This is a genomic window from Corynebacterium sp. c25Ua_47, from assembly GCF_039907205.1.
Taxonomy (GTDB): domain Bacteria; phylum Actinomycetota; class Actinomycetes; order Mycobacteriales; family Mycobacteriaceae; genus Corynebacterium; species Corynebacterium hiratae.
Genome location: NZ_JASBOH010000008.1, coordinates 56,941 through 112,739, shown reverse-complemented (window position 1 = coordinate 112,739; position 55,799 = coordinate 56,941). Strand labels below are relative to the sequence as shown.

At 62.1% G+C, this 55,799-nt stretch carries 58 protein-coding genes (2 of these 58 only partly in view); 24 read left to right on the top strand and 34 right to left on the bottom strand.

Features of this window, described 5'->3' with window-relative positions:
• A protein-coding gene (locus QKE52_RS09035; RefSeq protein WP_049154227.1) for a resuscitation-promoting factor crosses the window boundary here: on the bottom strand, positions 1-167 show its 5' end (the start). It extends 982 nt beyond the left edge of the window; the window shows 167 of its 1,149 coding nt (coding positions 1-167); its start codon is at positions 165-167; the stop codon falls past the left edge of the window.
• Positions 168-412: 245 nt separating this feature from the next.
• Positions 413-1,237 carry a TatD family hydrolase gene (locus tag QKE52_RS09030; protein ID WP_046646942.1) on the bottom strand — a complete coding sequence of 275 codons (825 nt, stop codon included), beginning with the start codon at positions 1,235-1,237 and terminating at the stop codon, positions 413-415.
• 24 nt (positions 1,238-1,261) lie between these two features.
• On the opposite strand from QKE52_RS09030, the gene QKE52_RS09025 reads away from it, so the two are divergent.
• Together QKE52_RS09025 and QKE52_RS09020 are read left to right on the top strand one after the other, a co-directional pair.
• Positions 1,262-1,756, top strand: coding sequence for a GNAT family N-acetyltransferase (locus tag QKE52_RS09025; RefSeq protein WP_080975046.1), 495 nt, complete (start codon positions 1,262-1,264; stop codon positions 1,754-1,756).
• 8 nt (positions 1,757-1,764) lie between these two features.
• Complete coding sequence (locus QKE52_RS09020) at positions 1,765-2,268, top strand: GNAT family N-acetyltransferase (protein ID WP_070701588.1); 504 nt, start codon at positions 1,765-1,767, stop codon at positions 2,266-2,268.
• 182 nt (positions 2,269-2,450) lie between these two features.
• Here the strand turns inward: QKE52_RS09020 and QKE52_RS09015 are convergent, their stop codons facing one another.
• The 6 genes from QKE52_RS09015 to rsmI all read right to left on the bottom strand — a co-directional run bounded on the left by QKE52_RS09015 (position 2,451) and on the right by rsmI (position 9,230).
• Positions 2,451-2,711: a HigA family addiction module antitoxin gene (locus QKE52_RS09015; RefSeq protein ID WP_046646945.1), complete on the bottom strand. Its 261-nt coding sequence runs from the start codon at positions 2,709-2,711 to the stop codon at positions 2,451-2,453.
• Between the two features lie 34 nt (positions 2,712-2,745).
• Complete coding sequence (locus QKE52_RS09010; protein WP_046646946.1) at positions 2,746-3,027, bottom strand: type II toxin-antitoxin system RelE/ParE family toxin; 282 nt, start codon at positions 3,025-3,027, stop codon at positions 2,746-2,748.
• A gap of 101 nt (positions 3,028-3,128) precedes the next feature.
• The gene (locus QKE52_RS09005; RefSeq protein WP_049154223.1) at positions 3,129-4,322 is read right to left on the bottom strand and encodes an MFS transporter; all 1,194 of its coding nucleotides are present in this window, start codon (positions 4,320-4,322) and stop codon (positions 3,129-3,131) included.
• A 4-nt stretch (positions 4,323-4,326) separates the two neighbouring features.
• Complete coding sequence (metG, locus tag QKE52_RS09000) at positions 4,327-6,159, bottom strand: methionine--tRNA ligase (protein ID WP_049154222.1); 1,833 nt, start codon at positions 6,157-6,159, stop codon at positions 4,327-4,329.
• 75 nt (positions 6,160-6,234) lie between these two features.
• Positions 6,235-8,076, bottom strand: a complete 1,842-nt coding sequence (locus tag QKE52_RS08995) for a BCCT family transporter (protein ID WP_049154220.1) — start codon at positions 8,074-8,076, stop codon at positions 6,235-6,237.
• A 305-nt stretch (positions 8,077-8,381) separates the two neighbouring features.
• Entirely contained in the window at positions 8,382-9,230 is an 849-nt protein-coding gene (gene rsmI / locus QKE52_RS08990) for a 16S rRNA (cytidine(1402)-2'-O)-methyltransferase (RefSeq protein WP_049154218.1), read from the bottom strand.
• Between the two features lie 106 nt (positions 9,231-9,336).
• On the opposite strand from rsmI, the gene QKE52_RS08985 reads away from it, so the two are divergent.
• Positions 9,337-10,881 (top strand): phospholipid carrier-dependent glycosyltransferase, encoded by a 1,545-nt coding sequence (locus QKE52_RS08985; RefSeq protein WP_232745234.1) that lies wholly within the window; start codon positions 9,337-9,339, stop codon positions 10,879-10,881.
• Positions 10,882-10,962: 81 nt separating this feature from the next.
• Here QKE52_RS08985 and QKE52_RS08980 read toward each other — a convergent pair whose 3' ends face one another.
• Complete coding sequence (locus QKE52_RS08980) at positions 10,963-11,652, bottom strand: zf-HC2 domain-containing protein (protein WP_046646951.1); 690 nt, start codon at positions 11,650-11,652, stop codon at positions 10,963-10,965.
• Positions 11,639-12,052: a DoxX family protein gene (locus tag QKE52_RS08975; RefSeq protein ID WP_046646952.1), complete on the bottom strand. Its 414-nt coding sequence runs from the start codon at positions 12,050-12,052 to the stop codon at positions 11,639-11,641. The genes QKE52_RS08980 and QKE52_RS08975 overlap by 14 nt, the downstream gene beginning before the upstream one ends.
• 19 nt (positions 12,053-12,071) lie before the next feature.
• Here QKE52_RS08975 and QKE52_RS08970 point away from each other — a divergent pair, with 19 nt between their 5' ends.
• Both QKE52_RS08970 and QKE52_RS08965 read left to right on the top strand, forming a co-directional pair.
• Positions 12,072-12,665 carry a methylated-DNA--[protein]-cysteine S-methyltransferase gene (locus QKE52_RS08970; RefSeq protein WP_347948602.1) on the top strand — a complete coding sequence of 198 codons (594 nt, stop codon included), beginning with the start codon at positions 12,072-12,074 and terminating at the stop codon, positions 12,663-12,665.
• A 44-nt stretch (positions 12,666-12,709) separates the two neighbouring features.
• A complete protein-coding gene (locus QKE52_RS08965) occupies positions 12,710-13,327 on the top strand; it encodes a DNA-3-methyladenine glycosylase I (RefSeq protein WP_080975044.1) in 618 nt (205 codons plus the stop codon).
• Positions 13,328-13,339: 12 nt separating this feature from the next.
• Here the strand turns inward: QKE52_RS08965 and glpR are convergent, their stop codons facing one another.
• From glpR to QKE52_RS08945, 4 genes are all read right to left on the bottom strand, one after another.
• Positions 13,340-14,587, bottom strand: coding sequence for a gephyrin-like molybdotransferase receptor GlpR (gene glpR / locus QKE52_RS08960; RefSeq protein ID WP_347948632.1), 1,248 nt, complete (start codon positions 14,585-14,587; stop codon positions 13,340-13,342).
• A gap of 195 nt (positions 14,588-14,782) precedes the next feature.
• On the bottom strand, positions 14,783-15,499 hold the full coding sequence (locus QKE52_RS08955) for a GNAT family protein (RefSeq protein WP_080975043.1): 717 nt from the start codon (positions 15,497-15,499) through the stop codon (positions 14,783-14,785).
• A 17-nt stretch (positions 15,500-15,516) separates the two neighbouring features.
• A complete protein-coding gene (glp, locus tag QKE52_RS08950) occupies positions 15,517-16,809 on the bottom strand; it encodes a gephyrin-like molybdotransferase Glp (RefSeq protein ID WP_070510397.1) in 1,293 nt (430 codons plus the stop codon).
• 88 nt (positions 16,810-16,897) lie between these two features.
• Positions 16,898-17,827: a UTP--glucose-1-phosphate uridylyltransferase gene (locus QKE52_RS08945; RefSeq protein WP_046646956.1), complete on the bottom strand. Its 930-nt coding sequence runs from the start codon at positions 17,825-17,827 to the stop codon at positions 16,898-16,900.
• Positions 17,828-17,897: 70 nt separating this feature from the next.
• Here QKE52_RS08945 and QKE52_RS08940 point away from each other — a divergent pair, with 70 nt between their 5' ends.
• The 3 genes from QKE52_RS08940 (at position 17,898) to mscL (ending at position 19,983) form a co-directional block, all read left to right on the top strand.
• Complete coding sequence (locus QKE52_RS08940) at positions 17,898-18,464, top strand: 5-formyltetrahydrofolate cyclo-ligase (protein ID WP_049154209.1); 567 nt, start codon at positions 17,898-17,900, stop codon at positions 18,462-18,464.
• Positions 18,465-18,532: 68 nt separating this feature from the next.
• Positions 18,533-19,177, top strand: a complete 645-nt coding sequence (locus tag QKE52_RS08935; protein WP_070510403.1) for an SAF domain-containing protein — start codon at positions 18,533-18,535, stop codon at positions 19,175-19,177.
• Between the two features lie 377 nt (positions 19,178-19,554).
• Positions 19,555-19,983, top strand: coding sequence for a large conductance mechanosensitive channel protein MscL (gene mscL / locus QKE52_RS08930; protein WP_071409386.1), 429 nt, complete (start codon positions 19,555-19,557; stop codon positions 19,981-19,983).
• A gap of 91 nt (positions 19,984-20,074) precedes the next feature.
• On the opposite strand, the gene QKE52_RS08925 is transcribed toward mscL, so the two are convergent.
• The 7 genes from QKE52_RS08925 to QKE52_RS08895 form a co-directional block, all read right to left on the bottom strand.
• Positions 20,075-20,341, bottom strand: a complete 267-nt coding sequence (locus QKE52_RS08925) for a hypothetical protein (protein WP_049154202.1) — start codon at positions 20,339-20,341, stop codon at positions 20,075-20,077.
• Complete coding sequence (locus QKE52_RS08920) at positions 20,341-20,934, bottom strand: MogA/MoaB family molybdenum cofactor biosynthesis protein (protein ID WP_046646961.1); 594 nt, start codon at positions 20,932-20,934, stop codon at positions 20,341-20,343. The genes QKE52_RS08925 and QKE52_RS08920 overlap by 1 nt, the downstream gene beginning before the upstream one ends.
• Positions 20,935-21,044: 110 nt before the next feature.
• Positions 21,045-22,592, bottom strand: a complete 1,548-nt coding sequence (locus QKE52_RS08915) for a trypsin-like peptidase domain-containing protein (RefSeq protein WP_347948600.1) — start codon at positions 22,590-22,592, stop codon at positions 21,045-21,047.
• Positions 22,593-22,703: 111 nt separating this feature from the next.
• Positions 22,704-24,314, bottom strand: a complete 1,611-nt coding sequence (locus QKE52_RS08910) for a HAMP domain-containing sensor histidine kinase (RefSeq protein WP_347948599.1) — start codon at positions 24,312-24,314, stop codon at positions 22,704-22,706.
• Positions 24,311-25,009 carry a response regulator transcription factor gene (locus tag QKE52_RS08905; RefSeq protein ID WP_049154197.1) on the bottom strand — a complete coding sequence of 233 codons (699 nt, stop codon included), beginning with the start codon at positions 25,007-25,009 and terminating at the stop codon, positions 24,311-24,313. Before QKE52_RS08905 ends, QKE52_RS08910 begins: the two co-directional genes overlap by 4 nt.
• Positions 25,010-25,275: 266 nt before the next feature.
• Positions 25,276-25,449: a 50S ribosomal protein L32 gene (gene rpmF / locus QKE52_RS08900; protein ID WP_010187615.1), complete on the bottom strand. Its 174-nt coding sequence runs from the start codon at positions 25,447-25,449 to the stop codon at positions 25,276-25,278.
• 15 nt (positions 25,450-25,464) lie between these two features.
• On the bottom strand, positions 25,465-25,734 hold the full coding sequence (locus QKE52_RS08895) for a type B 50S ribosomal protein L31 (protein ID WP_005530151.1): 270 nt from the start codon (positions 25,732-25,734) through the stop codon (positions 25,465-25,467).
• Positions 25,735-26,233: 499 nt separating this feature from the next.
• On the opposite strand from QKE52_RS08895, the gene rpmB reads away from it, so the two are divergent.
• The 6 genes from rpmB (at position 26,234) to QKE52_RS08865 (ending at position 29,034) form a co-directional block, all read left to right on the top strand.
• Positions 26,234-26,470 carry a 50S ribosomal protein L28 gene (gene rpmB / locus QKE52_RS08890; RefSeq protein ID WP_010187623.1) on the top strand — a complete coding sequence of 79 codons (237 nt, stop codon included), beginning with the start codon at positions 26,234-26,236 and terminating at the stop codon, positions 26,468-26,470.
• Positions 26,471-26,472: 2 nt separating this feature from the next.
• Complete coding sequence (gene rpmG, locus QKE52_RS08885; RefSeq protein ID WP_010187624.1) at positions 26,473-26,637, top strand: 50S ribosomal protein L33; 165 nt, start codon at positions 26,473-26,475, stop codon at positions 26,635-26,637.
• A 3-nt stretch (positions 26,638-26,640) separates the two neighbouring features.
• Positions 26,641-26,946, top strand: a complete 306-nt coding sequence (gene rpsN, locus QKE52_RS08880) for a 30S ribosomal protein S14 (RefSeq protein WP_010187625.1) — start codon at positions 26,641-26,643, stop codon at positions 26,944-26,946.
• Between the two features lie 15 nt (positions 26,947-26,961).
• The gene (gene rpsR / locus QKE52_RS08875) at positions 26,962-27,216 is read left to right on the top strand and encodes a 30S ribosomal protein S18 (protein WP_010187626.1); all 255 of its coding nucleotides are present in this window, start codon (positions 26,962-26,964) and stop codon (positions 27,214-27,216) included.
• A 218-nt stretch (positions 27,217-27,434) separates the two neighbouring features.
• A complete protein-coding gene (locus QKE52_RS08870; RefSeq protein WP_070515928.1) occupies positions 27,435-28,217 on the top strand; it encodes a hypothetical protein in 783 nt (260 codons plus the stop codon).
• A gap of 100 nt (positions 28,218-28,317) precedes the next feature.
• On the top strand, positions 28,318-29,034 hold the full coding sequence (locus QKE52_RS08865) for a TetR/AcrR family transcriptional regulator (RefSeq protein ID WP_070545568.1): 717 nt from the start codon (positions 28,318-28,320) through the stop codon (positions 29,032-29,034).
• Here the strand turns inward: QKE52_RS08865 and QKE52_RS08860 are convergent.
• The gene (locus tag QKE52_RS08860) at positions 29,031-29,711 is read right to left on the bottom strand and encodes a hypothetical protein (protein ID WP_046646970.1); all 681 of its coding nucleotides are present in this window, start codon (positions 29,709-29,711) and stop codon (positions 29,031-29,033) included. The genes QKE52_RS08865 and QKE52_RS08860 overlap by 4 nt on opposite strands.
• Positions 29,712-29,848: 137 nt before the next feature.
• Positions 29,849-31,096 carry a protein kinase gene (locus QKE52_RS08855; RefSeq protein WP_347948595.1) on the bottom strand — a complete coding sequence of 416 codons (1,248 nt, stop codon included), beginning with the start codon at positions 31,094-31,096 and terminating at the stop codon, positions 29,849-29,851.
• A gap of 144 nt (positions 31,097-31,240) precedes the next feature.
• On the opposite strand from QKE52_RS08855, the gene QKE52_RS08850 reads away from it, so the two are divergent.
• Positions 31,241-31,888, top strand: coding sequence for a hypothetical protein (locus QKE52_RS08850; protein ID WP_049154189.1), 648 nt, complete (start codon positions 31,241-31,243; stop codon positions 31,886-31,888).
• Positions 31,889-31,894: 6 nt separating this feature from the next.
• On the opposite strand, the gene QKE52_RS08845 is transcribed toward QKE52_RS08850, so the two are convergent.
• Positions 31,895-32,758: a hypothetical protein gene (locus tag QKE52_RS08845; protein ID WP_232745230.1), complete on the bottom strand. Its 864-nt coding sequence runs from the start codon at positions 32,756-32,758 to the stop codon at positions 31,895-31,897.
• 17 nt (positions 32,759-32,775) lie between these two features.
• Positions 32,776-33,657: a hypothetical protein gene (locus tag QKE52_RS08840; protein WP_102233748.1), complete on the bottom strand. Its 882-nt coding sequence runs from the start codon at positions 33,655-33,657 to the stop codon at positions 32,776-32,778.
• A 226-nt stretch (positions 33,658-33,883) separates the two neighbouring features.
• Between QKE52_RS08840 and QKE52_RS08835 the strand changes: the two genes are divergently transcribed.
• Entirely contained in the window at positions 33,884-34,702 is an 819-nt protein-coding gene (locus QKE52_RS08835) for a hypothetical protein (protein WP_347948594.1), read from the top strand.
• 222 nt (positions 34,703-34,924) lie between these two features.
• Here QKE52_RS08835 and purH read toward each other — a convergent pair whose 3' ends face one another.
• The 3 genes from purH to QKE52_RS08820 are packed head-to-tail and all read right to left on the bottom strand — an operon-like array spanning position 34,925 to position 38,812.
• The gene (gene purH / locus QKE52_RS08830) at positions 34,925-36,457 is read right to left on the bottom strand and encodes a bifunctional phosphoribosylaminoimidazolecarboxamide formyltransferase/IMP cyclohydrolase (RefSeq protein WP_347948593.1); all 1,533 of its coding nucleotides are present in this window, start codon (positions 36,455-36,457) and stop codon (positions 34,925-34,927) included.
• Between the two features lie 41 nt (positions 36,458-36,498).
• Positions 36,499-37,104 (bottom strand): phosphoribosylglycinamide formyltransferase, encoded by a 606-nt coding sequence (gene purN, locus QKE52_RS08825; RefSeq protein WP_046646976.1) that lies wholly within the window; start codon positions 37,102-37,104, stop codon positions 36,499-36,501.
• A gap of 40 nt (positions 37,105-37,144) precedes the next feature.
• Positions 37,145-38,812 carry a DUF6350 family protein gene (locus QKE52_RS08820; RefSeq protein ID WP_347948592.1) on the bottom strand — a complete coding sequence of 556 codons (1,668 nt, stop codon included), beginning with the start codon at positions 38,810-38,812 and terminating at the stop codon, positions 37,145-37,147.
• 367 nt (positions 38,813-39,179) lie between these two features.
• Here QKE52_RS08820 and QKE52_RS08815 point away from each other — a divergent pair, with 367 nt between their 5' ends.
• From QKE52_RS08815 to QKE52_RS08795, 5 genes are all read left to right on the top strand, one after another.
• Complete coding sequence (locus tag QKE52_RS08815) at positions 39,180-39,932, top strand: M23 family metallopeptidase (RefSeq protein ID WP_046646979.1); 753 nt, start codon at positions 39,180-39,182, stop codon at positions 39,930-39,932.
• A 188-nt stretch (positions 39,933-40,120) separates the two neighbouring features.
• The gene (locus QKE52_RS08810) at positions 40,121-40,663 is read left to right on the top strand and encodes a helix-turn-helix transcriptional regulator (protein ID WP_049154180.1); all 543 of its coding nucleotides are present in this window, start codon (positions 40,121-40,123) and stop codon (positions 40,661-40,663) included.
• On the top strand, positions 40,660-41,376 hold the full coding sequence (locus QKE52_RS08805) for an ABC transporter ATP-binding protein (RefSeq protein WP_049154178.1): 717 nt from the start codon (positions 40,660-40,662) through the stop codon (positions 41,374-41,376). Before QKE52_RS08810 ends, QKE52_RS08805 begins: the two co-directional genes overlap by 4 nt.
• 1 nt (position 41,377) lies before the next feature.
• The gene (locus QKE52_RS08800) at positions 41,378-44,068 is read left to right on the top strand and encodes an FtsX-like permease family protein (RefSeq protein WP_347948590.1); all 2,691 of its coding nucleotides are present in this window, start codon (positions 41,378-41,380) and stop codon (positions 44,066-44,068) included.
• 399 nt (positions 44,069-44,467) lie between these two features.
• Positions 44,468-45,223, top strand: coding sequence for a M23 family metallopeptidase (locus tag QKE52_RS08795; protein WP_046646982.1), 756 nt, complete (start codon positions 44,468-44,470; stop codon positions 45,221-45,223).
• Between the two features lie 4 nt (positions 45,224-45,227).
• On the opposite strand, the gene pcrA is transcribed toward QKE52_RS08795, so the two are convergent.
• Complete coding sequence (pcrA, locus tag QKE52_RS08790) at positions 45,228-47,735, bottom strand: DNA helicase PcrA (RefSeq protein ID WP_347948588.1); 2,508 nt, start codon at positions 47,733-47,735, stop codon at positions 45,228-45,230.
• Between the two features lie 112 nt (positions 47,736-47,847).
• On the opposite strand from pcrA, the gene QKE52_RS08785 reads away from it, so the two are divergent.
• The 3 genes from QKE52_RS08785 to pgi all read left to right on the top strand — a co-directional run bounded on the left by QKE52_RS08785 (position 47,848) and on the right by pgi (position 50,917).
• Complete coding sequence (locus QKE52_RS08785; protein ID WP_049155203.1) at positions 47,848-48,231, top strand: chorismate mutase; 384 nt, start codon at positions 47,848-47,850, stop codon at positions 48,229-48,231.
• A 47-nt stretch (positions 48,232-48,278) separates the two neighbouring features.
• Positions 48,279-49,181, top strand: coding sequence for a trypsin-like serine protease (locus tag QKE52_RS08780; RefSeq protein WP_347948587.1), 903 nt, complete (start codon positions 48,279-48,281; stop codon positions 49,179-49,181).
• A gap of 101 nt (positions 49,182-49,282) precedes the next feature.
• Entirely contained in the window at positions 49,283-50,917 is a 1,635-nt protein-coding gene (gene pgi, locus QKE52_RS08775) for a glucose-6-phosphate isomerase (RefSeq protein WP_347948585.1), read from the top strand.
• Between the two features lie 158 nt (positions 50,918-51,075).
• Here the strand turns inward: pgi and QKE52_RS08770 are convergent, their stop codons facing one another.
• From QKE52_RS08770 to QKE52_RS08750, 5 genes are all read right to left on the bottom strand, one after another.
• Complete coding sequence (locus QKE52_RS08770; protein WP_070701550.1) at positions 51,076-52,143, bottom strand: HNH endonuclease signature motif containing protein; 1,068 nt, start codon at positions 52,141-52,143, stop codon at positions 51,076-51,078.
• A gap of 52 nt (positions 52,144-52,195) precedes the next feature.
• Positions 52,196-52,609: a YccF domain-containing protein gene (locus QKE52_RS08765; protein ID WP_347948584.1), complete on the bottom strand. Its 414-nt coding sequence runs from the start codon at positions 52,607-52,609 to the stop codon at positions 52,196-52,198.
• Between the two features lie 10 nt (positions 52,610-52,619).
• The gene (locus QKE52_RS08760) at positions 52,620-53,441 is read right to left on the bottom strand and encodes a DNA-formamidopyrimidine glycosylase family protein (RefSeq protein WP_347948583.1); all 822 of its coding nucleotides are present in this window, start codon (positions 53,439-53,441) and stop codon (positions 52,620-52,622) included.
• A 27-nt stretch (positions 53,442-53,468) separates the two neighbouring features.
• Positions 53,469-54,737, bottom strand: coding sequence for an alpha-hydroxy acid oxidase (locus QKE52_RS08755; RefSeq protein ID WP_293776222.1), 1,269 nt, complete (start codon positions 54,735-54,737; stop codon positions 53,469-53,471).
• 87 nt (positions 54,738-54,824) lie between these two features.
• On the bottom strand, positions 54,825-55,799 hold the 3' portion of the coding sequence (locus QKE52_RS08750; protein WP_347948582.1) for an ATP-dependent helicase. 3,951 nt of this gene lie beyond the right edge of the window; only the last 975 of its 4,926 coding nucleotides appear in the window; its start codon lies off the right edge, out of view; it ends in the stop codon at positions 54,825-54,827.

Genomic DNA, 55,799 nt, shown 5'->3' with positions numbered 1-55,799 from the left:
GTAGCCAGCTGGGTGGTCTCACCGTTGATGTCGAGCGTGATGTCCTTCTGAGAACCGACGGCAACGACACCACCCACAGCCAACGTGCCGAGCACACCGCCGGTGGCCATGCGCAGGGGCAGGGAGCGGGAGTTGTTGATTCGCTTGATCTGCTTCTTCGGGGACATAAACCTTTACTCGTCTCTGCGTTGCTTCGTGCCCAGAGAGGCCTTTGCACTCTCCTCAGCACCTGACGTGGCGTGCGAATGCACGCCAGCCGGCAACATCAAGGCCGGACTAACTTTGGATAACGATACGGTAACAGAGCGTAACGATCGAGACGTTCTTACACGCCGCCACCACTGGCAACACACTCGTCACACCAAACACGCGCGCCACCGTTGAGCAGCACCTTTGCTTTGAGTGAAGATCATCACACTCCGAAGACCTCGGCGAAGGTTTCAGCCACCTCTGCGGCCAAGTCTTCCACTTCTTGGCCGCGCGCCTGCGCCACGCAGCGGTACGTATGACCAATCAACGAAGGTTCATTACGCGCACCACGGAAGGGCTCCGGGGTCATGTACGGCGCGTCCGTCTCAATGAGCAGCTGCCCGGCTGGCGCGAGCGCTGCGGCTTGGCGCATCTCCTCGTTGCGCTTGAACGTCACGTTGCCGGCGAAGGACAAAACGTAGCCACGCTCCAGAGCCTCCTTGGCCACATCAAGTGGCGAGGAGAAACAGTGCAGCATGACCTTCGGCGCCTCAGCGCACTCCCCCAGCACGCGCATGAGATCCTCATCGGCCTCGCGGTTGTGGATCATCAGCGTCTTGCCCACCTTCGCTGCCAACTCGGCGTGCCAGTGAAGCGCTTCCTCCTGGACGTCAAGCGGCGCAGTTCGTTCCGGCTCATGATAAATCCAGTAGGTATCCAGACCCGTTTCCCCGATGGCCACGCAGCGCGGGTCCGCAGCCATTTCGCTCAGGCGCGCACGGGCGGCCTCGTCGAGTTCATGCGCCTTGGTGGGATGAATAGCGCAGGCCGCGTACACGTTGTCGAATTCCTGCGCCGCGGCCAAAGCCTTCTCCGCCTCCGCTAGGCCATCGCCCACGGTGACGATGCGCTCAACACCTGCGGCACGGGCACGCTCAACGAGGTCGGCGTCAGCGTCGCGGCAAGAGGCGAGGTGCGTGTGGGCGTCGATAAGCTGGCTCAAACCTTCGGCGGGAACGGGCATGGGGCGTGGCTTCTTCTTAGACATGGCTGCGAGTGTAGTCTTGCGCGCATGATAATCCGTGAAGCGACGGACGCCGACGTCCCCGCAATGACCGCCACCTTAAACTGGGCCATCCGGGAGACCCACTTCATCTTTCGCAGCGAACCCGCCACAGTGGAAGAGCGCACCGAGTATCTCCACCAGCTGCGCCGCGAAGCCTGTCCTTGTTTCGTGGCTTTCGATGACGATGGCGCGTACTTGGGCTGGGCACTCTACCGCCCCTACCGCGATCCTAAGGTGTGGCTGGGCTGCTACGAGACGACGATCTACGTTGATCCCACCGCCCACGGCCGCGGGGTAGGCACGCGCTTGCTCGATGCAGTCGTTCAGCATGCCCGCGAGGCGGAGCAGGTCCATACGCTGCTGGCACTCATCGTGGCGGACAACGTCGCATCCATCAAGTTGCATGAGAAGTTCGGCTTTGCCACTGTAGGAACGTTAAAAGAAGTCAGCCGCAAAGCTGGGCGCTGGATAGACCTCACCCACTTGCAACTCATGGTTTAAGGAACATCATGCACGTACGTCCCGCAGAGCTTGCCGACGCCCCCGCAATCGCCGCCATCTATAATGCCGCCTCCGCCGCGAAGCCGGCCACCAACCTAGTCACGTGGCAGGAGTCCGTCGAGGACCGCGAAAAGTGGCTCGCACAGATGGAGGAGGAAGGTTTTCCCGTCTATGTGGCGGTGAACGATGACGAAATCATTGGCTGGGCCGCCTACTTCCAGTTTGTCACCCCAGCTATCTACTACGGCACGGCGGAGGATTCCATCTATATTGCGGAGTCCGCACGGGGCAAGGGCGTGGGCAGCGAGCTCATGGACACGCTCATGGACCACGCGAAGGAAAATGACTACGTGGAGACGATGATTACCTACATCGTGGACACCAACGAGTCCTCCATTGCCCTGCACAAGAAGTTCGGGTTCGTGGAAACCGGCCGCATGCCCAATATCCACACCAAGGACGGCGTGCGCCTCGGGCTGGTGCACCTGCAGCGCGACTTCGACCGCTCCTAAAGCGGTTTGATGGCCACTAACTCAGGGAGGCGCGTGCCAGCCGCCCCACCACCAGTGACGGCACTGCCATTGTTGCCAAAGATCTGGCCAGATCCCGCGGCGAGGCGAGAAACTTTGGCAACAACGGCGACTTCGGCTTGAGCAACTCACCCTGCGCTACGCGGTCACAGACGGCAAACGCGTTAAGCCGGCGCTGCCTGAAGCGGCACAATATCGTCCAGCTCGGCAAGAATTTTGTCCTCTGCGACATCCAAGTCGTAATGGGTCTGCAACCCCAGCCAGAACTGTGGGGACATTCCAAAAAACTTGGCAAGGCGAAGAGCCGTATCGGCGGTAATAGCCCGCTTTCCGTGGACGATTTCGTTAATACGTCGAGGCGGGACCCCTATCGAAACAGCGAGCTTGTGCTGGGTAATCCCCATTTCCTTAAGAAAATCTTCCATCAGGATTTCACCTGGGTGCACTGGGGGGAGCTTTTTAGTGGTAGTCAACGATCTCAACCTCCTCTGGCCCTAAAGCGGTCCACCGGAAGCAGATCCGCCATTGGTCATTGATACGAATACTATATTGACCCCGCCGATCGCCCTTCAACGCTTCGAGCCTATTCCCCGGAGGAATCCGAAGCTCATCTAGCCTCTGCACATAGCCCAATTGCCTCAGTTTGCGAAGAGCTACCGAGTGAATACGTGAATCTATCGAGGACACCCTCTCTCGATTCCATAAGCGCTCTGTATCCCTATCCGCGAACGACTGAATCATAAATGCACCATACCCCCCATAACGCGACACGTCAATAACGCGAGGCGTTAACTCTAACTAACGCTGCAATACAAAAGTTACCGCAACTAAGGAGGACCCCGCTAGGCAGCGAGCTCGTCGTCAATGTAGACCCGCCTAGTCGCGCGCAAACCCGCCATCAGCATGCAAAGGCTGAGCACCATCAGCGCAATCAGGACGGCCGTCCAGTTACCGGTAGCGCCGCGCACAACGCCCACGAAAAGCGGCAACAGCCCCGCCAAGATGTAGCCGCCCGGCTGCACAAAACCGGAGAGTCGTGCGGTCGTCAGCGCACTCCGAGTGCGGGCGGTGAGCAATGCCAGAGCCAGTGGGAAGCACATACCGCCGATCCCCATCATGCAGGCCCAGGCGAGCGGGGCGACGTCGGCAGCCACAAGGACCCCACCCCACCCAGCACAGGTGCACAGCGCCAGCACAATCGGTACGGGTGTTAGGCGGTCCAGGCGAGAAATTAGCCAGGGCATGATCACGCCGCCGGCGATGTTAAAGACACCGATGACAGCAAGTGCCACACTGGCGGTATCCTCACTCACGCCCTTCTCTACCAGCATGCGCGGCAGCCAACCCATTTGGACATAGGCCATGGAGGACTGCAGCCCGAAGAAAAAGAGCATGGCCACCGCCGTGGGCGAAGTGTACATGGGCTTTGGCGCGCCGGCACCGTCGATCGCCCCGTGGGCGACGTCCTTGCCAGCCTGCGGCAGAACCACTATCCACGCCACCAGCTGCGCGATGGCGGGCAGGCACCAGATCCACAGCGCACCTTGCCACGTGCTTTGCATCACCGCGGACAGCGGGCCAAGGGCGCTGGATACGCCCAGCATCGTGGTGTAGGTGGTCATCAACGCCACCAGCGTGCGGCCCGAACCATGTTGCTTGATCCACGCGGGAAGCAGAACGTTGGCTAGAGCGATGCCGCCGACAACGCCCAGGGTCAACGCAATAAACAGCGGGAAGCTGCTCACCCACGGACGCAGCGCCAGGCCCACCACTAGGGCCAGCGTGCCGCCGGCCAAGGTACGGCTGAGCCCGCCCCGCCGAGCAATGGGCACGGCGGCCAAACCCATGGCCGCGAAGCACAGCCCCGGAAGTGCGGTAAGCAAACCCGCCTGGCCGGAGCTGATTTCAAAGAAATCTTGGATTTGACCCAGCACCGGCGCCACCGACGCGATGCCCGTCCGTAGGTTCAGCGCGGTCAGGCAGACAACAACAAAGAGTAGGACGGGCGCCAGGGAGCGCCGAAACGCCGAGCCCACGCCTTTACTTCTGAACCGGGGCCCACTCCGGGCCGGTCTCACCAAGCTCCGGGTCGAGCTTAGCCACCAGCGGCTTCGGCTTCTGCAGCGTTGTACCCGGCGTAATGTCGACACGCTTCCACGCAGCCTGCTGCGCCGCGTAGTCACCGGTGATGATCGGGTACGGGTGATTCTCCGGCGGGAGGTCTACGCCAACGAGTTCGACCGGCATATCATCCACCACGTCTTCAATGCGCGGCTGTGCGGCCCAGACGCCCTCACGTCCCAGGGTCTCGTGCACCTTCTGTGCGGTGAAGGGCAAGAACGGGGTCAACATTACGTTGCAGTCGGAGACCACCTGCAGTGCGGTCCACAGCACGGTGGCCAGACGCTCGCGCTGGGTTTCATCCTTGGCCAGCTTCCACGGCTCCATCGCCGCGACATAGGCATTGGCCTCGCCGACGACGTGCATGATGGCGGTCATGGCCTGCTTGAACTTGGACTGCTCGAGGAAATTCGCGGCGGTGGTGAAGGTCTCCTCCGCCAGTGCCAGGATGTCCTTGTCTGCCTGCTCCAGCGCGGCCGGGGCCGGGACCTCGCCGAAGTTCTTGTGGGCCATCGACACGGTGCGGTTGACCAGGTTGCCCCAGCCGTTGGCAAGCTCGTTGTTGATACGGCGCACGAACTCATCCCAGGTGAAGTCAGTGTCATTGTTTTCTGGGCCGGCAACGGCGATGAAGTAGCGCAGTGCGTCTGGGCCGAACTCCTCGAGGAAGTCCTTGACGTAGATAACGACGCCCTTGGAGGAGGAGAACTTGGAGCCGGACATGGTCAGGTATTCCGAAGACACAATCTCCGTGGGCAGGTTGAGCTCACCGTAGGTGTGCAGCTCACCGCCCTTGGAGCCCTTGCCCGCGTAGCCCAAGAGCTCTGCTGGCCAGATCTGGGAGTGAAAGGTGATGTTGTCCTTGCCTTGGAAGTAGTAGTGGCGTGCCTGCGGGTTCTGCCAGTAGTCCTTCCAAGCCTCCGGGTTGCCGGTGCGGTGGGCCCACTCGATGGAGGAAGACAGGTAACCAATCACCGCGTCGAACCACACGTAGAGCTTCTTCGCGCCGTTATCCTCCCAGCCTTCGACCGGAATGGGAATGCCCCAGTCGATGTCACGGGTCATGGTGCGCGGGCGCATATCCTCCAGCAGGTTGAGGGAGAACTTGAGAACGTTGGGACGCCAGTCCTCGCGCGTCTTCAGCCACTCTTCGAGGACGTCCTTGACCGCAGGAAGATCCAGCAGGAAGTGCTCGGTATCGATGAACTTCGGGGTTTCGCCGTTGATCTTGGACACCGGGTTGATGAGATCTACCGGATCGAGTTGGTTGCCGCAGTTATCGCACTGGTCACCGCGCGCGCCATCGGCACCACACAGCGGACAGGTTCCCTCGATATAGCGGTCAGGCAAGGTACGGCCCGTGGACGGCGAAATGGCGCCCTGGGTGGTCTCCTTAATCATGTAGCCGTTCTCGTACAGCCCCTTGAACAGCTCCTGCACCACCGCGTAGTGGTTGCGAGTGGTGGTGCGGGTAAAGAGGTCATAAGACAGGCCGAGCCCAGCCAGGTCGGTGACAATCTGGCGGTTGTAGCGATCCGCCAATTCACGAACCGTCACGCCTTCCTTATCCGCCTGCACGAGCAACGGGGTGCCATGCTCGTCGGTACCGGAAACCATGAGGACGTCGTTGCCACGCATTCGCTGGAAACGGGCGAACACGTCGGAAGGAACACCGAAACCCGCCACGTGTCCGATGTGGCGGGGTCCGTTGGCATAGGGCCAAGCAACATTAACGACAACTGTCTCAGTCATGGCCCCTACTCTATCGAACACCCCCTCACCGGCAATGCAGTGAGGGGGTGTATGAGAGAAATGCTCGCGCCAGAACTAGTTCTTGTGGCTGTGCTGGCGGCGGCGGGCCTTGTAGGCCTGTTCGCGCTGGAACTCGCGGTGCAGGCGACGCTCACGCGCCAGCTTGCGCTGGAAGGCCTGGGACTCGCGGTACTCGCGGTAAATTACGTCGTTGCTCAAGTCCTTGTAAATAGCGAACATGAGGCCGACGAGGATGAAGAGGAATGGCAGCGCCGCCACGATGGTGACGTTCTGCAGGTTCGACAGGGCATTCTCGCTCGACAGCAGCAAGGTCAGGCCGACAGCCGCAGTGAGCACACCCCATGCCGCGGACAGCCACGGCTTGGCGGTGGTAGCGCCAGACTGGGACATCGAGCCCATGACTGTCGACGCCGAGTCGGCCGACGTAATGAAGAACGTGGCAAGGAGCAGGGCGGCGACGATGCCCGCGATGAAACCACCGGGGAGGTTCTGCAGCAGGTTGAACAGCTCCTGCTCGGCAGACTCACCGGAGATGGAGTTGCCGTTCTGCTCCATGTGGATGGCGGTACCGCCGAAGATGGCAAACCACACCGTGGAGACACCAGCCGGGACGAGAAGCACACCAACGCAGAACTCGCGGACGGAACGGCCGCGCGAAATGCGGGCGAGGAACATGCCCACGAACGGCGACCAGGAAACCCACCAAGCCCAGTAGAAAATGGTCCAGGTAGATAGCCACTCGCCAGCGTTTCCGTTATCGGACTCAGCGGTACGAGCGATCATCTCGGTGAAGTTCGCCAGGTAGTTACCAATGGAGCCTGGGATCTGGTTCAAAATCGACACGGTTGGGCCGAAGACGAACACGAAGATGGCCAGCAGAGCCGCCAAGACCATATTGGTGTTAGAGAGGTACTGAATACCTTTGCCTACACCCGACATGGCCGACAGAATAAAGGCCAAGGTCAGCACGAGAACGATGCCGATGACGACGTTCTGCGTGGGGTTCTCAATAATTCCGGAGGCCTGCAGGCCTGCCTGAATCTGCATCGCGCCGAGGCCCAGCGAACAAGCGGTGCCAAAGACGGTGGCGAAGATGGCCAAGATATCAATGATCTTGCCTGCGAATCCGTCGGCGGCGCGCTGGCCAATGAGCGGCACGAAGGCCTGGCTCAACAACTGCTTGCGGCCAATACGGAAGGTGGAATAAGCGATGGCAAGCCCCACGATGGCGTACACGGCCCATGGGTGCAGGGTCCAGTGGAACATGGCCGTGGCCATTGAGGTTCCTACCTCATTCTCACCATGGCCCGGAACGCCGTTCTTAAAGTAGTTGAGCGGCTCGGAAGCACCATAGAACATCAAGCCGATGCCCATGCCGGCAGCGAACATCATCGCAATCCAAGAGACCGTGGAGAATTCCGGTTCCTCGTTAATCTTGCCCAAACGAATGGTGCCGAACTTCGAGGCCGCAACGCAGATAACGAAAACCACAAAAATGGTCCCGAAGAGCACATAGGCCCAGCCAAAGTTATTCACCACGAAGCTCAGAGCATTGCTGGAGAAGGAGGCAAAGCTCTCTGGAGCGGCCAAGCCCCATGCCACAAAGGCGGCAACGAGCAGGCCGGCGATTCCCACAATGGTCCAGTCGATCGGTGAATCAATGCCGCCTGGGCCAAATTTCTCGTCCTCTTCCTCCTCCACTGGCGCGGGAGCCGCCTCAGGATTGAACGCCTTGTTGGTGAGCATATCCTGAAGCTGGCTCGTGGCCGAGGAAGCCTCGAGGCGCTCGTCGACGGTGCGGTATTCCTCTACCGCGGCCGGCGAGCTCTCGCCTTGGGGCACAGCCGAAGACACCCCCGTATCCTTTACATTGTCTGCATTCGTCGAGTCTGTCATACCTCCCGACCTTGGTGCTGTCTCATCAACTAGTCAAACTAAAACGGAAACAAAAAGACTATTCACCACATGCATTTCGGGCATATAGCGTTCCTAAAGCGTCTCTCACGAGCTTCTTTGAACGACCGCTATTCCACCGCAGCTGCCGAATCTGTACCGCAACTGTGCAGCTTGCCAGCTTGTTCGGAGGCATTTCCGAGGTATGGCATCCCTACCGCGCATGCCGCGGCCACGCCGGGTCACATAACGATGCCATAACGATTGGCCCAAAAGAGACGGGCATCACCAGAATTTATTGTTAAAGCTCAGCCGCGCGCGGCGAGGTATGCATCATAGAGTTCGCGGTTGGACCACTCGGTTCCCGCTGCTGCCTGCTTGCAGGCATCCTTGGCCCGCACGCCCCGCTCAACCTCCGCACGGACCTGCTCCACGAGGGTCTCCAACGACACGGGTGCGGCATCCCCGCCCTCGATGACGACGGTGATTTCACCCCGCGCATACTCCTGCGCCCACTCGGCAAGCTCGCCCAAGGTGCCACGCTTGATTTCCTCATAGGTCTTCGTTAGCTCGCGACAGACCGCAGCGCGGCGCTCCGCGCCGAGGATCGCTGAGGCGTCGCCAAGCGTCTGCGCTAGACGGTGCGGGGATTCAAAGAAAGCAATGGCACGACGCTCCCCCACGAGGGACTCCAGCCAGGCTTTACGCGGTCCGGGTTTGCGCGGCGGGAAGGCATCGAAGAGGAAATGCCCCACCCCCAGTCCGGAAAGTGCAAGCGCAGTCGGCACCGCCGAGGGCCCCGGAAAACAGGTCACAGGCACATCCGCTTCCACCGCAGCGGTGACGATGGAGTGCCCAGGATCGGAGACCAGCGGCATGCCAGCATCCGACACCACGAGAACCGTGCCCGTCCGGGCAGCGTTGACGAGCGCGCGCGAGCGCTCCTCTTCGTTGTGGTCGAAATTGGAAACCACCTTGCCGCGGATCTCTACCCCCAGCGCCTGGGCCAGGTTACGAACGCGGCGGGTGTCCTCCGCAGCGATCACATCCGCGTGGCCCAACGCCTGCATCAATCGGGCAGAAGCATCACCGGGATTTCCCAGCGGCGTGGCGGCCAGGATGACTCCACGCGGCAGGGGTTCAAGCTGAAGACTCATACCCCCAGCATGGCACACGCACGCTAGACTCTTCCGCGTGAGTATCGCTATCCCTACTGATCGATCTGGCCACACCAGCCGCGCGCGCGTCCCCGCCGCCCGCGGCATCCATACCCGGCCAGCTCCCCCTGCTCCCCGGCACTACACCTGGACCAAGGCCGACACGATCAGCACCGCTATCATCGCTGTGCTGGCATTCATCACGCGGTTTGCAGGTCTCACCGCACCGGTCTCCGAGGGAACTCCCGTCTTCGACGAGAAGCATTACGTGCCGCAGGCATGGGATATGGTCACCAGCTGGCACAACCTCTTCCTCGGCGGCATCGAGTCCAACCCGGGCTACGGCCTGGTTGTGCACCCACCGCTGGCCAAGCAGATTGTCGCGATATCGGAGGCCATCTTCGGCTACACCCCACTGGGCTGGCGGGCCATGGCCGCGCTCTTTGGCGTGGGCACCGTGCTACTCACCATGGCGCTGGCACGCCGCTTGTCCGGTTCCTGGCAGGTGGGCTTCCTCGCCGGCCTGCTCGCCATGTGCGACGGCGTGCTGCTCGTGGCCTCCAAGTTCGGAATGCTTGATATCTTTCAGGTCTTCTTCATTGTCGCCGCCGCCTGGGCCTTGGCGCGGGATCACCAGCAGATGCGCGAGCGCCTGCACGCCGCCTTCCTGTCAGGCACGATGGGGGACTCGGACTTCGGCCCACGATTTGGCTTCCGGTGGTGGCGTTTTACTGCCGGCGTTTTCCTGGGTCTAACGCTGGCCGTGAAGTGGTCCGGCCTGTACTACATCATGTTCTTCGGTCTCATGAGCGTTTTCTCGGATCTCGCTCTGCGCCGCTTGTATGGTGTACGCCGCTACATCTTGGGCACGCTGGTACGCGATACCCCAGCAGCCCTGGCCTCACTCGTTGCGGTCCCCGTAGCCCTGTATGCGTGGTCTTGGCGCGCCTGGTTCGCCGATGAGACCGCCGTCTACCGCCACGCCAAGGTTGACGGCACGATCGAGGATGGCTCTTGGCTGCTCCACCTCCCCGAGCCTCTTGCCGGTTGGTTCTACTACCACTCCTCTGTGCTGGAGTTCCACGCCTCCTTGACCTCCTCAGGTGGCCACAGCCACCCCTGGGACTCCAAGCCATGGGCTTGGCTGGTGGCTGCACGCCCCATCCTCTACTACTCCTCCACGGACATCTCTTGCGGGGACGGCGGATCCTGCCGCAGGATGCTGTACCTCTTTGGTACCCCGGTCATTTGGTGGCTGGTCATCCCGGCGGTGCTGTGGGGACTGTGGTCCTTGCTCGTGCGACGCAACCGCGCCTTCCTCATCCCGCTCGTGGGTGCCGCGGCGGGTTTCCTGCCCTGGCTCATGGTCTTCGACCGACAGATGTACTTCTTCTACGCCACGGCGTTCATTCCGTTCGTCATCGTGCTGATCTCCCTGGCTTTGGGGCAAATGATTGGACGTGGACGGGTTCTGCAATGGCGCTGGCTCACGGAGCTTTTTGGGGCCGCGATGCCGCTGGGCACCTTCCTTACCGTATGCTACGCCGCGCTCGTCGTGGCAATGTTTGCCTACTTCTCCCCGATTCTCTACGGCTACCTCATCCCGGATTCTTGGTATCACTCCATGATGTGGCTACCGTCCTGGACCTAAGCCCCTGGCCCTACCCCCTCTGGCCCAAGCCACTTAGGCTTGGGCCCTTAGACTCGGCCTCGTAGACGTGGCCTTTAAGGCTTAGCGCGGGTTAGCGGACAACGTCCTATACACGTCCCGTAGCAAGAAGCCCCGGTCGGCCGCCCACGCCCACCCCAGGCTGGCCGTTGCGAGACCGGTGCCGATGAGGATATAAACCTGCTCCGCGACAACGCTGCCCAAGGCAAAGTCGCGCATGGTAAAGCCGCACAAGAACGCGAATATCGTGCAGACCACCGGCAGCAATCCAGGCGCTGAGGCTGGGCGCCAGGCAGCAAAAACTAAACCGCTCGCCAGGCCGAAGCGCAGCGCCGCAGCCTCCATCAGAAGGTGTGCGCGCTCCGGGTCGGCCCCTTCCGCGAGGGTTCCTTCACTGCCCAGGGTGGTCAAGCCGGAAGCACTGACGACGACCACGATCGCCCAGATCAGAAACGCCACGGCCAACACTCCGAGAGCTACCCGAGCCAGCGTGAGCGATGCCTGCCGCGCGCTGGAGGCCCGCTGCCACTCCGGCTCCACGCCAGCCAGGATGACTTCCGACAAGTCCTGCGGCGGGAGGCCCTCAGGTTCCACGAGGCTCAGTGAGCGAGACAAGGCCGCCGCCTTCTCCCGGAAGGCGGCACACTCCGGGCAGCCGGAGACATGCGCGTCAATGACATCGGGCGCCAGCTGCGGGGCTTCCCCATCGAGCTGCGCGGAGATCGCCGCTTGCACCTGCTCATGCGTCAGCACGGCTCAACACCCCATCCACACTCGCCCGGCCGGAGCCGAAGACAACGATCATGAGCAGCGACACGATGAGCACCAGCGGGTACTCGATGCCACCATCGGCGGCGAAGAGGCCATTGCCCATATGTACGAAGTACAACGCACAGGCCATAAGCAGCGCCAATGCCCCTGCCACAAAGGTGGTGAGCAGGCCGACTACGAGGGCCGCCCCGCCCAGCATTTCTGCGAAGGCAGCCAAGTACGCCGAGGTCTGCGGTTGCGGAACTCCCCATGCGGAGAATTGACCGGTTACCTCGTCCATGCCGCTAAAGAACATCTTGTCCACACCGTGCGCGACGAAGATAACTCCCAGCACCGCGCGGAAGATGAGCAGCGCGGCATCGCGTACGGCGGGTCTATTCATGGTTCATAGACTACCCTGGATGACCACCTCCCTCCGAAAGGACTCCCCTCCTACCATGCACATGTGGACCTCGCTGGACACTCCGCTCGGCCGTCTTCTCCTTGTCTCCTCTAAGCGGGGTTTGTCACGGGTGTGTTTCCCCGGTGAATCCCCGGATCTCAGCGGTCTGCAGCGCCTCCCCGATGGCCCTACCAGCGCCCGACACCACAGTTTTGCGGACGCTGGTGTTGCGGGAGCTAGTGTTGCGGGGGCCGACGCTCTCGTCGCCGCTGCCCAGCAGATCACCGAGTACTTTGCGGGCACGCGTAGGGACTTTGAGCTGCTTCTCGACGTCCCCGCATCCCCACACACCTTCCGCGACCGCGCGCAACGTGCGCTGCGCGATATCCCATTCGGTGAGCGCTGGACCTATTCGCGCCTCGCTGCTGCCGCCGGTAGTGCGCAGGCCGCCCGCGCTGCTGGAAGCGCCTGTGCTACGAACCCGCTTCCCATCGTGGTGCCGTGCCACCGCGTCGTTCCTGCAAGCGGCAGCCTCGGTTCCTATCGTGGGGGCACAGCCGCGAAGCAGATGCTGTTGGAGCATGAGGCCACGCTCTGCGGCACGAGGCCGTGAGAGCCGTGGGGAACCGATGAACCGATTCTGCAGTCTAAAAAGGCATGACTAGTACACAGATGGCAAACGATACGAGACTTGTTTATGACTCCGCAGGGCTTGGCCGCCCCGCCTGGGCAATGACCTCCCCGCTTCTCCAAGAGTATTACGACACCGAATGGGGCATGCCCGTCCATGAGGAATCCGCCCTGCTGGAACGCCTCTGCCTGGAAGGTTTCCAGGCCGGGTTGAGCTGGGAACTAGTGCTGCGCAAGCGCGAAGCCTTCCGCGCTGCCTTTGTGGGTTTTGATGCAGACCTACTGGCCAGCTTCGGGGAGGAAGAAGTCGAGCGCCTCATGAACAATGCGGGGATCATCCGCAACCGTCTGAAAATCAACGCGGTGCTTAACAACGCGAAGGCCACGGTGGCCTTGCGGGAGACAGGCGGGCTCGATGAATTCATCTGGAGCTTCCTGCCCGCTGACACGATTGCGCCGGAAAGCGAAGAGGATATTCCAAAATACACGCAAGAAGCCTTGGACATGTCCAAGGCTTTGAAGAAGGCCGGCTTCAAGTTCGTCGGCCCAGTGACGTGTTTCTCCCTGATGACGGCCATCGGGATGGTTGACGCCCACCTAGTAGGCTCCCATCGGCGCGGCACATCCGGCATCTGGCCGGCCTAGGGGCCGGGTGGATTAACCAACTCGGCGGGCTGCTAGGTCATCGCGGCGCTGGCGCGAAGAGGGATGGGGACCGTCGAAGCCATCGTCGCTATCGCCCTCCGAGTAGACGGGCAGGTAGTCAAAGTCCGGGCTCTCATCATCGATTTCCAAGATGAGTGCGCCCGGGCGGCGCAGGTTGGGTGGCAGCGACTCGGCGGGGTTCTCCGCATTGCGCACACCCAAACGGGCGCGGCGCAGGTGGTAGACGCGTCGGCGCAGCAGCTCCCGCTCGCGGCGCACCTGGGCGCGCAGGGCCACCAGGTAGACCATGGTCATAATGCCGGCAATACCCGCCAGCCACCACGTCCAGCTCCCGACAACAATACCCAGGCAAACCGTGGCCACCACTGCTACCGCCAAGCCGATGAGCGTGCGCTGGCGGCGCTGATAACGCGTGGCGGAGGCTTCCTTTTCCTTCACCGGATCCCAGCCACCGCGGCCCAGGCGGCGCTGGGCGAAGGCCAGTTCCTCGGCGGACAGCTCGGTATCGCTTCCGCTCACATCCTCGTCCTCAGTCTCAGCAGCAACAAGGTCCCCGCCGTGCGGGACTGCGTCCGAGCCTTCCTCTGTGTCTTCGGCATCAGCGCTCTCCGCTTCAACCGCTGCTTCGTCGGCGCTATTCGCATCAGCCGCAGCCGGCTCTTTCTCCACCGTGTCGATGGCTCCCGGATACATCAGATCAACCGGCGAGGTATAGGTCTCATCGAAGTCATAGGCATCCTCGGCCACGCCGGCGTTGGCAGGAGCCGTGAATACCTCCGCAGCATCCGCCTCAACGTTCTCAGCCTCCTGCTCCGACCCATGATCATCCTCGGCAGCGTCGTCGGAATCGTCCTCGAGCTCGAAGTCCGTCTCGGCGTCCTCAGCTTCTACGACTTCGCCATCAATCGTGTCCGCCACTACGGATTCGGCAGCGCTCTTTCCTTCGGCATCGCCCTGCAGCGACTCCGCAGTATCAGCAACCCCCTCGGCCTCAACCAGCTCATACTCGGACTCCTCATCGCTGGCCTCCGCTGCTGCCGGGGCGTGCGGGCGGATATCGTCCTTGCCCAGGCGCGGTTTACGGCGGCCCGGCACGGAGCCGGAATCTCCTTCGAAGAGCACGCGGGTCTCTTCAAAGGCCTCACCTGTGTGGCTCATCGGACGCTGCGAGCGCAAAAGCAACGGAGCGAGGATGAAGAGCCACAGCACGATTACGAGAATGATCGGCACGGCAGTCATCATGTGGCTGAGTCCCACTTTCAGGGGTCGACGAAAAAAGGGAATATAACTAGGCCCCTACTCTAGCTGCCCAACCCCGCCCCGTGGGCACCAACGAACCCCTAAATTACAAGGTTGTTACTCAAGTGAAAGCAGAGGTAGTTGACCTAAACAATCTCCGGTCTAACACGGGCTTAGCACCTGCTAAGCCCCCTGCTAGGCCCCCGCGATTCGTCCCGCCGCACGGAGGCGCTCCACCGCCCCAGAGGCAAAATCCTCGCGATTAAGAGCCAAAAAGTGATGGTCCCGCCACGCGCCGTCGATATGCAGGTTGCGGCGCAGGAACCCTTCATCGCGGAACCCGTTGCTGTGCAGCACCTTGCCTGAAGCGGGGTTCTCCGGCAGATAGGTGGCCGTCACACGATGTAGCCCCACACGATAAAAGGCATGGTCCACGCCAAGAGCACAGGCAGCAGTAGCCACGCCCGCACCGTGCACCGCGGAATGCACCCAATAGCCAATCCAGCATTCGCTGACCCCTCCATGCTGGATATTGCCTAAGGTCAATTGTCCACAGAATTGGCCATCAACCTCAATGACCAGCGGCACCACTGTCCCAGCCCGGGCCGAGTCACGCAGAAACATCAGGTGATTCCACCAAGCCGACTGAGAGTGCGCCGCATCCCACTCCGTCGGCAGCGTCGGCTCCACCGGTTTGAGGAAATCCCTATCCTCGATGCGCTGCCGTCGCCACGCCGCACCGTCCCTCCGCAACAGCGGGCGCAAACGTAGCGTCGCCCCGCGCGGGAAGACACGAGACTCCCGCAGCCGTACCGCGGGTGTAGCTTCTGGCCAGCCCGGATGATCGGGGTTGACCCCACCGGTGGCGGGAGTAGAAAAGCGCCCCGCAGCGGTACCAAAAGGATCAAGCATGACGTGTGTGCCGGCGACTAGCTGCGCTGGGTCAGGAACAGGACGTCCACCACGTCCCCGGGACGGATCTCTGTCACTTCCTCCGGAATGCGGATCATCGCGTTCGCTTCCGAGAGCCCTGCGAGCAGGTGCGCCGGCGCACCCGCCGCACCGCCCAGTCCTTCCACCAGATAGTCGGAGGTTTCGGCATCCCGCATGAGCCGGGCGCGGATGTAGCCGCGGCGCCCCGGGCGGGATTCCATGTGGTTGAGCACGCGTGCGCGCACCACGCGGCGTTGGCCGCTGCGCTTGCCCAGGGAGAGACGGATCAACGGGCGCACAAAGACCTCAAAGATAACCAGCGCGGACACCGGGTTCGAGGGCAACAGGAAGGTCGGGATGCGCTCCTCCCCCAACAGACCGAAGCCCTGGACCGATCCTGGGTGCATGGCTACGCGTGAGGTATCCACATCTCCCAACTCATCAAGGACCTCGCGGATTTCTTCCGACCCCGCGCCACCCACGGCACCGGAGATCACCAGCACCTCGCTGCGCGCCAGGTAGGTTTCCAAAGCCTCGCGCACGCGACGCGGCTCGCCGGCGGCGATGCCGACGCGGTGCACGTCCGCGCCCGCCTCCTTCGCGGCCGCTGCAAGCGAATAAGAGTTCACGTCGAAGACTTGACCTAGGCCGGGCTCGCGGTCGACGTCGACAAGCTCCTTGCCAAAGGACACGATGGTCACGCGCGGGCGGGGGTACGCCAGCACCTTCGAACGCCCCACTGCCGCGAGCAGGCCAATCTGCGCTGGGCCCAAGATGGTACCGGAGGATACGGCAACATCCCCGGGCTGAATATCATCACCCACGCGGCGCACGAAGTCCCCCGAGCGCACCGGGCGGTGCGAGGTCACGCGCTTGCGGCCGCGGTCGGTCCACTCGAGAGGAAGGACGGCGTCGGCAAGCGTCGGCAGAGGCGCGCCCGTGTACACGCGCACCGCTTGCTTGGGCTGCAAACGCAAAGGCTGGCGCGACCCTGCAGGAACCTCCCCCACTACAGGCAGGGAACGCTCAATCTCCGTCTCCGTGGCGGGTGCATCCGCATCCTCAACGTCGTGGCGGGAGCGTGCCTTGAGGGCCTTTTCTCCCCCAACGTCCACGGCGCGCACGGCATAGCCATCAATGGCTGCTTGCGGAAACCCCGGGAGCGGCTGGTTTGCCTGCACCTCCTCCGCGCACTTGAGACCTAGGGCATTCGCGATGGCGATGCGTACCGGCTCGGGAGTCATCGCTGCATCAAGAATGAACGCCATCTGGTCATCGACCGAACGCATGTACCGCCTGCCTTTACTCTGGGGTATGTGGGGCCTAAAGGGATGGAAGTTACTGGAGTAGAGCTTAGCGCGCTAGGCGTGCGAAGGCTTAGCCCTTCAGCCCCTTTTCTTCTTCGTAGTCCTCCACAATCTTCTTGATCGCCTTGTAGAGTGCAGGACCGTACTTCTCATCACGCAGACCAAAGTCAACGTTGGCCGGGATGTACCCACCCGGGTTGCCCAGGTCATGGCGCTTACCCTGGTGGACTACGACGTGAACGGGGTGGCCTTCCTTGATAAGGAGCTCGATGGCATCGGTCAGCTGCAGCTCCCCGCCCTTTCCTGGCTTGATGCGGCGAAGGGCATCAAAAATCTTCCTGTCGAGCAAGTAGCGCCCAGTGGCCACGAGGTTCGAAGGCGCATCGTCCGGATCCGGCTTCTCCACCATGCCCACGACCTTCTTCACGCCCGGCGCGTTGGTGTCCTCAACGTCGAAGACGCCGTAGTTATAGGTCTCCTCGCGCGATACCTCGAAGGCGCACAGCACGCTGCCGCCCAGGGCGGCGCGAACCCGGGCCATCTCGCCCATGACGGTGGCCGGCAGGACAATGTCATCCGGCAGCATGACGGCGAAGAATTCTTCGTCATCCTCCAACACGGATTCCGCCAAGCCCACCGCGTGGCCCAGGCCCAGCGGTTTTTCCTGCTCCACGGAAATCGGGTGGATCAACTGAGCAGCACGCTTGACCTTGGCCACTTGCTCGTCTTTGCCGCGGGCGTCGAGGGTCTCGACGAGATCGGGGAACTCATCAAAGTGCCGCATCACTTCCTGCTTGTTCGGCGCGGTAATCACCGCAAGGCGCTGGGCGCCCACGGACGCGGCCTCTTCCGCAATGAGTTCAATACCCGGCGTATCAACGACGGGGAGCAGCTCCTTCGGTACGGTCTTGGTGGCGGGCAAGAAGCGGGTGCCCATGCCAGCAGCGGGAACAACGACCGTAGCGATCCCGGTGTGGGAATCCTCGTGTGCAATAGCCATAAGTTCCACTTTACAATGCGCCCTTCCCGCTCCCGTGCTGCGCTACGCCGTCCCGCTATGATTGACAACCATGACGACCTCCCCCAAGGACGCCTTAAGATCCTCACTCCTGAACGCTCGGCGCGAGCGCAGCGCCGAGCAGCGCGCTGATGACAACGCCGCGTGGTGCGCCGGTGTGGGTGAATTACTCACTCCTGCGATGCGTGTTGCCGCCTACCATCCCCTGGGCACAGAGCCGGGTGGCCCCGACTTCGTGGAGACCGTGTCCGCACTCTGCAAGGAGGTCTACCTTCCCATTTCAGGCAAAAACGGTGAGCTCTTGTGGACGCTGTATGGCGGGCCGGAGGCCATGCGCCCAGGGGCATTAGGGATTGCAGAGCCCGTCGGGCAGCGCCATAGCAGCGAAATCCTGGCGCACCTCGACCTCATCTTGGCGCCCGCAATGGCGGTGAGCGAGTCAGGCATGCGCCTCGGAAAAGGCGCCGGCTACTACGACCGCGCACTCACCCCGCTTCCCACTGGGAACCCGCCTGTCGTGGCTCTCGTCCACTCCAGCGAGGTCCGGGACGTCCCCTTCGAGGAACACGACCGTCCCGTCGATGGCATCCTCACCGAGCGCGGGATGCGCTGGCTTTAATCGGCCCCTTCTCAGATTCCATGCCGCCGCCTGGGAACCGCGCGGGTCGGAGCGCAGTCTAAAAAGGTATGGACTTTCTTCACGTTCTGCGCACCCCCGGGCATCGCCGCAGCGTTCTTCTGCGCCGCGTAACGGCCGCAGTCTTGCTCGTGGCCGCGGCGGCCAGCGCGCTCGCTTCTACCCGTGAGCAGCCGCGCGTGGTGGTCATGGCCCGGGACGTCGCCGCCGGGGAGACGCTGGCACTTGGCGATGTCTCCGTGGCCCGCGTCCCCTCCTCCGCTCTCCCCGCCACGGCGTTGGGGAGCAACCCGGAAGATGCGGTGGGGCGAGTTCTGGTGGCGGCGGCCAGCGCCGGCGAAATACTTACCACCACCCGGCTGCTCAGTTCGGACCTCATCGCAGACTTCGGGATGGAAGACGGCCACCTTATCCCACTCACGCTCGCCGAGCCAGACGTTGCCCGCAACCTCCATCACGGCGATACGGTCAATATTGTCGGTGCCCTCGACGGTGGTGACGACGCTTCCCTCCCCGCCCGCGGTTCAACGATTGCCCGTGGCGCACGCGTCGTGTCGGTGGGTGCCGGCGGAGAGGATGCCCGCACGCACACACTCCTCGTTGCGCTACCAGCCGAAGCAGCCGAAGCTGTGGCAGCCGCGTCACTGGCACAACCGCTCACGGTTGTCATTGTGGGCGATCGCGCCCACAGCTAGCTTGACCTGTGAGAATCGCCGCATTTATGTAAAAAGGTTGTTAGAGAATGTTGCCGTGACACGAAAACTCTGCCTACTATAGGCACATCCACTCAGGCGCTTTATGCTCTTGCAGTCTCGCGACTGCCGCGCGACCCCGCGGCACCACCTGCAGGATGGCGCACAAGAGTGGCTTTCGCTATTCCAGTATTTCCACATGCTTCGTCTTACGTTGGCGCCCCTGCGCATCTAGGGCCTCTCTCAGAGAGCATTATGGCTCTATGCCTGCTTTTCTCCGATTTTTCCGAACAGCGCGCCTACGCACAGTGCGGACTACTCAGTAGCAGACACTTAAGACACACGAAGCACCTACCCCCGTAGATAGGACAACCACCACCATGCTCAAGGGCTTTAAAGATTTCATCCTGCGCGGCAACGTCATCGAGTTGGCCGTAGCGGTCATCATCGGTGCCGCCTTCACCGCGATCGTCACCTCCATCACCGATCACATCATCCAGCCGCTGATTAACTCCCTCGGCTCCCCAGACTTTGGTGGCCTGGGCTTCGCAATTACCGATAGCCCGGAGACCTTCCTGGACTTCGGTGCAGTCATCACCGCCCTTATCAATTTCCTCATCGTTGCCGCTGTCATCTACTTCGTCATCGTTGCTCCGATCAACGCCGTCACCGAGCGCGCTAAGCGCCGCCAGGGCGTTGACCCGGAGGAGCCGGCTCCGACCACCGAGCAGCTGCTCGGCGAGATCCGCGACCTGCTCGCTGCTGAAAACGGTGGCACCACCACCAACAAGCCTGACTCCAGCATCTAAGCCAGCAGCCCCAAGCCTAAAAATCCCGCAGAACCGGCATTTCGCCGAAGTTCTGCGGGATTTTCTTTTGCCTCCGCCCGCTGCTCACGCACTACTGCGTGGTGCCAAAATGCGGCGGCATGTTCTCGCGGTAGAAGGCCTCTCCCGTGGCCTCGTCCTCGCTGTCACCACCGGGGCCGCCTGCGTCCACCTCAAAGCTCACGGTGCGCAGCTCATCGGCCCCTGCGGCGGAAGAAGAGCCAGCAGCCCCAGACATTGGCCCGTGAGGAACATCGAAGCTGCGATCGTAATTCTCGGCCGTCGACGGACGCTTCACGCGACGGCGCGCCCGCGGGGTACGCGGTGTGGAATCAGCCATTAGACGCTGGACTTCTGCAGCTGATCGACGAGGTGGTGCACCAAGGGGGTCAGCGTAGCCATGCCATCACGTACCGCCGCGCGGGAAGACGCGACGTTGACGATCACCGTTGAACCAGACACTCCCGAAATGCCGCGGGATGTGCACGCATCCACCGCACCGCATGCTTGGCCGGAGGAGCGCAGGGCCTGGGCCACGCCAGGGACCATTTGGTCCAGCACCGCGCGAGTCGCCTCTGGGGTCTTATCGCGCGGGCCAACGCCCGTGCCGCCAATCGTGAGGACCAAGTCAACGCCCCCGACCACGCCGGTTTCAATCGCCTGCCGGATCTTGGACTTCTTGGAACGAACGATTACTGCGCCGTCGACGGTGAAATCAGCTTCAGCCAACAGTTCGCCCGCCAAGCGCGACGTGTCCTGCGCTGCATCATCTGGGTGGTCGGTAACGATGACGACGAGCGCGCGGCGCGGTGCTTGCACACTTTGTTCTTGTTCGCTCGCGATGAGGAAGGCGTCATCTGGTTCGGTGACATCATCGAGTTCGCGTGAGGCATCGCGCCCCAGCAACTCAGTTGCGTCGGTGTTTTCTGCCACGGAGGTTCTCCTTAAAGATAGGGGCGGAATCTTCCGGTAGTGGTTTCTTCACAAGGTCTCAGGGTGCGGTGTTCGTGCGGCGCTCACGCACCGCCCAAGTATTTGTTAACTTACTCGCTTGCCAGAGTTACCTCTACCTTTCTCACATCTTCGCTGTCTCGGCTCCGTACCTCCAGGGTCACGGTCGCGCCGAACTCCTGGGAACGGGTTGCCGCGATGAGGGCATCAGAGCTTTCAATAAGCCGATCGTTGACGCGGGTGACCACGTCACCAGACTTGAGCCCTGCCTTATCGGCTGGGCTATCGCGTTCTACATCGACGATCTCCGCACCAAGGGTGTCGCTTTGCGCGCGGACCTTAACGCCCAAGGTTGGGTGCTTGACCTTGCCATTGTTGATGAGCTCATCGGCCATCCGCTTGGCAAAGTTGGAGGGAATAGCGAATCCCAGACCGATGGAACCGCCCTCGGAATTCGAGCTACCCGATAGCGAGGCAATCATCGAGTTCATTCCAATGATGTTGCCTTCCATGTCCACCAAGGGACCACCGGAGTTGCCTGGGTTGACGGCGGCGTCGGTCTGGATGGCGTCGATCAGCGAGGACTCCCCACCTTCCTGCGAAGCACGGACGGGACGGTTCTTGGCCGAGACAATTCCGGAAGTCACCGTAGCGTTGAGTCCCAGCGGGGAACCGACGGCAACGACCTCTTGCCCCACCGCGGCAGCGTCCGAATCACCGAACTGCAGGAAGGGAAGCTCGTTAACGTCATCAATCTTGATGACAGCAACGTCCGTGGTCGCATCCGAGGCCACAAACGTGGCGCTATGGCGGGAACCATCATTCATGGTCACTTCCAAGCGCCCGCCTTGATCCGCGCCGGCGACGACGTGGTGATTGGTCAACACGTAGCCGTCCGGGGAAATAATCGAGCCCGAGCCCTCGGCACCGCCGGAGCGGGTAATGGAGTAAATGGATACCACTGCTGGAAGTACCTTCGATGCCACGTCCTCGACGGAGCCGTCGGCAGGCTCTTTACCGGTGCTGTTGGCCACCGGCTGGCGCTCCAAGACCTCATTGACCGTCGAGGTGGAGGACTTGTCCTTGCCCACCGTTCCGACCACCACGCCGGTAACACCGCCGGCAGCGATGAAGGCTACGAGCATCATGGACAGCGCGGTGCCCAGGCCGACCTTGCGCTTGGCCTTAGGCTCATCGCTCGGTTCCACGACCCGTACGCCTGCCCCCTCTTGGCCCGCGAAGAACTGGTTCTGATTACCAGCATGCGCCGCAGTGTAGCGCTGACCGGCATAAGGCTGTGTTCCCTCCTGCGAGTGCTGCCCTGCCGAAGGCTGCTGTGCTGCCAAACGCTGCTGACCTTGTTGACCGAATCCATAATTCGAACCGCCATACGGCGCCTGCGCCCCGTAAGGCGCCTGGGAAGGCTGGTTGCCAAAAGAAGAAGCCTGGGCTCCCTGCCCCGCCTGGCTTCCGTAGGGCGACTGTCCGCCTTGCCTCGATGTATCCGACCGCGGCTGATTCCAGCCATTCGATTCACTTCCCGCAGAAGGTACCTCGCCTCGCTGCTGTGATTGTCCCCGTCCGTCAAAGTTCTGCGGGCTATCCATGGGGTTATCCATGTTCGAATTCCTCATATTCATGTCAGGTAGTGTGCACCATCGCGCTGGCGCGTATCTGATACTAATCTGCCAGTGTGCTACGAGAAGCTGGACGTTTCCTGTGCGCCTTGAGCTGGGGTGATCCCTGGCACACTAGCCCTGATTGAACCACCGCTCCGCAAAGATATGGCCACGGTCGTTGCGCTCTTTCGGTTGGCTCACCGCGGGGTCTTGTAGCTGCCCCGCTGACTGCTGCTCAGCGGAGAGTTCGGGCTGGAAATCGTAGGGCAAGTCTTCCAGCCCGTCCACCAAGGCATCACCTTCGGTGGGGTGCCCGGGCAGGATAACCTCAATGCGCGTTCCGCCGTCCGCGGAATCCTTGATGGTGATCTCTCCATTGTGCCTCTCCACCACGGATTTCACGATTGCTAGGCCCAATCCTGATCCCGGCATGGCACGGGCTTCAGCAGAACGGTAGAAGCGCTCAAATACCTTGTCCCGTTCCTCCGGAGCGATGCCGGGGCCAGAATCGTCAACGCGCAGGCGCACCTTGTCAGGGGCGATTTGCCGCATGGACACGCGCACGGTCCCCGTCGGCGGGGACCACTTCGCAGCATTGTCCATAAGGTTGAGGGTGGCACGGCCCAGCGCAAAAGGATCGCCGTCGATCATCCACGGGATAAACCGCACGCGGAAGTCCACGTCAGGACGGCGGCGCTTGGCGCGGTTGAGCGAATTCTCCAACACTTCGTGCAGCTCAACGGGCTCCGGCTCCTTCTCAGTGGCGTCCTCGCGCGCTAGGTCAACCAAGTCACCGATCAGGGTGGCCAATTCCGACATCTGCGCCATTACGTCATCTTCGAGGTCGCGCCGGTCTTCCTCACTGATGCCAAACCCGCCACCGGACTTATTGAGCATCATGAGAAGCTCAATGTTCGTCCGCATGGACGTCAGCGGGGTCTTAAGCTCGTGGCCGGCATCAGCCACAAACTGTGATTGCTGCACGCGCGCGTGCTGCAGGGCGGAAAGCATTCGGTTAAAGGACACAGTAAGTTGTGCCATTTCATCGTTGCTCTCCACGGCAATCGGCCGCAGGTCATTGGTCTGCGTCACGTAATCAGCAGCCCGCTTGAGGCGAGCGATCGGCTCCATGCCGGTCTTGGACACCACCATTCCCGCGAAGACGGAAAGCAGCACGCCAAAGGCCACGATAATCAGCAGCGCGGAGCCCACCGCGGACACAATCTCCTCCGTGGGACCAAGGTCCTTGGCCAGGACTACCGTGGCGCCACCTTCCTGGGACTTGGCCAGCACGCGCTCACCACCCAGGGTACGGATGGAGCTTTCCATGGTGTCCCCGTCCGGTTTAAAGTCCCCACCCACCGGCAAGGCGTCACCATAGGAAAAGGTAGCTGCTGGCGGAGAGATAGAGACCCGAGTCGAAGGATTGTAGAGCTTAAAAGAAGCGATCTCCTGATCGATATTCTCCACGAAGCGCGGATCCTGTGCCTGCTCCATCAGCACGTCCGCTTGCTGCATGATTTGCTTGTCGACGCTCGCCGTCATCGACGCCGCAACCAACCAGTAGGTCACCAACGTCATCACTGCCACCGAGACGGCGACAACGACACCAGTAACCAAAGAAAGGCGCCACCGAAGCGGCGCCCGCGAAGCCCAGCCGCGACGACCTGACAGGCCCAACCATGCCGTGGAATCTAGGTCTTCAGAAGGCACCGCGTCAGGCGCGGGCCTCCGCAAAATCACGCGATAGCCTCCCTCATGACATAGCCGACGCCACGCACGGTGTGGATAAGACGCGGCTCGCCATCTTCTTCGGTCTTCTTACGCAGGTAGCCGATGTACACCTCGAGAGCATTTCCGGAGGTGGGGAAATCATAGCCCCATACTTCTTCCAAGATGGTGTTGCGGGAGAGCACCTTGCGCGGGTTCTCCATGAGCAAGCGCAACAAGGCGAATTCGGTGCGCGTCAGGGAAATCTGACGGTCACCACGGGTGACTTCGCGCGTATCGGCATCGAGCTTGAGGTCCTCAAAGCTCAGCTGGGTTTCAACGGGCTGCTGCTTGCTGATCGACTCCGCAGCAGCACGACGGACTAGGGAACGAACACGAGCCAAAAGCTCTTCAAGAGCGAAAGGCTTGGGTAGGTAATCGTCGGCACCCGCATCGAGCCCTGCAACGCGGTCGGACACGCCATCACGAGCCGTGAGCACGAGGATTGGACGGTCCCACCCCTCACTGCGCAAGGTTCGGCAGACTTCCAAGCCGTCCATGTTCGGCATCATCACATCGAGGATGAGCAGCCCTGGGTTCTCCCTGTGGACCATCTCGACGGCCTCTACGCCATCGGCGGCCAACATTACGTCGTAGCCATTAAACTTCAAGGAGCGGCGAAGCGATTCGCGTACGGCCTGCTCGTCATCCACGACAAGAATCTTCATGTTTCCAATTATGTCCTATCTAAGGCGCATTCACGAAGTGGGCCTAGTTCTTTCGCCCCCTTAAATTACCCCTTAAGATTTTATTCACCCCGCTACCCTTGGCATCAGCGAACGCCCAGACAAAAAGGCACCGTAGCCAAGCACTGCAGCCTCGTGAATGAGTCACTGCAGCGCGCAACTAGGCCAACAAAAAATGCCCGGAGGGATTCACTTAGAAAGAGTGAATCCCTCGGGGCAATAATTGCAGCCTTGAGGCTGAGAAAGCCTTAGAACTGCTCCACGTCGACCAGGCCGAGCTTGGCGGCCTTCACCAGACGGCGCGGGATGCGCACGGTCTGGCCGTCGATGGTGACTTCCTGGAGGGCGACGTTGTCAGCCTTCCACTGGGAACGGCGAGAGTGGGTGTTCGCGCGGGACTTCTTAAACTTAGGAGTTGCCATCTTTTCCTATCCTCCTTACGCGTTCTTCTTCTTGCGGCGAGCCATTGCACCGAAGCGCTGGTTGAACTTCTCAACGCGGCCAGCGGTATCCATAACGCGCTGGGCACCGGTCCAGAACGGGTGGGACTCAGCGGTGACGTCAACGACGATGAGCGGGTACTCGTTGCCGTCTTCCCACTCAACGGTGCGATCGGAGGTAGCGGTGGACTTGGTCAGGAAGGAGTGGCCGGTACCGGCATCCTTGAAGACCACCGGGTGGTAATCCGGGTGGATATCTTTCTTCATATGTCGATTCCCTCAGGGTTGAACTACGGGTCGGTTCCTTCCGCAACACTTCTCCGGCATAGAAGGAAGTGTGAAAGGATCGTGCCCGAGTTGGGTCTCTATACTTACAAACTGTGCGGCTCGTGCCGACAACTTGACATATCCTACAGGCCACCAGCATTAAAACCGAAATCGCTCTGGCCGCCACCGCCGCGCTCCGACGGACAGAATCCACAACCACACCCCTCACCTGCCCCTTCGGCAGGAACGCGCCGTAGATCAGGTATAGATCAGAGGTATCCACACCGGCCCGCATGCCGGCGGTGATTAGGTTCTGCAGGCTGTGGCATGTAAGATTTCCCCTTGCTGTTGTCAAAGTAATCGTTTTACGCCCCCATCAACTGGTGTTCAACGGATTAAGCCTCCTGCTCAACCTCACTTTTTCGAGCGCCGCGCCTCACCGCGGAAATAGGCCTCCGTTAGTCGCTTTCGATGTGGGCGGCTAGGAGAAAGAAGACCCATGTCGGCTATTTGCCAGGTAACGGGCCGCAAGCCGGAATTCGGCAAGCAGGTCTCGCACTCGCACCGCCGCACCTCGCGCCGTTGGAACCCCAACGTGCAGCGTCGTCGGTACTACCTGCCCTCTGAGGGCCGTACCATCACCCTGACCGTTTCCACCAAGGGCATGAAGATCATCGACCGCGATGGCATCGAGTCCGTCGTGGCTAAGATTCGCGCACGTGGGGAGAAGATCTAAAGATGGCACGTAATGACATCCGTCCAATCATCAAACTGAAGTCCACTGCGGGCACCGGTTACACCTACGTGACCCGTAAGAACAAGCGCAACAACCCGGATCGCATCACCTTGAAGAAGTTCGATCCGATCGTCCGCAAGCACGTCGAATTCCGCGAGGAGCGATAATTTATGGCTAAGAAGTCAAAGATCGCCAAGAACGAGCAGCGCAAGGAAATCGTCGCCCGCTACGCGGAGCGTCGCGCTGAGCTCAAGGCAATCATCAAGAACCCGAACACCCCGGACGAAGAGCGCCTCGAGGCGCAGTTCGAGCTGAACCGTCAGCCGCGCGACGCCGCCCGCGTCCGCGTCCGTAACCGCGACTCCGCTGATGGACGTCCGCGCGGTTACCTCCGCAAGTTCGGTCTGTCCCGTGTCCGTATGCGCGGCATGGCTCACCGTGGTGAGCTGCCGGGCGTTCGCAAGTCCAGCTGGTAAAGGGGTACCCATACAATGGCTGTCAAGCGTAATAACCACAAGAAGTTCCGTATGGAGCAGACCCGCCGCCCGAAGAAGAACCCGCTCAAGGCCGAGGGCATTGAGAAGGTTGACTACAAGGAGATCAAGACCCTGCGTCTGTTCATCTCCGACCGCGGCAAGATCCGCTCCCGTCGCGTCACCGGTCTGACCCCGCAGCAGCAGCGTCAGGTTGCTACTGCCGTCAAGAACGCACGCGAAATGGCTCTCCTGCCGTTCACGTCCCGCTAAACACTAGCTGGTTTCAACAGCGCACTTTTGCCGCTGTACTCGTGACTCACTAGGACAGGACAAAAGAGCTTTCAGGCCGCCGCCTCCTTCCCCCTCTCGGGGCAGGCAGGCGGCGGTCGTCGTTTTCGCGGCTAGGGCGGTTGCTCTGCCGCCCCACAAATTCCCAGTGCTACATTGAAGAGCTAGAAAGCCCCTGACGGAAAGGCAATTAACACCTGATGCCGCTGCACGAATCCCTCACTGATCTCAGTGAACTGGCCGCCCACTGCCACTCCCCCGCCCACGCGCGTGGACTATTGGAAGAAGCCCAGGACCTTCTGCGCAATGCCACCGCCCACCGGACCGACGGGGTCGAGCTTGCGGCGTGGTTTTCCCGCGTGGTCACCGATATTGTTCGCTCCCCGGGTCTGGCTAGCCCTGTGCGGCTGACAGGCGCTGCCGCCCGCGGGGATCTTCTCCCCTCACTTCCCATCACCTGGCTGGGCGCCGACGAGCAGCTGGAGCAAGTCATCATCGAGGCCGGATTGCCCTGCGGCGCGGTGGAGGAATGCGCCTCAACCCGCGCTGATGCCGGCCTGCCGCTGGGCACCGGCGGCGAGGAGGAACTCTATGCCGAGGCTGTTTCGCAGCGCCCAGCGCCCCTCAAACTCGTGGATGGGCTGCCGGACCGCTCCGCCGAGGTGTCCATTCGCCGTTCCCTACTCGCCCCCGTTTCGGCCATCGCCCGCTGGGCAGCGCCGGCACCTCGGCCCACCCCTGACCGCCTTGCCATTGGCGTGGAGCGCGAATTGCTCACCTCGGCCGAGGCAGAAGGCCTGAGCCTGGCGTGGGGCACGGGAATCGCGCTGGAATTGGGGCGGTGGTACGACGGCGTCGACAAGCACAGCGTTATTCTCGAAGACCTTCCGCCATTGGACCGCACCGCCTACGGCTCGGCGTGCCGCACAGTCTCCGCTGCCGTCGAATCCATAATGATCCGGCACGGTAATGTGGTTAGCTGAAGTCAAAGCTACGCTTTGACGAACGCCGTTCGCGGCGGGGTGTACGATTACTGACTTGCTGTCAGTTATTACATGAGTTTTATCGAAGGGAGTCCGCCTCATGGCAGGTAGCGTTGGCAGGCCAAGGAAGAATAGCCCACGCCGCCGGGGAAACACCGCGCGCGAGGAAATCCTGGATGCCTCATCCGAGCTCTTCACTACCCAGGGCTTTGCGACAACCTCGACGCACCAGATCGCCGATGCCGTCGGCATCCGGCAGGCATCGCTGTACTATCACTTCCCTTCCAAGACGGATATCTTCCTCACGCTGCTGAATTCCACCATCGAGCCCTCACTCGAGCTGGCGGAGGAGCTCGCGGCCTCGGATGCAGCGCCGGCGCAGCGCCTGTGGTCCCTGGTGGCCGCGGAGTCCCGCCTGCTCTTGACGTCGGCGTGGAACGTGGGCCGCCTGTACCAGCTTCCGGTGGCTAACTCCCCGGAGTTCGGCGAGTACCACGAGCAGCGTGATCGCCTCAAGGATCACTTCCGCACTGCCGCCGCTGGCATTGTTGGTGATGATGACCCGCGCGTGGAGCTGCCTTTCCACATCGCGCTTTCCGTCATTGAGATGCGCCCCAACGATGGCACCGCGCCTTTCGACGCCTCGCAGCGCGTGCCGGAGCAATCCGCCATGCTTGCCGACGCCGCCCTAGCAGTCCTCGGCACCACCCCTCCCGACAACGCCGAAGCCACTACCTTGGAGCTGCTGAAGAACCGCAACGACTCCATCTCGGCAGCCGCCGCTGCCGCGGCCGACCGTAAGAAGACGACGCGCTAACGACCGTGCCGGATGGCGTAATGCGCCAAGAAGGTCTTATACGGTTTATAGGCCTTTTCGCCGTCCGCCCGAAGACTGTCCACGAGGCGATCCATCTTGTGGTTGGTTTTCTTTTCGGTCCAGTCCAGAGCCTCAGCAATCTCGCGCACCGAGGGAATATCGGCATCAGTTGAGCCCGGCTTCTTGAGGTAGCTGGCTAGCTGGCAAAGCAGCTCCTCCTGCTCATCGTTGGGCACATGGCGGGTGCGGGTGCGCTCCTCATCGAGGTCCTGCTCGCGCTTAGTCCGACGCGAGTAGTTGCTGTTTTCGACATCGATGTAAAGCTCATAAGGGCATTCCGGGGTTTCAAACGTAATTCGTGACGGGCCCGGCGGCACGGCCGCCACCGAGCGCGGGCCGAGATCGATGCGGGAGAAACCCTTAACCCCGCGCAGCTCGATGCGCAGCGGAATGTGGCTGCCTACGTTGCAGATCATCCAGCCTTGACCGCCGTACCACAGTTGGAAAAGCTGACGGTGCAGGGTGAGATCCCCCTCGCCGATCCGGAAGTCACCAGCGCGGCCGACGACTACTTCCTCGCCTGGTGCCATGACCAGTACGCCGCCGATCAGGTCATCGATGCGCAGCCTGGGCCCCCGGGGCGCGTCGTGCGATGGGAGTGGCTGTTGCTGGCTCATGGACACCTCCGTAGGCGGCTGGACAATTCGCGCACATCGCCGTTCGGCTCGGCGATATGCCTCAACAATGCCCTACAGTGTAGCGACTCTCACCACAGTACTGCGGGGACAAGCCGCTTGCCCCAGCTTGTTGGGGACTAGGACACGATGGCCCATGTCACCACGAAAATGAGGATGATGACAACAACGGTGACTGTGATGATCAGAGCGTTCTGATTATCCATGGTGGCTGGTTTGGCAGCTCTAGGCTCTGCCGCGGCACGCTTGTGAACGGTAGCCCCCGGTACCGCAGGAGTCACCGGCGTGGAGGGAGATACCGTCCCGGGTGAGGCGACAGGGTTAGCGGGAGCTACAAAACCGGTCGGCATAGCCTGCTCGACAGACCCAAAGGAACCGGCAGGTCGCGGCCAGTATTGCGTCGGCTGCCCAGGGGTTTTTGCCTGCCGTGGCTGCGCGGGTTCCGTCGCCTGGTTGGTGGTGGGCTGGGAACGGGAGACGTCGTCAAGCGCGGCAATGAAATCCCGGGCGCGCGCATAGCGTTGCATGGGCACGCTATCCAGCGCCTTGTTCAGGACAGTCTGCACCTGAGTCACCACCCGTGCGGTGTCCTTCGCCAGGAACGTCGTGAAAGCATCACTAGACAAGTCCGGGATGCGCCGCTGCCCTTCCCACTCACTGCGCGGCATCGTGTCCTTAAGGTGATGCAGCGTGAGCATCTCGAATGCAATAAGCGCTAGCGAGTAGTCATCCGCGCGCGCCGACATATCGTCATCGCCATAGGCATGACCATTATTTTCCGGGGCCAGGTACTTTTCAGTGCCCACGATGTGGCCAACCTTCGTCAGACGGGATTGCCCCTCTTCGATGCTGATCCCGAAATCGCTGAGCACGGCAGGCGGCAGGCTGCCCGGGGTCTTGCGCAACAGGATATTTGCGGGCTTGATATCGCGGTGTACCCACCCGGGATGTAGCTCGTGGTGCATGTAGTCCAGCGCCGAAGCAATCGGCGTGAGGTAGTAGACCACCTCAGCCACGCTAAACCCCCGGCCTTCCTGCGCGCGTTCCCGGATGGCGTGCGCCAGGGTTCCGCCGTCGATGAACGCCATCATCATGACGTCGTCACCGCGCGGCGTGGACTCCTTGGAATAGAACTGGACCACTCCCGGGTGACTGCCAATCTTGGTCAGCGCCTTCATTTCGTTGTTGAAGCGGGCGCGGGAGGCTTCATCGCGGACATCATCCAGCAGCACCTTGACGGCAAGCTCACGAGAAAGATCCGGATCGGTGGCATGGAAGACCTGCCCCATGCCGCCTTCACCCAGCAGGTACACGTTGGTGTACCGCTTCTGCTGGGTCAGCCATTGCACGAAGTAGGAATTAGTCACCGCCCCATTGCACCATATGCACAACCAAGCATGAGGGTGCCATGTCCCATCGCCCCCAAATGGAGGGGACTTCACCGTGGTTCAGTCAGGCATGCGGGAGCCAGTTATGCTACCTGTTGTTCTCTATAGTTTTCCAAGGACCCTATGACCACCCCAGGATTTGGCACTAACCCCTACGAGCACACGAGCCCTGTGCACGGCGGGCCTCAGCAGACCCAGCCCGACCAGCGCAACCTCGTTCCGATCATCTGCGCGATCGCCATCCTTATCGCACTCCTGATTTCCGGTGCCGTGATCTGGAATCACGTCCGCTCCACCGGCCAGGAAACCCCCAGTACCGCCGAATCCTCGGAGCAAGCGCAATCCTCCGCGGAAGAAACCGCACCAGAAGACGACGAAGAAGAGGACACGGAAGGCGCGCCGAGCGAGGAAGCACCAGAGACCTCAGCCAGCCCTGGAGCTGCTGACGTCCCAGAGGGCCTAACCGCGGCCGGCTGGTCCGACTACCCGGAGGCGCGTTGCCAGCAGGGCGAGGACATGGTCTTCGCCGCCGCAGGTTCCGATCCGGTTTCGCACATCGTTATCTGCGAAAAGCAGGACTCGCTCTTCTACCGCGGCGTGTGGTCTAACGGTGCCGCTTTCGGACCGGCCCGGGGTGAGGGCAGCTCCTATACCGCCTCCATCCTCGACCCCACCAGCGGCGAGGACACCGGTTCCGTACTCACCATCCGCGGCACGGACTATGACATCGATGGCGAGGCCGGGACCTTCGAGGATTACTGGCCGCGCTAGGGGTCCTTAGACCGCGCCTTGCTGACAGCCTGCATCGGGCCATTCCACCTCGGCGGCGGCGAGCTGCTTGACTAGGCGCGTGAGCATCTGCTGGGCTTCTCCGTAGTCCCCGGATTCGGCCTTGGCATAGATGGCCACCGCCACCGTGTGCCCGCCCAGTGAGACAAGCCCCATCTGGCGGGCTTCATAGGCCCCGTCCTCGGCTGGGCCCCAGCCGCCCTTCATGACTGATCCTTCGAGGGTGCCCAGCCCATACTGCTGTGCGGGATCGGGCTGTCCCATGGCTGCCAGAACGGGATCAGTGCCCTGCTGGCATCCCAGGGCGGCGACAAACTCTGCTTGCTCGGCTACCGGCCACTGCGTTTGGCCAAATGCACTAAAGCCGGGGCGCGGTGGCGTGGCGGGGACAGTAGCCGTGCCAATGATCTCCTGGGTTGCCTGCGCGGCGTGCTCTCCCCCGCCGAGTGCCTCCCAGAGGGAATCGGCCGCGGCATTATCGGAAAAGGTAATCGCCCGCGACACGGTCTCCGGATCGGCCACGCCGGCGCGCTCGGCGGCAATGGCCAGCGGCACCTTCGCTGTGGACCATGCGGACTGCGGGTCTGTGATGCCTGCTGCGGCGACGGTATCTGCGCCGGCCACCGCGATTCCGGTCCCCGGGTTGTCGGCCGCGATGGCTTCGAGGGCTTCGTGGATGTCGGAGGCCTCAATCACGGGTGGCTCCTTTTCGGGGGTGGACTCAGGCAGGGTGGGCTGGGGGCTGCTCGCTGCCGTGGGTTGCTCCGGCGCGGAGACATCGCCGATGGTGCAGGCGCTTAGCGACGCCACCGCAATCCCCGCGATCACCACTCGTGCTGCTGCTTGTTTCATCGTTGACCGCCTGCGTATTAGAGGATGTACACAACCGCATTGTTGCCACCTTTGCAGGTGACAAATTCACCGTTATCGGAGCAATCCATTGTGTAGTTCTGCTTGGTGGTTGGGCTGTAGGCCTCAATCGTGGCGTCATACTCATGGGTATCCACCCAGTGCTTGACGTACTCGTCCCGCACAGCGTTGGCGAATGGCTCCGACGTCACCTCAGTGCCGCGGTAGACGCTGTTGAAGTTGCCGCCGGGCTCATTTTTCCGCGCGGCGTCGTTCGCCGGTATCGCCCCCGCAGGCAAGTCGGGGTGCTCCGGGCGTTTCTGTGAGGCGGAGCTCGTCGTAGTTTCCTCCGTGGTCTTTTCCGCCTCATCCGCCGCAGAAACCGTCTCTTGGGTGTCGTCGTTGTCCTCGGTGAGCTGCGCCGCGGTGGTCAGGGGCGCATCAGCCTGAGTTCCCGTGCCGCTATTTTTGAAAAAGATAAGGTAGGCCAGCGCGGCAATGACGAGCAGCACCGCCAGGATCAGCACGGCGATGAGCACATACTTTCCGCCGTTGCCGGAACCACGGTGCGCCGGCGCGCTCTCCGGGTAGGCAGTGGAATAGGCAACCGGTTGTTGTTCGTACTGGCCGCCGCCCTGCGCTGCTGACTGGGGCGGGAATTGCTGGGTGGGAAACTGCTGCTGGGCGTAGTTGCCTTGCGCTCCGGAGTGGGCGAAGGGGTTGGAGTAATTGCGCTCACCTTCCTGTGGGAAGGCCCGAGGGTGCACGGGGCGTTCCTGGGTGGGCGGGGCCTCAAAATCCACAGTGTCCGGGTGAGTTTCCTTGCGGGAAGGCTGTGGCTGGCCACCATTTCCCTGCGAGTGCTGGGAGCCGAATCCGTGGTTGCGATCTGAATCAGTCACCGGGGCCTCCGTAGATCTAGACATGTCAAGTGCGCCCTGTGGGCACGTTTCTATCTTTACTATCTTTACACAGCCGCACTGGTGACGGTGGCGTTCGAACGTGGCGGGGAGTACTCCCACGGGAGTGTCCCTCACACCACACAGACGGTGTCACAGAGTTTAGATTGTTAGAGGTACCTCTTATACTCCACCTTCCTGCGCACGGAAAGGCTGTTATTCTCCCGCCATGACTTTTCCTACCGGCCCTTCGGGCACGCCGCCGCATAACTCCGGCCCTTCCGGCTTCGGTTCCCCCGGGTTTGGCCGCCCCGGCGGTTCTCCCGTTCCACCCGGCCAGCCACAGGCTCGCCCGAGTGGCTTTGGCAACACACCGCCGTTTGGTGGGCAGCCCACTGGCACCCCGGCGCAGCCTTCCTTCGGTGGTGGCGCGCCCACGCCGCCGCCCCAACCCCAGCCGTCCCAGTACTCCGCGCCTGCTCCTCCACAAGGCAAGGGACGATTCAGCGGCGCTATTGCGGCGCTGATCTCCCTATTCATCGTGCTGGCTGTGGTCCTCGGTGTGGGCGCGTGGTTTATCTGGGGCCGCGAATCCTCCGACGATTCGCAGACCGGTGCCTCCTCTGAGCCGACGACGACCGCCTCGCTCGCGGGAGCTCCAATCACCACGTCCGCGCGCATCGACACCGACTTGGAAGCAGGCGGCGTAGTCATTGCCCGCACGTTCTTCCCGGATTCCTATGTCTCGCAGTCCGGCAGCACCAACATCGCTGACGTGCAGCTGAGCGAAGGACACAGCCAACTTATCGCTGTCTTTGGATTTAGCGATGACCGCGCAAATACGAACGTTGCCAGTGCCACCGTTACCGTCAACGGCGCTGACGGTGCTGAGCTGGCCTCCTTCGAGGTTCCAGCAGAGGAAGCTCTCGAAATGCCCATCAACATCGCAGACCACCAGGAACTGCGCTTTACTTTTACTTATAAGGACGCCCGCGGCAATCCCGCGGACAACTCTGGCTTCGCGGTGGCTTCCCTCCACGCGCAGTAGCGCGCACCGCCGGGTCATCACGCCGTGGCGCCGAAGCTGCCCTTGTTGCCAAAGTTATTGCCTCTGACCGCGTGGCGGCGCATAACTTCGTCGTTTAGGGCAGTTGTTGTCCTCGAGGGAAAAGCTTCCGTGCATGCGAAAGCCGCCTCCCCTTCCCGCGCAGTGGTGCGCAGGAATGAAGGAAGCGGCTGTGTGCTGCCCATGGCAGCGCCTTTGCCAGGCTTAGTGGAAGAAGTGGCGAGTGCCGGTGAAGTACATGGTCACGCCAGCCTTCTTGGCGGCCTCGATGACCTCTTCATCGCGGATGGAGCCGCCCGGCTGAACCACGGCCTTGACGCCGGCGTCGAGGAGAACCTCCAGGCCATCGGCAAACGGGAAGAAAGCATCGGAAGCAGCGAAGGAGCCCTCGGTGCGGTTGGCACCGTCGGCCAGCGTGTTAGCACGCTCCACCGCGAGCTTGGCGGAATCGACGCGGTTGACCTGGCCCATGCCCACGCCCACGGTGGCGTTGTCCTTGGCCAGCAAGATGGCGTTGGACTTCACCGCACGAACGGAACGCCAGGCGAACTCCAGCTGCGCCAGGTCGGACTCATTCAGAGCCTCACCAGCAGCCAGGGTCCAGTTGGCCGGGTTATCGCCCTCTGCCTGGTAGGTATCCGGCTCCTGGGTGAGCACGCCGCCGGAGATGAACTTAACTTCGCTCTCCGGTGCTTCATGCTCGGCCTGCAGGATGCGCAGGTTCTTCTTAGCCTTGAGAACCTCGATGGCGCCTTCCTCGTAGGACGGAGCCACAATAACCTCGGTGAAAATCTCCTTGACCTGCTCGGCCATCTCCACGGTGACCTCACGGTTCACAGCGATGACTCCGCCAAAGGCAGACATCGGGTCGCAGGCGTGAGCCGCGCGGTGAGCAGCCGCGATGGACTCCTCAGACACCGCGATGCCGCACGGGTTGGCGTGCTTGATGATGGCCACGCACGGGCGCTCGTGATCCCAGGCGGCGCGCCAGGCGGCGTCGGCATCCTGGTAGTTGTTGTAGCTCATCTCCTTGCCGTTGAACTGCTTCGCGTTGGCCAAACCAGTGGTACCGATGCGGGTCACGGTTGCCTTCTGGTGAGAGTTCTCGCCGTAGCGCAGCGGGGTGGTCTCCTCGCCCTCGCTGAGCTGATCGACGAACCATGCGGACACCGCGGCGTCGTAATCAGCGGTGTGCAGGAAGGCATCGCGGGCCAGACCGCGGCGCTGCTCCAGGGTAAAGCCGCCGTTGGCCACAGCGTCAGCTACCTCGCCGTAGCGAGCCGGATCCACGACCACAGCAACAGACGGGTGGTTCTTGGCAGCCGCGCGCACCATGGACGGGCCACCGATATCGATCTGTTCCACGCAGCCATCAAAGTCAGCGCCGGAAGCCACGGTCTCACGGAAGGGGTACAGATTCACCACGACGAGCTGGAACGGATCCACCTCCAGCTCCTCCAGCTGCTTCAGGTGGTCCTCCTTGCGGGTATCCGCCAAGATCCCCGCGTGCACGCGCGGGTGCAAAGTCTTGACTCGACCCTCGAGGCATTCCGGGAAGCCGGTGAGCTTCTCGACGGGCGTGACCTCAATGCCCAAGTCCGCGATCTTCTTCGCGGTGGAACCGGTGGAAACGATCTCCACGCCGGCCTTATCCAGGGACCGGGCAAGGTCCTCCAAACCGGTCTTGTCGTACACGCTGATGAGTGCGCGCTTGATGTTCTTACGATCTTCGCTCATGGTACGGGGACTTAAGCCTTCCTTGCGGTAATGAGAGGTAGTTAGAGCTGAATACTGAGTTCCTCGCCCTTCACGCGCGTGGCGCGAAGGACGGCAACGATGAGTTCTCTTTCGACCACTTTGATGCGCTCGTGCAAGCTGGCCTCATCATCCCCCGGCAAGACCCGCACGGGCTCTTGGGCAATGATGGCGCCGGTATCGACGCCGGCATCTACGAAGTGGACGGTCGAGCCTGTGACCTTGGCGCCGTAGGCCAGCGCATCGCGCACGCCGTGCGCGCCTTTGAAGGCGGGCAAGAGCGCGGGGTGGGTATTGATGGTGCGACCTTCGAAGCGATCCAGAAAATCCTTCCCCAGGATCTTCATAAAACCTGCAGAAACAACAACGTCTGGTTGCGCAGAATCCACTGCGGCAACCAGACGCTTATTCCATTCGGTGCGGTCAGCACCCATCTCTACGACCTCGGTGGCGATTCCCGCCGCCTGCGCGCGCTCGATGCCCTGACAGGGCACGTCCGCGACGACCTTCACGACGCCATAGCGCTCATCCTGGCCATCGAGGATGGCCTGGAGCAAGGAGCCGGTTCCAGAAACAAGTACCACGACGTTAAGGCGGGCAGAAGCAGCGGGCTGGTGCGGTGTAGTCACGCGCTACAGCCTAGCCGCTGCCGCCCTGAACCGGGGAATTTTACTCCTTAGAGGGGGCCTCGTCCTCTGCCTCAAACACATCTTCTTCCTCTGGTTCTGCCTCCTCGACTGGCTGCTCGTCGTCCCCCTCGGTCTCGTCCGATTCGACGACTTCTGCGTCAATCACCTCAGCATCCGCATCGCTGCCGCCCTCAGGCTCGGCTTCAGGCTCGGCCTCGGCCTCCGGCTCGCTGTCCTCGTCCACGTCATCCTCGGGTTCAGTCTCGGTCTCGGTCGTGGGCTCTGCGGCAACGGCGGCGTCGGGGACGTCGTCAAGCAAGGCAGAAACCGGCACAGCATTCGCCGTGTTGACGGGTGTGTGCACGGTCTTTTCAGTCTCTGCGGGCGCTTCAGGAGCAGCCTCCGTGGCAGCCGCGCGGCGCGCACGCCACGATGTCACTGCCTGTGCCGTTGCGAATGCACACCCCACGACTAGGCACCACAGACAGCTCAGGCCCACCGCGGTCCATACCTCGGGACCGGTGTAGCCGTACACCCCCAGCGCGCCGGATACGCCGTACACAGCCACGAGAGCGGCTACCGCGGCGGTAGCGGTGGCCACGAGCGCAACCTGGAAGGAGGCCAGTGCACGGCGACGGTAAAACGCCACCACTGCTGCAACTGCTGGGATGATCAACAAGACCGCCGCCCAAGGATTGATAGATGGCGGAACTGCGGCAGCCAACGGCAGCGGTGGAAGCGGAACCACGTGGCCGCTAAAGAGGCTCACGCTGGTTCCTTCACCGATATGCAGCTCCGAACCGCTCAGGACCGCTCCCGCAGCAACGGCAGCGTTTGGGAGATAGAGAACGCTCAGCAGGAAAAGACCGGCGGTTCCCAGTGCATTAAGGACTGGATACTCGGCGAGCATCTCTGATTGACGCGACCAACCGACTCCCCACAAGACCACCACGAGAATGAAACCAGCAGCAAAAAGGTATCCGAGGTAGCTCAAGCCTATCTGGGCGGCATCGACGAACACGCGGGGGACACCGCTGCGCTTGGCTAGGGCCTTCCACAGGCGCGGTCCCATTCCACCGATGAGGGCGACCGCATGCAATAACAACATGCGGGGAAGCACACGGTACAGCTCCGGAGGGGAAACATCGTAGACCTTGCCAGCGTCCCACAGCATCAGCCATGCGATGACAGTAAGGACTAAGGGAACCGCCAACACGCACGCGCTCAACACGATGAGGTCATTAATGCTTGCCCTATCCTTAACCGCCGCCCGCACGCGCCGCCCCACCAGCCAAGCTAGGAGCAGCGCAGGCAGAACCGGGATAAATCCCACGTCAATACCGCCCGCGCGAATAGGCGCAAGATTAAAGACCATCCACGTCTCCCCGACGATGGTGGGCAACCACGCCGACGGGGAACTTGTCAGAAGCAGTGCCGCGATAGCGACCACGAGAATGCCCAGCACGACGACGAGGTTCGGAACGCCGACGACGATGAGCATGCGGCGAATACGCCCGCGGAGTGTGGTCGGGGCCTGCGCGCGGCGGGCGCGAGCCTTGTCGGACTCGACCCCTTTGATGCGCTGCGCTGGATCTCGGCGATCTCTGCGGTGCCCGCGCTCAGAGTGCTCAGCACTATCACCGCGCCCACGCACGTGCGCGCGTGGGCGAGCTGACGACCTGGACTGGGGACTCGTGTTCTTATTCATCGGCGTCCACTTTGCCACGGCCCCCTCCCCCACCGGGGGTGGCGCGGCGAGGTAAGCGCTAAATGGTGCGGTGCACCCCCGAAGGAAAACTTCACGAGTGCGCACTACTCATGCCGACCACGGAAAGCCCCGGCGACACCACGGAGAGCCGTTCACTTTATTCACAGGAATCAGCTGTCGTTTCATTATGTGCGGCTCTTCCCAGATATCCAGAAGAAAACCGCAATCTGGGTTGCTCTGCATTCGCCGAGACGCTACTGTTACATCTCGTTGGTAACAGGAAGGTCACAATCGGATAACCACCCAGATTGAAACGTAACGTTTATTCTGGGTAGGCGATAGTGAAGTGAGGACGGAAGAAGAGTTCATGCGAAGCAAGACTCAGCGAAGCGTAGGTCGCCACCGCAAGATCACGACCGCACAGACCGCAAAGGGACGTCTGGCAGTGATGACGGTTGCGGCAGGTGCCGTATCCACCGCAGGCGTTGGCGGCGCAGCAGCAGGTACCATCCAATCCGCTGGCGCCGGGGAAACCAAGGCACAGTCCGTCGACTACACCCTGCAGGCAGATACCGATCCGCTGAAGAACGCGCAGGCTGCCGTCGAAGACGCAGCACCGCAGATCCTCGCCATCGCCGAGTCCAAGCCGGTCGCCGACCTAGCTACGCAGCTCGATAAGGCCATCCAGGCCGCCGATGCCCGCGCCGCCGCTGATGAAGCCAACCGCGCGCCGACCATCGCCCGCCCGGCAGAGGGCACTTTTACCTCCGGCTTCGGCCCCCGCTGGGGCTCCTTCCACTCCGGCATTGACATCGCAAATGCCGTGGGCACCCCCATCCTCGCCGTTATGGGCGGCACCGTCATCGACTCCGGCCCGGCATCCGGCTATGGCCAGTGGATCCGCATCAAGCACGATGACGGCTCCATGAGCGTCTACGGCCACATGCAGACTCTCGACGTCGCCGTGGGCGAGCGCGTCCACGCTGGCCAGAAGATCGCCGGCATGGGCTCCCTGGGCTTTTCCACCGGTTCTCACCTGCACTTCGAAATTCACCCCACCGGCGAGGGCGCCGTGGACCCGATTCCGTGGCTCGCAGAGCGCGGCATCAACATCAGCTAAGCCACGCTTTTAAATCCTTCCTCCAGCGCTAAGGCGGTATAGGGCACTGTTGCCCTATACCGCCTTGTGCATTCCCCCACCTTCCACCCCCGCCTGCCCCAACCGTTGACCGGACAGAAGGTTACCCAGTAACTTACTGGGTATGTACCGAAAGATTTTCTCCCTTGCCCTCCACCAAGGAGGTGACCATGTCCGTCAAACATTCCGTGCTTGCGCTGCTGAGTGAAGAGCCCGCTACTGCCAGCCACATCAAAAACCGCTTTGCCGAGACCTTCGACAACCTCTGGCCGCTCAACATGGGCCAAGTCGCCCAAACGTTGAGCCGTTTGGAGCGCGATGGTCTCATCGCCACCGACGGTGAGCTCACCGGCCCGACCGGGCGGCGCGCCACTAGCTACGCCATCACCCCCGCTGGCCGCGAGGAACTCTCACAGTGGTGGATGTCCACCTTGCATAACGACGCCATCGAGCGCGATGAGCTCGTGCTCAAAGTATCGCTTGCCGCACGACGCTCCGACGTCGACGTCATTGCCGTCCTCGACGCCCAGCGCTTCGCCACCGTCCGCCAACTGCGCGAGCTCAACCGTCAGGCCTCTGAGTTGCCTGCGGAACGCAGCGCCCAGCGCTTGGCCGTCGAGCGCCAAATCTTCGACCTGGAATCTCTCTCACGCTGGCTCGACCGCGTGGAATCCCTAGCCAACCCAACCACCACCGAGGAGGACCCGCGATGACCCCCAACTCCGCGCCCACGACCCAGCACATGCCGTTTCCTCTCGAGCTCGAAAACATTACCTGCGTCTTCGGCAGCGGTGCCCGCCAGGTCACCGCCTTGGATTCCGTGAACCTGCAGCTGCAGCCGGGCGAACTGGTAGCCGTCATGGGCCCCTCCGGTTCCGGCAAGTCCACGCTGCTCAACGTTGCGGGCCTGCTGCAGCCACCGACGTCGGGGCGCGTGCTTCTCGACGGCGCCGACGCCTCCCAGCTCTCCAAAGCTAAAGCGGCCATCGCCCGCCGCCGCCACTTGGGACTGGTGTTTCAGCACTTCAACTTGGTCTCCTCCCTCACCGTGGGAGAGAACGTGTCCCTGCCCCTCGAACTGGACGGACTTTCGCCTGCGCAGTGCCGCGAGGCCGCCGAGGAAGCTCTCAGTGAGGTCGGCCTCGACGGCACCATCGACCGCTTCCCGGAAGAAATCTCCGGCGGCCAGGCCCAGCGCGTGGCCATTGCCCGCGCGCTCATCGGGCCACGCAAGGTGCTGCTTGCGGATGAGCCTACCGGCGCCTTGGATACCTCGACGGGCGAAGAGATCATGAAGGTCCTGCGTGCGCGTATCGACGCCGGAGCCTCCGGCATTCTGGTCACCCACGAGCCGCGTTTCGCGGGCTGGGCCGACCGCGTCGTCATGGTTCGCGACGGGCGCCTAACCGGCGAGGAGGTGCGTTAGTATGTCCGGCATTAATGCCGCCACCCGCCCGACGAGGCGCGACCTGTGGCGCCACCCGTGGCGCACGCTAGCCGCCGTTTTGCTCATCGCGCTGCCAGTGGCACTCGTGATTGGAATGGCACTCTTTGATAATTCCTCCGGTCGGCTCTCCGCGGCCTTGAGCTCACCCGAGCGGCAGATCAGCGCCGAGCGCTCGGACATTAGCAACGAAGACGTACCACGCTTGGCTGCCGAGGTGCTTCCTGAGGGCCTCAGCGTCAGCCCGGTCGCCACTTTTTCTAGCACGTCACTAATCCATAATGGGAAGTCAACCAACTCCTGGGTAGATCAGTTCGACGCAGAGAATCCGCCAGAGCCGGCGCAGGAGGCCGTCGACAAGTTCAATCTTGGCCCCAACCAGGCAGTTCTGTCGCGTTCAACCGCGCGCAAGATCGACGCCTCCGTGGGGGATGTCATCACTGTGCGCACCAATGCCCTCAGCGGTGACCACCACGTCACGGTCGCGGCCATTGCTCCCGAAAACTACGACTTTGTCACCTCCCCCACCCTCAATGACGCTCTCAGCGACCCTTCATTTGCGACACGCACCACCTGGGTCATCGTTGGCGATACACCGCTGACCAAGGAGGATGCCGACCGCGCCCGTGAGGCCGGGCTGGAGATCTGGGCACCGGAGCTGCGAGATACGGACCGACCCGATTCTGAGTCGGATTCCTTTGGCGGAATACTGAGCAGCATTCTTTTCGTGCTCTTCTTCGTTGGCCTCTACGCCATCGCCGGATTGCTCATCCTTTTCCTTCTCGCGCCCGTCTTCACGCTGGCTACCGGACGTAATACCCGCCTGTACGCGCTGATGTCGAGCCAGGGTGCATTACCACGCCACATCATGTTCGCAGTGATGGCCTATGGCCTGCTGATGGGACTAATCGGCGCCACCATCGGCGCAATCGTTGGCCTAACGGTCTCCTGGGTGTGGTGGACAGCCCGCTATCCGGACTTTGCTGCACGCCCGCCCTTCCTAGCGATTGCTCTCGCGTGGCTCGTGGCGGTGGCAGGCTGTGTCATTGTCTCCATCGTTCCCGCGTGGTTGGCGCAACGTGGCGCCCTGTCCACAGCAATCCAGGGAGCCGCTCCCGACCGCCTCTTGCGCTTCCGTCGGTGGATGGCCATCGGCCCTGCGTTCCTGCTTCTGCTCGTGTTATTCAGCTTCACCCCCTGGGGACAGTACATCCCTACGGTGCTAGCCCTCTTCGGAGTCATCGCAGTTGCCGCGTCTGCCCCTGCCTTGGTCTTCCTATGCTCCCTGCTGTCTCGCCGCGGCCCACTCGCGTTGCGTCTGGCTGGACGCGGCCTGACTCGGCGCAGCATGCATGCCTTGCCGACGTCCATCGCTCTCGTGTCAGTCGCCTTCGTCGCCTCCCTGTTTGGCGTGGGCATCATGACGGATAGCGCAAAGACCACCGCTGAGGAAAAACTCGTCATGCCGCCCACTACTGCGCTGATTGAGGAGACGACCTTTGACCTACCAGCGCAGGTTTCTACGCCAGAAGAACGCGCGGCGATAGAGGCAATCCAGCAGACCACCACCGCCCGCACCTACCCCTTCTATGCTTTCCCCTCGTGGACGACGTCTTTCAGCCTTCCGGAGGATGGCACTTTTTACGAACTCACCACCGAATTTGATTACCAATGCGAGCAGGTCGATTTCAGCAAGCCGGTTGAGAAGGCTGTGTTCGTGGATAATCAGGGGCGGCGCACCGATGAGTCCGAAGAGGCTCGCCAGGAGTGTGCGCACGAGTTGATGACGTCATTTCCTTATAACCCGTTGATCTATCAAAGCGGGATGGCCCAAACGGATTCTTCCCAGCTTGAGCTCTGGCAATTCGACTCGGAGGAAGATCGCCGCGCGGCGGCACAGACGTTGGATGCTGGCGGCATCGTGCTTCCCCACAGCAGCCACGTCGGCGATAAGACTCATGGCACGGTGACCGTAAAATCCTATAACCGCATTGACAGCCAAGAACCGAGCGGGGCACAGGACGCGGATCTGCCGGTTGTAGAGGCACTACCCACCGCGGCCCGCGACGTGGTCTTGATTAGCCAGCAGGCAGCAGAGAAGCTGAACATGGAGCCCTTCTACGTGGGCCAAGCCCTCGCGTTCGACGAGCCACCGAGCGAGTCAGAGCGTGAGGAGCTACAAGACCTGACAGCGAGCGCCTCGCAATCGCAATACTCGCTAAGCTTCGCCGTCTCTACTCCCGAGAGCTTCCGCTACTACCTGGGCCTCGGAATGGGGATCGTCTGCCTCATCGTGCTCGCACTCATCATTGCCAACGCAGCGAGCAGCATGCGCCAGGAAAGCACCGTGCTGCAATCCATCGGCGCCGACCCTTCGCTGATGTCCAAGGTGGCAGCATGGCAGACGTGGATGCTGGCCACCGTAAGCATGCTCTTTGGTGTGGTTGCCGGACATCTCGGCACGTACTTCTTTGCCGATAGCTCAGGATACGTTTTCTCGACGCCGCTCCATGGCTTGCGCCCGCAGGACTACTTCACCCCGGATTGGTGGCAATTCCTCGCCGTGCTCGTCGTGCCACTGTTGGCTGCCGCCCTCGCGGCTGCGATCAACCGCAGCGACAAAACGGCCCCGCTCACCGCGCGGGATCGCAGCGAATCACGTTCCCTAACTTAAAAGCGTTGACCTAGTAGCAGCGCCCACAACCCCAGCGCTCTCGGCTGAAAGATTGGCCGGGAGCGCTGCACTTTTCACCCCCCAAATCTCACCCCCATTCTTTAAACCTCTACTTTACCCCTGTAACAATTTTCACTCCTTTCACACGCGCAACACGCTGGGCTGTTCGATAGTTTTTCGAACAATTCCTGGATTTACCTGCATTTTTAAGCGTTGCGCAGGGTGGTCCCGCGGGATAGTTTGTATCTCGTTGCCACACAGCCTCAGCACTCGGTTGCAACCGCACCGGCGTGTCGCAGGCTTTAAGGCGCACTGCGGCTGATACGGCCGCTCCCCTATTGCTCACAGGCTTCCGCCGCATACCCAGCGGGCCACAGCAGGACTTAAGGACGTGAAGTTATGAAGCGCACGCTCAGCGCACTCGCCGCCGTGGCGGTTAGCACCGCCACCGTGACGACCCCAGCGTTCGCCGCCGAACCGGCAGCAAGCGTGGACGTCTCCGACGGGTCCTCCAAGGACCCGTCCGCTGCCGACGTCGAAGTCAAGGAAGAATCCAAGGCCGACCTCTTCAAAGCCGTCTCGGGGCTGCTCATTTCGACAGCCGGTGCCCTCAACGGGGCATCCGTCCCAGAGGTCAACACCACGCAGGACGGCTTCGAGATCGTCCTCGATCCCTCCAGCATTCCTGGTCTCGCCGAGGCCTTCGCCCCGCAGGGCGATCACTCCGGCCTCACCCCTACTCGCGGCCAGGACGCGGACGGTAACACCGTGGTCTTTCCGACCTCCGGAACTTTCACCTCTGGCTTCGGCCCGCGGTGGGGTTCCTTCCACAACGGCATCGATGTGGCAAACCCCATTGGCACCCCCATCTACGCTGTCATGGACGGCGAGGTCATTTCCTCCGGCGCTGCCCAAGGCTTTGGCAACTGGATCCGCATCCAGCACGACGATGGCACCATCACCGTCTATGGCCACATGCCCAGCGACCAGCTGCTGGTCGACGTCGGCGATCGCGTCGAGGCCGGCGACCAAATCTCCGTCATCGGCAACGAGGGCCACTCCACCGGCCCGCACCTGCACTTCGAGGTTCACCCGGGCGGCGGCGCGGCCGTCGATCCGGTGGACTGGTTCAGCGAGCGCGGCATCCTCATCTAAAGCATCAGAGCTTTTCCATCGGCACTCCGCCGATGAGCATGAGGCGAACCTTGCCCGCTGAACCGAAGTCCACGGTGACCGTCGCCCGCGCGCCGGTCCCGGAGGCCTCGATGACCGTGCCCAGCCCGTATTTCGCGTGGTTGACGCGGTCCCCCACAACTAAATTGAGATGGTTATTCTTCGGCATCGACGTTGCCGAGGCCGGCTTGCGCGAGCGCTGCGAAGGGGAAGACGCAGCGCTCCGCGAGCCATAGCCGCCTCCACGGAAGAACCCGCTATCCGAGCCAAAGGTTCGCCCGTATTGGTAGGAATCATCTCCGCCCCACGCGCCAGACAGCGAGCTGTCTGGTTCTTCACGGCGCCAGTCGATGAGGTCCTCTGGGACCTCGGCGAGGAAGCGACTGGCCGGGTTCGTCACCGGGTTGCCCCAGGACGAACGAAGAATCGCGCGCGTGAGGTAGAGCTGTTCCCTAGCACGCGTGATACCCACGTAGGCTAGGCGGCGTTCTTCGCTCAGCTCCTTCGGGTCACCCAGGGAGCGCATGTGCGGGAACTGTCCATCCTCCCAGCCGGTGAGGAAGACGACGGGGAATTCAAGGCCCTTCGCAGTGTGCAGCGTCATCAGCGTGACCACCCCGGATTCGTGGTCCGGAATCTGGTCCGCATCCGCCACGAGTGAGACCTTTTCAAGGAACGCCTGAAGCGAGCCCGGCGCGGCTTCACCTTCTGCTAGCTCGGGTGCTTCTTCTGCGTCCGCACCCATGAATGCCATCTCATTAGCGGCCTCAGAGCTGAACTCGCGGGCCACCGAGACCAACTCGTTGAGGTTGTCTAGGCGTGCCCCATCCTGCGGATCGTTGGAGTTCTCGAGCTCCGCGCGGTAGCCGGTGGCGTCAAGCAGCGCGTTGAGCAACTCCCCCAAATCCGGCTGGCCAGTCACCTCATTGACCATGCCCGGGATCTGCGCTCGTACGCCTTCCATCATCTCGTTGAATTTGGTTACGGCATTCACTGCCCGCGTGCCGAGTCCGGCTACTTTGCCCTCCGCCGCATCACGGAGAGCAGCACCAAAGCTCACGCCAAGGTTCTCCGCGTGCAGGGCGATCTGCGCCTGCGCTTTATCACCAATAGCGCGCTTCGGCACGTTAATGATTCGGCGCAGGCTCACGGTGTCATCCGGATTATCCATGATGCGCAAGTAGGCCACCATGTCCCGGATCTCGCGACGCTCATAGAAGCGCGTGCCACCGACCACCTTGTACGGGATGCCCGAGCGCACGAAAATATCCTCCAGCGCGCGGGAGGCATTGTTGGTGCGGTACATCACCGCAATATCGGAATACGCCGTACCTTTATCCGCCAGGGAATCAATCTCCGAGGCGATATACCGTGCCTCATCGTGCTCATTATCCGCCACGTAGCCGACGATCTGTTCGCCCTGGCCGTGGGCGGTCCACAGGTTCTTCTCGCGGCGGCCCTCATTCTTCGCGATGACCGCGTTCGCCGCGTTCAGAATTGTCTGCGTCGACCGGTAGTTTTGCTCCAGCAAAATTGTGTGCGCCTGCGGGTAGTCCCGCTCGAACTCCTGGATATTCCTGATGGTGGCTCCGCGGAAGGCATAAATCGACTGATCCGAATCACCCACCACGCACAGTTCCGGAGCATCCGGCGGCAGCTCGCCCCGGCCCACCAAAGCCGAGACCAATGCATACTGCGCGTGGTTGGTGTCCTGGTATTCGTCGATAAGCACGTGCTTAAAGCGGCGACGATAAAACTCCACCACCTGCGGGTGCTGATTAAAGATGCGCACTACTTCCCCGATGAGGTCATCGAAGTCCACCGCGTTCGCCGCGCGCAGGCGGCGCTGATATTCCTCGTACACGCTCGCCACGGTGAGCTCGAAAGGATTCTTCGTCCTCTCTGCCTCCGCGCGCGCCTGCTCCGGGGAGATGAGCTCGTTCTTGCGGTTGGAAATCTGATTAGCCAGAACACGCGCCGAATACTTCTTCAGATCCAGCTGCATGTCCTTCGCAATCATGGTGAGCAGCCGGCGGGCATCATCGCCGTCATAAATGGTGAAATTCGTGTTCAAGCCCGGTACGAGCTGGGCGTTATTGCGCAAGATACGCACGCAAATCGAGTGGAAGGTGGACACCCACATCCGCTCCGCGACGGGGCCGACAAGCTGGCCGACGCGCTCCTTCATCTCCGCGGCTGCCTTGTTGGTAAAGGTAATGGCGAGGATCTGCCAGGGGGCCACCCCGCGCTCCCGCATAAGGTACGCAATGCGGCGGGTCAACACGGCAGTCTTGCCCGAGCCCGCGCCGGCCACAATAAGCAGCGGCGAGCCCGAATGCGTCACGGCCTCTTCCTGCTGCGGATTTAAGCCCTCGAGCAACGGATCAGAGCCCTGACCGGAAGGGGCGTCGACGTTGCTCCCGGGCGCGGGAAACAGGCCGCCGGTGGAAGAATCGGAAGACGAACGGGGGACGAAAGGGGATGTGTTATTCATAATGCTCTCCAACCTACTAGCACCACCGGACATTGCCCCTCACCGCACTTCTGGTCGGCGTGAAAGCTGGTAATTCCCCTTTTCTCCCGGCATGGTGGCACAATCTGATGTCATGAGCTCTTCACATCCTGGCAACGCAGACTCTGGCTTGAGCCCTGAGCACCAAGACCCCAACGTCGTGGACAATGGGCTCGACATTCGCATGCCGTCGGGCACCGATGACCCGCTGAGTGATGCCGAGATTCAGCGCTACCGCGAAGAGATCAACCGCCTCGACCGCGTTATTCTCGACGCTATCAAGCGCCGCACCGACATTTCGCGCACCATTGGTAAGACGCGAATGAGCTCGGGTGGCACCCGTTTGGTGCATACCCGCGAAATTGCGATCCTCAATGAGTTCCGCGACGAGCTCGGGGAGGAAGGACCCGCCATCGCCTCCGCCCTGTTGCGCTTGGGCCGCGGCAAGCTCGGCGGATCTGGTAGCGCCTCGGACTAGTCCCCAGCGCACGCGCGCTTGGGCAGGTGGTGGGTTAGGCTCTCGTCATGCGCTTTTCCTCCCGCCTCGCTGCGCTTCTCGCTGCTGCCACCACTGCGTCCATGTTGTCCGCCTGCAGCACCTCTTCTTCCGCTGAGACCACCATTTCCACCACGACGCTCGATCTTCCCGCCGTCAGCGACTCCGACCGCAGGCAGGGTTCCGCAGCATCCGGAACAACGCAAGGCTTCGAGGAGCCCCTCGACGGCGATGCGCTCTGGGATAACACCACCGAAATCCCTCAAGCGGAGCGACCGGAGCCCCGACGTAACCTGATAGCTCCTGAAGCTGCCGATTACTTCATGAGCCTGGGGGTGTTGACGCCGGGTGCGCCCATCTACAACGGCACAAACGGTGGCCGGTGCTCCACCGGTCATTTCGCTGGCGATGGGCAGCGCCTCTTTATCCTCACCGCCGGGCACTGCGGGGACACGGGCGACACCTTCTATTATGAGGATCAATCCGGCAGTACGGTAGAGATAGGCCAGATGGTAAAGAAGGCCCGCAACACCAACACCGATAGCATCAACTCGGCCGACATTGCACTGATCGAAGTGTCCAACCCAGCCGCCGAAGTATCTACCGCACCGGCCTTCAATGCGCCTTTGGCCGGTTGGATGAGCCTCGAGGATGTCACGCACAAGAAGCCCACGATGTGTTTTGCCGGTTCCGCGGGAGGCGCTGCCTGCGACGATTTCATTGACCGCTTCGAAAACCAAGGACTCTTCACCTTTGGCAGCGAGAGCGTACCCGGTGATAGCGGCGGTCCTGTCTACGCCTCCATCGACGGCAAACTGTACGCGGTAGGTGTCTTGTCCTTTGGCAACTACGATGATTACACCGGCCCCGAAACTGGTGCCATGGAGATCGGAAACACGATGGAGCAATTCAACCTGAAGCTCTACTCCTAGCTCAACGCAGTACGGTCTTCTGCCTCGGCAGCGAAGGGATTTCTGGACTACGGTGGACACAGTAAGTTTCATGTCTGCTACCTGCCAGAAAGGCTTTTGCAATGGACATCACCGCTCAGCCGCAGTGGGCCGCGCTCACCTCGCTTTTTGAGAGCAAGAAGGACCTCAACCTGCGTGAGCTTTTTGCCAACTCCACTTCCCGCGCCGCAGACTATTCTTTCGACGCCGCGGGCCTGCACGTGGATCTGTCGAAGAACCTCATCGATGAGGAAGTCCTCACCGCACTGGTGGACCTCGCCCGGGCTGCCGACGTCGAGGGGCGCCGCGACGCAATGTTCGCCGGCGAGCACCTCAACAACACCGAGGATCGCGCCGTGCTGCACACCGCGCTGCGCCTGCCCGTGGAGAAGGACTTGAGCGTCGACGGTCAGGACGTCGCTGCCGACGTCCACGAGGTGCTGGGCCGCATGCGTGACTTCGCCACTGCGCTGCGCTCCGGCAAGTGGCTTGGCCACACCGGACACACCATCAAGAAGGTGGTCAACATCGGCATCGGCGGCTCCGACTTGGGCCCGGCCATGGCCGCGAAGGCCCTGCGTTCCTACGAAGTAGCGGGCATTAGCGCGGAGTTCGTCTCCAACGTCGACCCGGCGGACCTCGCCGCGACTCTCGACGGCCTCGACGCCGGCTCCACCCTCTTCATTGTCGCGTCCAAGACCTTCACCACCCAGGAAACCCTGGCCAACGCTCACGCTGCACGCCGCTGGCTGATTGAGCAGTTTGACGGGGATGAGTCGGCCGTCGCCAAGCACTTCGTTGCGGTCTCCACCAACGCGGAGAAGGTCGCGGAGTTCGGCATCGATCCTGAGAACATGTTCGGCTTTTGGAACTGGGTGGGCGGGCGCTACTCCGTCGATTCCGCCATTGGTCTGTCGCTGATGTGCACCATCGGCCCGCTGGACTTCATGCGCTTCCTCGAGGGCTTCCACGCCATGGATGAGCACTTCCGCACCGCGCCCCTGGAGCAGAACGTTCCGGCGCTGATGGGTCTGCTCGGCGTCTGGTACTCCAACTTCTTCGGCGCGCAGACCCACGCGGTGCTGCCCTACTCCGAGGACCTCGGCCGCTTCCCTGCCTACCTGCAGCAGCTGACTATGGAGTCCAACGGCAAGTCCGTGCGCCGCGACGGCACCGCTGTCACCACCGGCACCGGTGAGATTTACTGGGGCGAGCCGGGCACCAACGGCCAGCACGCTTTCTTCCAGCTCATGCACCAGGGCACCAAGCTCATCCCGGCGGACTTCATCGGCTTTGCCCGCCCGAAGGAGGACTTCCCCACTGCCGACGGCACCGGCTCGATGCATGACCTGCTCATGGGCAACTTCTTCGCGCAGACCAAGGTTCTGGCCTTTGGTAAGACGGCAGAAGAGATTGCCGCCGAGGGCGTGGACCCGGCCGTGGTCCCGCACAAGGTGATGCCGGGCAACCGCCCCACCACCACGATTCTGGCGGAGGAGCTCACCCCGCAGACCCTCGGCGCGCTGATCGCGCTCTACGAGCACATCGTGTTCACCCAGGGCATCATCTGGGATGTCAATTCCTTCGACCAGTGGGGCGTGGAGCTGGGCAAGCAGCAGGCCAACGACCTGGCACCGGCAGTCTCCGGCAAGGAGGAGGCCGCATCCGGCGACGGTTCCACCGATGCTCTCATCGGCTGGTACCGCAACCACCGCTAAGCACTGCTTGGCGACGTCCCCCGGCCGAACGGTCGGGGGTTCACCCGTTTTTAACGGGCAATCAACATGTAGGATCGCCAACGCCGCGGAGGCCCTATGAGCATCCGCGTGAGGATTTACCTGTCGGGCGGCCCCTGTGGGCTCGCCCGCGTGGCGGTTTACACGCCGGGCGGTCCGAGTCCGCGTTGCGCGGCTTGATACGCAGCCTGGGCGGTTATCGGTTCTCCCCAGGGAGGGATGTAGTCCACACCGCCGCGAATCCTAAACACGTAGCCAGCACCTGTTGGTTTCTCTGGGTCGTCATCATTAATGCCGTTGTGATAGGCGCACAACATGGTCAGGTTCGGCGGGTTGGTAGTCCCTCCTGCCTTCCACGGCACAAGGTGATGCACCTGAGCATAATCAGCGGGCTTATTGCATCCCTTCCTGGCACAGGTGGGATGCTCAGCACTAGCCATCATGCGCTGCTCAAACCCGGCTAAGCGCTTCATCCGGTGCAGCCATACCGGCCCGATCGTGGGGTGGATGAGGGTGACGTAGCCGATCTCGGCGAACTTGTAGTTCAGAAATTCCGTGCCGGTCATACGCCCGCCGTTGGTCAGCTCAAGCACGATGTCATCGCCGTCGCCGGAGACAATCTTGTCGAGCTTGTCCAGGGTAACGACCACGCTGGTGAACACAGCTGGTTTGGTTCCGCCATGGGATTTGTTGAAGAAGACGTGGTTGGCTGCTTCCAGCAGGTTGTTCTGGTTGATGGATTCCAACACTCCACGCATTTCGGTGACTGTCATGGGGTCATCGGTAATGGTCAGCGAGTGCGGACCATCAGCGCGATAGGTCGTGCGCACACCAGGTGTGGGCACGCGTTTGGGCTTGAGCTCATTTAAGCGCTTGGCCGCCACGGCTGGGATGTTCGGTGCTGGTGTACCGGCGAGCTTGACCCGTAGGTTCCAGGCATGCAGCTGATTTTTCAGCTTCTTCGTGTAGGACTCAATAAGGCTCAGCGTGGCCAGGTCGTGGCCTTGTTCGGCGGCTCGGCTGCGGGCAGTGCGTTGCTTACCCGTGAACTTGGTAGCACCGAAGTAGATGTGGTTCAAGCCAGCCAATTCGGCGGCATCGGCAGGTGAAGCGCCGAGTGCGCGTAAATGTTTCTCTCCTCCTACCGCTTGCTCCACCAAAGAAATCCCCGAGTTGCGGTAGGAGAAATAGGTCTCTAAATCCCCCATGCCTCAGAACACTAAAGCACCCTAGGCAACCCCGCAACCGGAGACAGAGATTTTAGAGCTTGATCATCGACTCCCAGCCGAAGGGGATCTCATCAGAATCGACGATCTTGCGGCCGAATGGGAAGCACGTCACCGGGATCATCTTCAGGTTGGCCAGAGCCACCGGAAGGCCCACGATGGTCACTGCCTGCGCCGCTGCAGTGGTGACGTGGCCGATAGCCAACCACAGGCCAGCGACAAGGAACCAGACAACGTTGGAGAACCGAGACATGCCACCGGTACCCTTGACCGGCTGGATGACGGAGCGCCCAAAAGGCCACAAGGCAAAATTCGCCATACGCATCGAAGCCACACCAGCGGGAATCGTCACGATGGGGATACAGGCCAAGATGCCGAGGAGGAAATAGCCCAGCGCGAGGGCAAGGCCACCAGTTGCCAACCAGATGATGTTCAAAATGATCTTCATGCATCCCAGCCTAGCGACGCGGCTGGCAGTGCGGGCACCACCAGATGACGCGCTCTAATTCCCCTTCATCGCCGCCGGCGTCCACACCACCCAGCGTGGATTTCTCAATGAGCGTGCCGCAGCGACGGCAGCGCTGACGGTTGCGCCCAAAGACATACGTGGTCTCCCCTGCCCGCTTCACACCGGTGGTCACGCGTACCGGGGAATCGCGGTTGGCCCAGATGAGGCGGCGGGAGAGGGTGAGGATATGAGGGACGTCGACAAGCGCTACAGGTGTTGCTGGATGAACGCCGGCCAAGAAGCTGATTTCGGCGCGGTACTCGTTGCCCAAGCCCGCCACGTTGCGCTGGTCCAGGAGGGCCGCACCGATGCTGCGCTCAGGGCGGGACTCGATGCGGCACACGGCCTCCTCGAAGCCTCCTTCTTCCCATTCTGGCGCGAGGATGTCGGGGCCAAGGTGTGCCATGCGCTGCTCAAACTCGCGCGTGGGAAACACTCCCACGTGCCCCAGCCAGTGCCCTACCAGCTCGATATCACGCGGGGCGTTCTCCATCTGTAGCACTACGCGCGCACTGTGGCCGGGCTTGCGCCAGCGGTCACCGGCGTAGTGGATGGCCCACGTGCCCTCCATCTTGAGGTGCGTATGCAGGATCAGCTCGCCGCCGAAGTCCATAAAGAGGTGCTTGCCATAGGGCCAGACTTCCTCGCACACCAGCCCGTCGAAACGCACGGTGGCATAGCGCGGCACGCGCAGGGAGGAGGAGGTCACGCGCCGGCCTTCCATAAACTGCAGCCGGTTCGACAACTGCAGTACAGAATCGCCCTCTGGCACAGTAGAACCTCCTCACCGAACGGGTGCCTACTCTACCGGCGCATCCTTTCCCGCACCGAATGCCAGCGCGCCCGGCTCCCACGGGGTGACCACGTGCTGGCGGCCTAGGTCTTCGATCCTCTTCACACCGAGCAGCTGCAGGGTGTTTTTGAACTCCTCCGCCAGCAGCTCAATGACGCGGTCAACGCCTTCCTTGCCGCCGGCCATCAGCCCGTAAAGGTAGGCGCGGCCGATGAGGACGAAGTCCGCACCCAGAGCCAGCGCAATGGCGATATCGACGCCAGACATGATGCCGGAGTCGTAGACTATCTCCACGTCCGGGCCCACCTCTGCGCGCACGGCCTCAAGGGCCTGGAGGGTGTTGACCACGCGGTCGAGCTGGCGTCCACCGTGGGAGGAGACCACGATGCCATCGGCGCCAAGGTCGATGACCTTGCGTGCGTCTTCTGGGTTGACGATTCCCTTGACGAAGAGCGTGCCCTTCCACTGCTTGCGAATCCACGCGAGGTCCTCGAAGTTGAGGCCGGGGTCAAACATGGTGTTGACCAGCTCGCCCAGGGTGCCGGTAGTTGAGGTCAAGGACGCGAAGGTGACCGGGTCCGTGGTGAGGAAGTTGAACCACCACTCGGGGCGCCACGCGGCGTCGAAGACGGTGCCGGCGGTCAGGCGCGGCGGGATGCGCATGCCGTTGCGGGTATCGCGCAGACGCTGGCCGGCCACGGGCGTGTCCACGGTAACCACGAGGGTGTCGTAGCCGTTGGCGGCAGCGCGCTCGATGAGCTCCTGGCAGGCGGAGTGGTCCTTCCACAGGTAGAGCTGGAACCAACGACGCCCGCTATTGCCTTGCGACGCCGCGACCTCCTCCACCGAGCGCGTGCCCATCGTGGAGAGCGTAAACGGGATGCCGGCATCGCGCGCGGCCTGGCTGCCGGCGTCCTCGCCCTCGGCATGCATGAAACGGGTAAAGCCGGTCGGCGCGATGCCGAAGGGCAAAGCTGCCGGTTCGCCGGCGATTTCGGTGCCAAGGTTGATGTCGTGCGCGCCGTTGAGCACGTTGGGCATGAGGCGAACATCGCGGAAGAAATCGCGAGATTCCTGGTAGCTAACCTCATCGCGGGCTGCACCATCGACGTAGTCGAAGGCGGCCTTGGGCGTGCGGCGCTTGGCAATCTTGCGGAGATCCCACACATCAGCGGCCTCTGCCAGGCGTGCTGCCCGGCGGTCGAGGTTGGGTGCTTCGAACCGCATGAGGTTCTTGAGCTCGGACACGTTGGGCAGTTGGCGCTTCAGCCGCATGGAAACAAGACTCCTTTTCTATTGGGCTATCAGCTTTTGAGGTTAGACCCATGAAAAGCCCGTGGGCGAAATGCAGGTGAATATCATTCAGCGGCGTTGCCGGCGCGGGCGAAAACCACCTGGGCTTCCCGGTGCAGTCGATGGGCCACCAGACTCAGTGGAATCCTCCGGGTCATCGAAGGAGAGCTCCTCCATCGCCTCGACGGCGCGGCGCCCACCGCGACGTGCGGGACGGTAAGGTTCAGCGGAGCGCGCGGCTTCTCCAGATTTGCCGTGCCGTCCTGCACGGCCGGAAGAGGCGGTGTGGGCAGAGCCAGTAATCCGCACGCCCTTCGGGGTCAGTGCCGCGCCCAAAGCACGCAGCTCGCCGCCCAGCTTCGACTCGAAGATGGGCCGCCCGTTCGCCTTCTCAATAACCACCTTGCTCAAGCGCCCGGCGGCCACCAACTCGTTGAGGCCACCAAGGACTGCGGCTAGTACCTCAGTGCGCTCGATTCCTTCAGGCAGAGCGTTGAAAAAGGTGGTTAGAGTCTTCCCACCCCGGGTCAGGTGCGCCACCGGCACGCCATCCATGAGCACCACCAAGGCACCCGCGGCGCGGGTGGGGCGGGCCGCGGATTCGCCGGCGTCGGTAGTGGGCCAGGGCAGCGCCGCACCATAGGGGTTCGCGGAGTCGGTCGCGGCCAGAACATAAGTCTGCGGCTCGCGGGTGCCGGAGGGCCAGCCGGTGACGTCCGGCGAATCATCCACGCCGCGCAAGCGGTCAATAACCGCGGGCGTGGAGAACTGCGCGGCACCCAAGCCCTCAATGACGTAGCCGCGCATCGCCTTGCCGGATTCCTCGAAACCGGAGAGCACCTTATAAGCCAGGGCGAAACCACCCAGGACGTCCTCGGCAACCACAGAGCCACGGGTAAGCACGCCATAGCGGTCCAGCCAGGCCTCGCCGTGCGCGATGGAACGCGACGTTGCATCCGTCGCGGCGGGCACGGCCAACGACCACCGCCCCACCACGTCTGGTGCGGCCTGCGCACCAGACACATTGAGCGATTGCGCAAAGGA

Excerpts from the sequence above, each read along its gene's own strand:
- QKE52_RS09030 (WP_046646942.1), bottom strand. The coding sequence starts at position 1,237 with ATGTCTAAGAAGAAGCCACGCCCCATGCCCGTTCCCGCCGAAGGTTTG.
- QKE52_RS09025 (WP_080975046.1), top strand. The coding sequence starts at position 1,262 with ATGATAATCCGTGAAGCGACGGACGCCGACGTCCCCGCAATGACCGCC.
- QKE52_RS09020 (WP_070701588.1), top strand. The coding sequence starts at position 1,765 with ATGCACGTACGTCCCGCAGAGCTTGCCGACGCCCCCGCAATCGCCGCC.
- QKE52_RS09015 (WP_046646945.1), bottom strand. The coding sequence starts at position 2,711 with ATGGAAGATTTTCTTAAGGAAATGGGGATTACCCAGCACAAGCTCGCT.
- QKE52_RS09010 (WP_046646946.1), bottom strand. The coding sequence starts at position 3,027 with ATGATTCAGTCGTTCGCGGATAGGGATACAGAGCGCTTATGGAATCGA.
- metG (WP_049154222.1), bottom strand. The coding sequence starts at position 6,159 with ATGACTGAGACAGTTGTCGTTAATGTTGCTTGGCCCTATGCCAACGGA.
- QKE52_RS08995 (WP_049154220.1), bottom strand. The coding sequence starts at position 8,076 with ATGACAGACTCGACGAATGCAGACAATGTAAAGGATACGGGGGTGTCT.
- rsmI (WP_049154218.1), bottom strand. The coding sequence starts at position 9,230 with ATGAGTCTTCAGCTTGAACCCCTGCCGCGTGGAGTCATCCTGGCCGCC.
- QKE52_RS08975 (WP_046646952.1), bottom strand. The coding sequence starts at position 12,052 with ATGAATAGACCCGCCGTACGCGATGCCGCGCTGCTCATCTTCCGCGCG.
- QKE52_RS08970 (WP_347948602.1), top strand. The coding sequence starts at position 12,072 with ATGACCACCTCCCTCCGAAAGGACTCCCCTCCTACCATGCACATGTGG.
- QKE52_RS08965 (WP_080975044.1), top strand. The coding sequence starts at position 12,710 with ATGACTAGTACACAGATGGCAAACGATACGAGACTTGTTTATGACTCC.
- glpR (WP_347948632.1), bottom strand. The coding sequence starts at position 14,587 with ATGACTGCCGTGCCGATCATTCTCGTAATCGTGCTGTGGCTCTTCATC.
- QKE52_RS08955 (WP_080975043.1), bottom strand. The coding sequence starts at position 15,499 with ATGCTTGATCCTTTTGGTACCGCTGCGGGGCGCTTTTCTACTCCCGCC.
- glp (WP_070510397.1), bottom strand. The coding sequence starts at position 16,809 with ATGCGTTCGGTCGATGACCAGATGGCGTTCATTCTTGATGCAGCGATG.
- QKE52_RS08945 (WP_046646956.1), bottom strand. The coding sequence starts at position 17,827 with ATGGCTATTGCACACGAGGATTCCCACACCGGGATCGCTACGGTCGTT.
- QKE52_RS08940 (WP_049154209.1), top strand. The coding sequence starts at position 17,898 with ATGACGACCTCCCCCAAGGACGCCTTAAGATCCTCACTCCTGAACGCT.
- QKE52_RS08935 (WP_070510403.1), top strand. The coding sequence starts at position 18,533 with ATGGACTTTCTTCACGTTCTGCGCACCCCCGGGCATCGCCGCAGCGTT.
- mscL (WP_071409386.1), top strand. The coding sequence starts at position 19,555 with ATGCTCAAGGGCTTTAAAGATTTCATCCTGCGCGGCAACGTCATCGAG.
- QKE52_RS08925 (WP_049154202.1), bottom strand. The coding sequence starts at position 20,341 with ATGGCTGATTCCACACCGCGTACCCCGCGGGCGCGCCGTCGCGTGAAG.
- QKE52_RS08915 (WP_347948600.1), bottom strand. The coding sequence starts at position 22,592 with ATGAATATGAGGAATTCGAACATGGATAACCCCATGGATAGCCCGCAG.
- QKE52_RS08905 (WP_049154197.1), bottom strand. The coding sequence starts at position 25,009 with ATGAAGATTCTTGTCGTGGATGACGAGCAGGCCGTACGCGAATCGCTT.
- rpmF (WP_010187615.1), bottom strand. The coding sequence starts at position 25,449 with ATGGCAACTCCTAAGTTTAAGAAGTCCCGCGCGAACACCCACTCTCGC.
- QKE52_RS08895 (WP_005530151.1), bottom strand. The coding sequence starts at position 25,734 with ATGAAGAAAGATATCCACCCGGATTACCACCCGGTGGTCTTCAAGGAT.
- rpmB (WP_010187623.1), top strand. The coding sequence starts at position 26,234 with ATGTCGGCTATTTGCCAGGTAACGGGCCGCAAGCCGGAATTCGGCAAG.
- rpmG (WP_010187624.1), top strand. The coding sequence starts at position 26,473 with ATGGCACGTAATGACATCCGTCCAATCATCAAACTGAAGTCCACTGCG.
- rpsN (WP_010187625.1), top strand. The coding sequence starts at position 26,641 with ATGGCTAAGAAGTCAAAGATCGCCAAGAACGAGCAGCGCAAGGAAATC.
- rpsR (WP_010187626.1), top strand. The coding sequence starts at position 26,962 with ATGGCTGTCAAGCGTAATAACCACAAGAAGTTCCGTATGGAGCAGACC.
- QKE52_RS08870 (WP_070515928.1), top strand. The coding sequence starts at position 27,435 with ATGCCGCTGCACGAATCCCTCACTGATCTCAGTGAACTGGCCGCCCAC.
- QKE52_RS08865 (WP_070545568.1), top strand. The coding sequence starts at position 28,318 with ATGGCAGGTAGCGTTGGCAGGCCAAGGAAGAATAGCCCACGCCGCCGG.
- QKE52_RS08860 (WP_046646970.1), bottom strand. The coding sequence starts at position 29,711 with ATGAGCCAGCAACAGCCACTCCCATCGCACGACGCGCCCCGGGGGCCC.
- QKE52_RS08850 (WP_049154189.1), top strand. The coding sequence starts at position 31,241 with ATGACCACCCCAGGATTTGGCACTAACCCCTACGAGCACACGAGCCCT.
- QKE52_RS08845 (WP_232745230.1), bottom strand. The coding sequence starts at position 32,758 with ATGAAACAAGCAGCAGCACGAGTGGTGATCGCGGGGATTGCGGTGGCG.
- QKE52_RS08835 (WP_347948594.1), top strand. The coding sequence starts at position 33,884 with ATGACTTTTCCTACCGGCCCTTCGGGCACGCCGCCGCATAACTCCGGC.
- purH (WP_347948593.1), bottom strand. The coding sequence starts at position 36,457 with ATGAGCGAAGATCGTAAGAACATCAAGCGCGCACTCATCAGCGTGTAC.
- QKE52_RS08820 (WP_347948592.1), bottom strand. The coding sequence starts at position 38,812 with ATGAATAAGAACACGAGTCCCCAGTCCAGGTCGTCAGCTCGCCCACGC.
- QKE52_RS08815 (WP_046646979.1), top strand. The coding sequence starts at position 39,180 with ATGCGAAGCAAGACTCAGCGAAGCGTAGGTCGCCACCGCAAGATCACG.
- QKE52_RS08810 (WP_049154180.1), top strand. The coding sequence starts at position 40,121 with ATGTCCGTCAAACATTCCGTGCTTGCGCTGCTGAGTGAAGAGCCCGCT.
- QKE52_RS08805 (WP_049154178.1), top strand. The coding sequence starts at position 40,660 with ATGACCCCCAACTCCGCGCCCACGACCCAGCACATGCCGTTTCCTCTC.
- QKE52_RS08800 (WP_347948590.1), top strand. The coding sequence starts at position 41,378 with ATGTCCGGCATTAATGCCGCCACCCGCCCGACGAGGCGCGACCTGTGG.
- QKE52_RS08795 (WP_046646982.1), top strand. The coding sequence starts at position 44,468 with ATGAAGCGCACGCTCAGCGCACTCGCCGCCGTGGCGGTTAGCACCGCC.
- pcrA (WP_347948588.1), bottom strand. The coding sequence starts at position 47,735 with ATGAATAACACATCCCCTTTCGTCCCCCGTTCGTCTTCCGATTCTTCC.
- QKE52_RS08785 (WP_049155203.1), top strand. The coding sequence starts at position 47,848 with ATGAGCTCTTCACATCCTGGCAACGCAGACTCTGGCTTGAGCCCTGAG.
- QKE52_RS08780 (WP_347948587.1), top strand. The coding sequence starts at position 48,279 with ATGCGCTTTTCCTCCCGCCTCGCTGCGCTTCTCGCTGCTGCCACCACT.
- pgi (WP_347948585.1), top strand. The coding sequence starts at position 49,283 with ATGGACATCACCGCTCAGCCGCAGTGGGCCGCGCTCACCTCGCTTTTT.
- QKE52_RS08770 (WP_070701550.1), bottom strand. The coding sequence starts at position 52,143 with ATGGGGGATTTAGAGACCTATTTCTCCTACCGCAACTCGGGGATTTCT.
- QKE52_RS08765 (WP_347948584.1), bottom strand. The coding sequence starts at position 52,609 with ATGAAGATCATTTTGAACATCATCTGGTTGGCAACTGGTGGCCTTGCC.
- QKE52_RS08755 (WP_293776222.1), bottom strand. The coding sequence starts at position 54,737 with ATGCGGCTGAAGCGCCAACTGCCCAACGTGTCCGAGCTCAAGAACCTC.